This window comes from Flavobacterium sp. LB2P53 (assembly GCF_003970305.1).
GTDB lineage: Bacteria > Bacteroidota > Bacteroidia > Flavobacteriales > Flavobacteriaceae > Flavobacterium.
Genome location: NZ_RYDG01000014.1, coordinates 1 through 57,671, shown reverse-complemented (window position 1 = coordinate 57,671; position 57,671 = coordinate 1). Strand labels below are relative to the sequence as shown.

49 protein-coding genes are annotated in these 57,671 nt (G+C 33.4%); 22 read left to right on the top strand and 27 right to left on the bottom strand.

The window, feature by feature from the left end; translation table 11 throughout:
- Window positions 1-5: 5 nt before the first annotated feature.
- From EKL95_RS13950 to EKL95_RS13925, 6 genes are all read right to left on the bottom strand, one after another.
- Window positions 6-617: a hypothetical protein gene (locus tag EKL95_RS13950; RefSeq protein ID WP_126564457.1), complete on the bottom strand. Its 612-nt coding sequence runs from the start codon at window positions 615-617 to the stop codon at window positions 6-8.
- A gap of 11 nt (window positions 618-628) precedes the next feature.
- A complete protein-coding gene (locus EKL95_RS13945; RefSeq protein WP_126564456.1) occupies window positions 629-1,552 on the bottom strand; it encodes a DUF6371 domain-containing protein in 924 nt (307 codons plus the stop codon).
- A gap of 107 nt (window positions 1,553-1,659) precedes the next feature.
- A complete protein-coding gene (locus EKL95_RS13940) occupies window positions 1,660-2,820 on the bottom strand; it encodes an AAA family ATPase (RefSeq protein WP_126564455.1) in 1,161 nt (386 codons plus the stop codon).
- A gap of 10 nt (window positions 2,821-2,830) precedes the next feature.
- The gene (locus EKL95_RS13935; protein ID WP_126564454.1) at window positions 2,831-3,100 is read right to left on the bottom strand and encodes a helix-turn-helix domain-containing protein; all 270 of its coding nucleotides are present in this window, start codon (window positions 3,098-3,100) and stop codon (window positions 2,831-2,833) included.
- 116 nt (window positions 3,101-3,216) lie between these two features.
- A complete protein-coding gene (locus EKL95_RS13930; RefSeq protein WP_126564453.1) occupies window positions 3,217-4,116 on the bottom strand; it encodes a hypothetical protein in 900 nt (299 codons plus the stop codon).
- Between the two features lie 53 nt (window positions 4,117-4,169).
- Window positions 4,170-5,432, bottom strand: a complete 1,263-nt coding sequence (locus tag EKL95_RS13925) for a tyrosine-type recombinase/integrase (protein WP_126564452.1) — start codon at window positions 5,430-5,432, stop codon at window positions 4,170-4,172.
- Between the two features lie 750 nt (window positions 5,433-6,182).
- Here EKL95_RS13925 and EKL95_RS13920 point away from each other — a divergent pair.
- The 5 genes from EKL95_RS13920 to EKL95_RS13895 all read left to right on the top strand — a co-directional run bounded on the left by EKL95_RS13920 (window position 6,183) and on the right by EKL95_RS13895 (window position 13,193).
- Window positions 6,183-6,767: a DUF6088 family protein gene (locus tag EKL95_RS13920; RefSeq protein ID WP_126555485.1), complete on the top strand. Its 585-nt coding sequence runs from the start codon at window positions 6,183-6,185 to the stop codon at window positions 6,765-6,767.
- Window positions 6,760-7,710 (top strand): nucleotidyl transferase AbiEii/AbiGii toxin family protein, encoded by a 951-nt coding sequence (locus EKL95_RS13915; protein WP_126564451.1) that lies wholly within the window; start codon window positions 6,760-6,762, stop codon window positions 7,708-7,710. Before EKL95_RS13920 ends, EKL95_RS13915 begins: the two co-directional genes overlap by 8 nt.
- A 1,020-nt stretch (window positions 7,711-8,730) precedes the next feature.
- Window positions 8,731-9,558 carry a phosphatase PAP2 family protein gene (locus EKL95_RS13905; RefSeq protein WP_199736846.1) on the top strand — a complete coding sequence of 276 codons (828 nt, stop codon included), beginning with the start codon at window positions 8,731-8,733 and terminating at the stop codon, window positions 9,556-9,558.
- Entirely contained in the window at window positions 9,539-11,068 is a 1,530-nt protein-coding gene (gene eptA, locus EKL95_RS13900; protein WP_126564449.1) for a phosphoethanolamine--lipid A transferase EptA, read from the top strand. Before EKL95_RS13905 ends, eptA begins: the two co-directional genes overlap by 20 nt.
- A 772-nt stretch (window positions 11,069-11,840) precedes the next feature.
- The gene (locus EKL95_RS13895; RefSeq protein WP_126463381.1) at window positions 11,841-13,193 is read left to right on the top strand and encodes a DEAD/DEAH box helicase; all 1,353 of its coding nucleotides are present in this window, start codon (window positions 11,841-11,843) and stop codon (window positions 13,191-13,193) included.
- Between the two features lie 146 nt (window positions 13,194-13,339).
- On the opposite strand, the gene EKL95_RS13890 is transcribed toward EKL95_RS13895, so the two are convergent.
- Window positions 13,340-14,452 (bottom strand): lactonase family protein, encoded by a 1,113-nt coding sequence (locus tag EKL95_RS13890; protein WP_126463383.1) that lies wholly within the window; start codon window positions 14,450-14,452, stop codon window positions 13,340-13,342.
- Window positions 14,453-14,634: 182 nt separating this feature from the next.
- Between EKL95_RS13890 and EKL95_RS13885 the strand changes: the two genes are divergently transcribed.
- The 4 genes from EKL95_RS13885 to EKL95_RS13870 all read left to right on the top strand — a co-directional run bounded on the left by EKL95_RS13885 (window position 14,635) and on the right by EKL95_RS13870 (window position 18,926).
- A complete protein-coding gene (locus tag EKL95_RS13885) occupies window positions 14,635-16,563 on the top strand; it encodes a BatA domain-containing protein (protein ID WP_126564448.1) in 1,929 nt (642 codons plus the stop codon).
- 111 nt (window positions 16,564-16,674) lie between these two features.
- Window positions 16,675-17,928, top strand: a complete 1,254-nt coding sequence (locus tag EKL95_RS13880; protein ID WP_126564447.1) for a dihydroorotase — start codon at window positions 16,675-16,677, stop codon at window positions 17,926-17,928.
- Window positions 17,929-17,932: 4 nt separating this feature from the next.
- The gene (locus EKL95_RS13875) at window positions 17,933-18,271 is read left to right on the top strand and encodes a DUF4870 domain-containing protein (protein ID WP_126564446.1); all 339 of its coding nucleotides are present in this window, start codon (window positions 17,933-17,935) and stop codon (window positions 18,269-18,271) included.
- A 4-nt stretch (window positions 18,272-18,275) separates the two neighbouring features.
- Entirely contained in the window at window positions 18,276-18,926 is a 651-nt protein-coding gene (locus EKL95_RS13870) for an alpha/beta hydrolase (protein WP_126564445.1), read from the top strand.
- A gap of 51 nt (window positions 18,927-18,977) precedes the next feature.
- Here EKL95_RS13870 and EKL95_RS13865 read toward each other — a convergent pair whose 3' ends face one another.
- Both EKL95_RS13865 and EKL95_RS13860 read right to left on the bottom strand, forming a co-directional pair.
- On the bottom strand, window positions 18,978-19,478 hold the full coding sequence (locus EKL95_RS13865) for a hypothetical protein (protein ID WP_126555469.1): 501 nt from the start codon (window positions 19,476-19,478) through the stop codon (window positions 18,978-18,980).
- Window positions 19,479-19,489: 11 nt separating this feature from the next.
- Window positions 19,490-20,254, bottom strand: coding sequence for an MBL fold metallo-hydrolase (locus EKL95_RS13860; RefSeq protein WP_126564444.1), 765 nt, complete (start codon window positions 20,252-20,254; stop codon window positions 19,490-19,492).
- Window positions 20,255-20,348: 94 nt separating this feature from the next.
- Here EKL95_RS13860 and EKL95_RS13855 point away from each other — a divergent pair, with 94 nt between their 5' ends.
- Entirely contained in the window at window positions 20,349-21,812 is a 1,464-nt protein-coding gene (locus EKL95_RS13855) for a TonB-dependent receptor (RefSeq protein WP_126463394.1), read from the top strand.
- Window positions 21,813-21,956: 144 nt separating this feature from the next.
- Here the strand turns inward: EKL95_RS13855 and bcp are convergent, their stop codons facing one another.
- On the bottom strand, window positions 21,957-22,409 hold the full coding sequence (gene bcp / locus EKL95_RS13850) for a thioredoxin-dependent thiol peroxidase (protein ID WP_126564443.1): 453 nt from the start codon (window positions 22,407-22,409) through the stop codon (window positions 21,957-21,959).
- Window positions 22,410-22,486: 77 nt separating this feature from the next.
- On the opposite strand from bcp, the gene EKL95_RS13845 reads away from it, so the two are divergent.
- Window positions 22,487-23,137, top strand: coding sequence for an endonuclease III domain-containing protein (locus tag EKL95_RS13845; protein WP_126555464.1), 651 nt, complete (start codon window positions 22,487-22,489; stop codon window positions 23,135-23,137).
- A gap of 287 nt (window positions 23,138-23,424) precedes the next feature.
- On the opposite strand, the gene EKL95_RS13840 is transcribed toward EKL95_RS13845, so the two are convergent.
- Window positions 23,425-24,009: an RNA polymerase sigma factor gene (locus tag EKL95_RS13840; RefSeq protein ID WP_126562083.1), complete on the bottom strand. Its 585-nt coding sequence runs from the start codon at window positions 24,007-24,009 to the stop codon at window positions 23,425-23,427.
- A 226-nt stretch (window positions 24,010-24,235) separates the two neighbouring features.
- A complete protein-coding gene (locus tag EKL95_RS13835) occupies window positions 24,236-24,571 on the bottom strand; it encodes a hypothetical protein (protein WP_317125168.1) in 336 nt (111 codons plus the stop codon).
- A gap of 212 nt (window positions 24,572-24,783) precedes the next feature.
- On the opposite strand from EKL95_RS13835, the gene uvrA reads away from it, so the two are divergent.
- Window positions 24,784-27,579, top strand: coding sequence for an excinuclease ABC subunit UvrA (gene uvrA / locus EKL95_RS13830; RefSeq protein WP_126564442.1), 2,796 nt, complete (start codon window positions 24,784-24,786; stop codon window positions 27,577-27,579).
- 3 nt (window positions 27,580-27,582) lie between these two features.
- On the opposite strand, the gene EKL95_RS13825 is transcribed toward uvrA, so the two are convergent.
- The 8 genes from EKL95_RS13825 to EKL95_RS13795 form a co-directional block, all read right to left on the bottom strand.
- Window positions 27,583-27,882: a hypothetical protein gene (locus EKL95_RS13825; protein WP_126463404.1), complete on the bottom strand. Its 300-nt coding sequence runs from the start codon at window positions 27,880-27,882 to the stop codon at window positions 27,583-27,585.
- Window positions 27,883-28,084: 202 nt separating this feature from the next.
- Window positions 28,085-29,545 (bottom strand): lipopolysaccharide biosynthesis protein, encoded by a 1,461-nt coding sequence (locus EKL95_RS13820; protein WP_126564441.1) that lies wholly within the window; start codon window positions 29,543-29,545, stop codon window positions 28,085-28,087.
- Between the two features lie 41 nt (window positions 29,546-29,586).
- Window positions 29,587-30,876 (bottom strand): glycosyltransferase family 4 protein, encoded by a 1,290-nt coding sequence (locus EKL95_RS13815; protein ID WP_126564440.1) that lies wholly within the window; start codon window positions 30,874-30,876, stop codon window positions 29,587-29,589.
- Between the two features lie 2 nt (window positions 30,877-30,878).
- Window positions 30,879-31,106 carry a hypothetical protein gene (locus EKL95_RS13810; protein ID WP_126463410.1) on the bottom strand — a complete coding sequence of 76 codons (228 nt, stop codon included), beginning with the start codon at window positions 31,104-31,106 and terminating at the stop codon, window positions 30,879-30,881.
- Window positions 31,107-31,110: 4 nt separating this feature from the next.
- A complete protein-coding gene (locus tag EKL95_RS15250) occupies window positions 31,111-31,368 on the bottom strand; it encodes a hypothetical protein (protein ID WP_233588568.1) in 258 nt (85 codons plus the stop codon).
- A 12-nt stretch (window positions 31,369-31,380) separates the two neighbouring features.
- Complete coding sequence (locus EKL95_RS15245; RefSeq protein WP_233579320.1) at window positions 31,381-31,584, bottom strand: hypothetical protein; 204 nt, start codon at window positions 31,582-31,584, stop codon at window positions 31,381-31,383.
- A gap of 235 nt (window positions 31,585-31,819) precedes the next feature.
- On the bottom strand, window positions 31,820-34,240 hold the full coding sequence (locus EKL95_RS13800) for a YfhO family protein (RefSeq protein WP_126564439.1): 2,421 nt from the start codon (window positions 34,238-34,240) through the stop codon (window positions 31,820-31,822).
- 48 nt (window positions 34,241-34,288) lie between these two features.
- The gene (locus EKL95_RS13795; protein WP_126455421.1) at window positions 34,289-34,573 is read right to left on the bottom strand and encodes a DUF4834 family protein; all 285 of its coding nucleotides are present in this window, start codon (window positions 34,571-34,573) and stop codon (window positions 34,289-34,291) included.
- 123 nt (window positions 34,574-34,696) lie between these two features.
- On the opposite strand from EKL95_RS13795, the gene EKL95_RS13790 reads away from it, so the two are divergent.
- The gene (locus EKL95_RS13790; RefSeq protein WP_199736844.1) at window positions 34,697-35,581 is read left to right on the top strand and encodes a transporter; all 885 of its coding nucleotides are present in this window, start codon (window positions 34,697-34,699) and stop codon (window positions 35,579-35,581) included.
- A 144-nt stretch (window positions 35,582-35,725) separates the two neighbouring features.
- Here EKL95_RS13790 and EKL95_RS13785 read toward each other — a convergent pair whose 3' ends face one another.
- Entirely contained in the window at window positions 35,726-36,658 is a 933-nt protein-coding gene (locus EKL95_RS13785; protein WP_126455419.1) for a peptidylprolyl isomerase, read from the bottom strand.
- A 224-nt stretch (window positions 36,659-36,882) separates the two neighbouring features.
- Between EKL95_RS13785 and EKL95_RS13780 the strand changes: the two genes are divergently transcribed.
- Window positions 36,883-39,402 carry a M14 family metallopeptidase gene (locus EKL95_RS13780; protein ID WP_126564438.1) on the top strand — a complete coding sequence of 840 codons (2,520 nt, stop codon included), beginning with the start codon at window positions 36,883-36,885 and terminating at the stop codon, window positions 39,400-39,402.
- An 87-nt stretch (window positions 39,403-39,489) separates the two neighbouring features.
- On the opposite strand, the gene EKL95_RS13775 is transcribed toward EKL95_RS13780, so the two are convergent.
- Entirely contained in the window at window positions 39,490-40,668 is a 1,179-nt protein-coding gene (locus EKL95_RS13775; RefSeq protein ID WP_126564437.1) for an MFS transporter, read from the bottom strand.
- 143 nt (window positions 40,669-40,811) lie between these two features.
- Window positions 40,812-41,348, bottom strand: a complete 537-nt coding sequence (locus EKL95_RS13770) for a lipocalin family protein (protein ID WP_126564436.1) — start codon at window positions 41,346-41,348, stop codon at window positions 40,812-40,814.
- Window positions 41,349-41,767: 419 nt separating this feature from the next.
- On the opposite strand from EKL95_RS13770, the gene EKL95_RS13765 reads away from it, so the two are divergent.
- Complete coding sequence (locus EKL95_RS13765; protein ID WP_126555440.1) at window positions 41,768-42,298, top strand: GNAT family N-acetyltransferase; 531 nt, start codon at window positions 41,768-41,770, stop codon at window positions 42,296-42,298.
- 108 nt (window positions 42,299-42,406) lie between these two features.
- Here EKL95_RS13765 and EKL95_RS13760 read toward each other — a convergent pair whose 3' ends face one another.
- Entirely contained in the window at window positions 42,407-42,964 is a 558-nt protein-coding gene (locus tag EKL95_RS13760; RefSeq protein ID WP_126564435.1) for a DUF4494 domain-containing protein, read from the bottom strand.
- A gap of 242 nt (window positions 42,965-43,206) precedes the next feature.
- Here EKL95_RS13760 and EKL95_RS13755 point away from each other — a divergent pair, with 242 nt between their 5' ends.
- From EKL95_RS13755 to EKL95_RS13740, 4 genes are all read left to right on the top strand, one after another.
- Window positions 43,207-43,860, top strand: coding sequence for a TetR/AcrR family transcriptional regulator (locus EKL95_RS13755; protein ID WP_126564434.1), 654 nt, complete (start codon window positions 43,207-43,209; stop codon window positions 43,858-43,860).
- A gap of 52 nt (window positions 43,861-43,912) precedes the next feature.
- Window positions 43,913-45,244 (top strand): TolC family protein, encoded by a 1,332-nt coding sequence (locus tag EKL95_RS13750; RefSeq protein ID WP_126564433.1) that lies wholly within the window; start codon window positions 43,913-43,915, stop codon window positions 45,242-45,244.
- A 10-nt stretch (window positions 45,245-45,254) separates the two neighbouring features.
- The gene (locus EKL95_RS13745; protein ID WP_126455910.1) at window positions 45,255-46,334 is read left to right on the top strand and encodes an HlyD family secretion protein; all 1,080 of its coding nucleotides are present in this window, start codon (window positions 45,255-45,257) and stop codon (window positions 46,332-46,334) included.
- Window positions 46,335-46,399: 65 nt separating this feature from the next.
- Entirely contained in the window at window positions 46,400-47,983 is a 1,584-nt protein-coding gene (locus EKL95_RS13740; RefSeq protein WP_126564432.1) for an MDR family MFS transporter, read from the top strand.
- 23 nt (window positions 47,984-48,006) lie between these two features.
- Here EKL95_RS13740 and yaaA read toward each other — a convergent pair whose 3' ends face one another.
- Window positions 48,007-48,765, bottom strand: a complete 759-nt coding sequence (gene yaaA, locus EKL95_RS13735) for a peroxide stress protein YaaA (RefSeq protein WP_126564431.1) — start codon at window positions 48,763-48,765, stop codon at window positions 48,007-48,009.
- Between the two features lie 170 nt (window positions 48,766-48,935).
- Here yaaA and EKL95_RS13730 point away from each other — a divergent pair, with 170 nt between their 5' ends.
- Window positions 48,936-49,463 (top strand): GNAT family N-acetyltransferase, encoded by a 528-nt coding sequence (locus tag EKL95_RS13730; RefSeq protein ID WP_126564430.1) that lies wholly within the window; start codon window positions 48,936-48,938, stop codon window positions 49,461-49,463.
- A 527-nt stretch (window positions 49,464-49,990) separates the two neighbouring features.
- Here the strand turns inward: EKL95_RS13730 and EKL95_RS13725 are convergent.
- Complete coding sequence (locus tag EKL95_RS13725; protein WP_126564429.1) at window positions 49,991-51,523, bottom strand: SulP family inorganic anion transporter; 1,533 nt, start codon at window positions 51,521-51,523, stop codon at window positions 49,991-49,993.
- A gap of 373 nt (window positions 51,524-51,896) precedes the next feature.
- Here EKL95_RS13725 and EKL95_RS13720 point away from each other — a divergent pair, with 373 nt between their 5' ends.
- Window positions 51,897-53,315 (top strand): adenosine deaminase, encoded by a 1,419-nt coding sequence (locus EKL95_RS13720; protein WP_126555546.1) that lies wholly within the window; start codon window positions 51,897-51,899, stop codon window positions 53,313-53,315.
- Between the two features lie 90 nt (window positions 53,316-53,405).
- Here the strand turns inward: EKL95_RS13720 and EKL95_RS13715 are convergent, their stop codons facing one another.
- Window positions 53,406-55,874 (bottom strand): zinc-dependent metalloprotease, encoded by a 2,469-nt coding sequence (locus EKL95_RS13715; protein ID WP_126564428.1) that lies wholly within the window; start codon window positions 55,872-55,874, stop codon window positions 53,406-53,408.
- 346 nt (window positions 55,875-56,220) lie between these two features.
- On the opposite strand from EKL95_RS13715, the gene EKL95_RS13710 reads away from it, so the two are divergent.
- Entirely contained in the window at window positions 56,221-57,282 is a 1,062-nt protein-coding gene (locus tag EKL95_RS13710) for an alkaline phosphatase D family protein (protein ID WP_126564427.1), read from the top strand.
- The last annotated feature ends 389 nt before the right edge of the window (window positions 57,283-57,671 follow it).

Here is a 57,671-nt window from a genome sequence, read left to right as displayed (position 1 = left end):
TTAGTTTAAAATTTGCTTCTTAAAATTTGTTTATTTGTCATTATTCTATAAGTTCCAAGTACTGGATGAACACCGATTGTGAGCAAATCCCAAACATTTGAAATTTGTTTCCTTCCGTACTCGTTCAAAAACCCAAATTCTTCTGCTTCATTAAATAAAGAAACAAGTCCTTCTGCTATTAGTAAACTTTTATTTTGTTTTTCATTTTCAGTATAATAAGAAAACATTTCATTTGCCTTTTCAATTTCTTCTTCTGGCACTTCATAAAATCCTTTGTCATTTAATTTGAAATTATTATATAACCATTTGCCAGAATTTACATTGTAAGATTGATATGAATTTTCAATTTCTCCCATTCCCATTGCATCCAGATTAAACTTTTCATCCGCTTCTTTAAATGGATATTTCTTTTTTAAGGTTTCTTTGATAAATCCAATTCCGTTAACTTTTAATTGTTCTTTTTGTTCATTGTTAAATTTTGTTCTCATTATTCTTTCAGTTGAAAGTATAAATAAATTTAATGCTTCTTTGCCCTCTTCCATTTGTTTAATGGTAGCGTTTATTCCTTCTTCATTTTTGTATAAAAATACTTTTTGAAATTCTTTTACTTTTGTCATTGTTTTGTAAATTATATGTTTGTTATTTTAAATTTTTCTTGTAAATAGTAATCGGCTAAATCTCCTTTGTCTTGTATTTCTGGATTGTCTTCTGTAATTCGTGAAACAATTATTTTAAATTCCTTCCATTCATTTGCGTACTGATTCCAGATTGAAAAAGCTTTTCCTTTATCTGGATGAAGTATTATTTTTAAGTCCTTTAAAGGCTCTAATTTGCCCTTATTTAAGAAGGTTAAACCGCCAGAAGCTAACCATATAAATTCTGGTTTTACTATTGTCATTATGAATGCGGTCTTTTCCGATTCCACTATATGAATTGATTTTTCGCTTCTGTCTTTTATTTGATGCAATCCAAAAAGGCAAAAGTCATTTGTCCAGTTTTCAATCTTATGTATCGAGTGCATCCAGTTTACAATTCCGTTTCCTTCCTTGTTTCTCCTTCTGTTTCCGTTTTCATCATAAGCCATTACTTTGATTCCTGTAATGTTTTCCTTCTCGTTTATGTATGGATAACAAATTGATCTATTGTAAAAGTCATTTGTCGAAAATATCATTAATTTCAGTTCAGCATCGAATATTTGTTTTCTTGTAAAAAACCCCTCCAGATACTCACTAAAATTATTATTGTCATCATACTTAAAAGTAACATTATCCAGAAACTCCATTGAATGAAAACTTCCTTCTGGCTTTGCTTTTTTTGGTTCTGGTACATAGTGTAAAAAATCACTTTTAACGCCTTTAAATGAATGTAATTGAATTACGGTGTTACAGTGTTGACAAGTTGCCAAACCTCGTTCCCAGTTAGTCATTAAGCATCTTTGCTTTTGGTTTCTTGTGCTTCTGGTATGTGAACAAATAGGGCAAAGGTTGTATTTCTTGTTTTCATCCAGTTTGTACTGATTGTATGTTTCTATTATGTATTTATCGGTGTTCATATTATTAAATATTTCTTATATATTAATCCTTTGTACTCCCTTACCTTACCCCTATATATAGGGGGTTAAGGTAGTAAGGCACTATGTAGTACCTTATATATGATACCTTAAGGCACTAAGACGCTGTTAAACTCTCCTAACTTATAAGGCTTTAATTTTGCTTCTTGAGTAAGCCAATTATTATTTTTACAATCAGTTATCAGTTTTTCAGTAGCACTTTTCCCAATCTCTTTTTTGAATTGACTTTTGTAAGCAAGTTGTATTTGAGTTTGTAATAAACTGTAACTAAATTCTGCGCCCTTACTAAATACTTCGGTTAATAATTGGTATTTTTTATAGTCTTCTAAATCTGTAATATCAAACTTGTCTTTTTTAGTAGCTACACGTATCTCGAAATTTTCTGCAATTACTGGAATACCTTCTTCATTAATTTCAAAGCCAAACGGATCAAAATCCATATTTCTGCAAGCCTCAGCATTAACTATACTAATTTCTTTGTCTGTTTCGGCTTTGGTAACAGAAATTACAGTTTCGGACTTGTTCATTAATTCTGTACCAATGTGACCCCGTGCGTTTGTATCTGATTTATTTTGATGTAACACCGTAACAATTGAAATAGTAAGTTCCTCAGTCCATTTCAAGAATTTTGAAACAATCATTGTTGCCTGTTCCTCATCATTTATTGAAGTGATTAAATCTTTTGCACCATCAATAAAAACGATTCCGATATTTGGAGTATTGTAAATTGCGTATTCAATAATTTGCAATCTTTCAGATGGTGCATATTTTCGCAATCCGTAAACCTTCAAATTAGTAGGCTCTTTAATCCCTATCATTTTGCACACACGTAATAAAGCGAGTTGTACGTGGTATTTTGATTGTTCAGTATCGAATAGTAGTATTGTTCTTTTATCGTTTGGTAGATGGCTTGTAAATAGGTTAAAGACAAAGTCTTTTGATATTGCAACTGCTATTGCAACAGAAATAAGAAACGATTTTCTACTTTTTGCTTTTCCTATTACTGTCAAAACGTTTCCAAGAGTGCTAACAATACTATCAGCAATTTTCAAGGCAACAACAGGCGGTTCTAATTTGTCAGTTACTCTTATTTCAGAAAGTAAAAGTTCGCCTTTTGCTTCAAAAGGAAGTTTTAGCTCTTTGATTTCTTCGTTTAATGCTTCAAATCCTGCATCAATACTATAATTTTTTGTAAATTCGCCTTGTTCTAAACTAATAGAATTAAGGCTTTGGGTGGTTGGTACACTCATTAGCCTTTTTTTATCGTTTATATTTAAGGGATTTTACTTCTTCAAGTCCTTTGGCAAATTGGGTTTGCTCTATGAATAGTCTTCTTCCTATTCTTTTGGCTTGAATTTTTCCTTCTTTTATCCAGTTCCGAACCGTTAATTCAGATACTCCAGATATTGAAGCCAAAGACTTTACTGAATGAAGTTTATTTTCAGTTTCTTTGGGTTTGTGTTTGATGTCAAGTAACAAATTTTCAATGTTACTTAATCGGGTTTCGATCGATTCAAATGGATTGCTCATTTTATATCAGTTTTATATTATTAACTGATACAAATTTACGATGTACTTATGCTTAACTATTTGATTTACAGTTGTATGAACTTGTATACAAGTAATTACAAGTCATACAAGTTATTTTATTTTACTCTATATTTGGTTATCAATGGATTAAGTTTACTCTGAACTGTAGTAATATTTTTAGCATAATAATTTTGTTCATCTTTAGTATGTTTATATAAATCATTTAATGCGGTTTGGGATCCAATATCTCTATTGAAGTAATCCTTTATACTCCTAAAAAAGGGTGCGAATTGCGTAAAAGAAAATATTCCGTCATTTTTCAAAAGTTCAATCATAATTTTAAAATCAATACCAAATTCAATATTAAAAGAATTCTTTAAATCATTTGCAAATCCTTCTTTGTTTTCAATCGTAATGTAGTCTAAAAAAGTTTTTTCTACTTTTTGAAGTTTAATTTCTTTAGGTAAATTATGATTATATTTACTCTTTAAAAACTCTTCAATTTTTGAAAAGTCCAAGTACATATTAATACAGAAATATAAAATTTCTCTTTGTGAAAACTCATTAACTTTTTCCTGTATCAATATTGATTTTTTGATTTCAGATATTGAATTGTTATTTTTATAAGTGAATATGAAATTTGTAATTTCGCTTGAATTTTGATTTTTGTCTTTAATTTCAAATTGATTTTTATACATTTCCAAATTATGCAAATCCAGTTCGTAAAAATCAAAAATACTTTCAATCCATTCTATTAATCCGTTTACGCTTTTAAGTTCCCAGATAATGTGATTATTAATATCTCTTTGATTGTTAATTAATGAAGTGTTACTTTCATTGTACACTAATTCAATCTTTGATTTTATGAATTTCTTTAAATCCAAACTAAAAACTTTCTTTTCATAGTTTTCCGTATTTAATTCAAATAGCCAAGACTTTAAATACATTCTAAGTTCAGTTTTAATGCTTTCGTTTGTGAGTTCTCCAAAAGGTATCCCTATGATTCCAAATCCCATATTTTTTGTAATTAGTTAGAAAAGTTAAGTTTTTTCTGGGTGCTAAATGTAAATTAATTTTCTCCTACAATCTTTAAAGGAATATCAATATTAAAGACTTCATCCATTGCTTCCTTCTTTTCTGGTTCGCTTATTTGGTAATATTGATTTAATGTCTTCATATCAGTATGACCAGTAATAGAAGCTATTAGTTTATCACTTTTGCCCTGTCTTTTCATCATTGTTATAAATGTCCTTCTAGCGGTATGGGTGCTAATCCTGTCTTTAAAAAGCATTTCAACTTTGATATTCTCTTTTCCTTTAGTAGTAACTTTTTGTACCTTTTCAGTATATTCTAATTCAGCAAATACTTCTTTGATATAGGTGTTTTGCTTCTGGTTTGCAATCAATGGAAGGTTATAGTCATATTTTAGTAAAATGTATCTTGAAAGGCTTGTTAATGGTATTTCTCTGGCTTCTTTGGTTTCATCCTTTTCTTCCTTTAGGATAATATAACTATCAGTAACATTACTTCTGGTTATAAGTGAAAGTTCGCCAAATCTCATTCCAGTAACACAAGCAAAAACAAAAACATCCCTTACTTTTTCAAGTCTTTTACTTTCAAACTCGTGCTTCATTAATTTGTTAAGGTCTTCAATGGTTAATGCAATTTGATTAGTAATAACTCTATCTACTTTCTTAAAATCAATAAAGGCATCATTGTAAGTAAATTTCTTTTTTTTAGCCCAAAACATAAAAGTTTTAAAAAGTCCTAAATTTCTCGAATAAGTGTTATTTATGTGCTTCAATTCATCCATGCAATAACAAGTAAATTCCCGATGAAAGGATTCATCAATTTTACTAAAGGTCAAAGGATATTTCTTTTCTTTCTCAAACTTTTTAAGAATGTTTTTAATATTGTTATATCTTAAAATTGTAGCATTTGACCATTCCTTTGCTTTTGTTTTGTCTGCTGTAAATTCATCATAAGCATCAAAAAAAATGTTCTTGCCAGAAGGTGTGATTTTAAACTCTTCATCAAATACTTTTCTTAAAGTTTTTGAAGTGAAATCCTCATTTATTCTTTTATACAAACTTTCAGTTTCCAGCATCAAATCTGAATATCTATTTAATTGCATTTTAATACTTTCAGCAAACTTTGCCTTTTTATTTCCGTTTGTGTATAGAAACTTGCTTACTGCATCCCAATTATTAGGATTAATTTTTTCGCCAGTAGAAAATATGAATTTCTTGTTTTCATCTTTGAAGAAACAAGAAAATAAAATCAATGTTTCTTTTTGTGAATTTGGTTCTTTGAGTTTGAAGGTGTATTTCATATCGTTGCCATTTTAGTTGCCATTTTTGTTATAATGCATTATAAAAACATAATGATAACAAATATAAGGATTGTTTATTAACAAGGCTTTAGAGCCACTAAACAGTTATTAACATATAAATAAGTGATAAAATTAACAATAGTCGGCGACTCCACTGGATGGGATGATTGAAAAATCATCCCTTTTTTTATTATATAAAAACAAACCTTTTTCCTTCATTAATAGGTGATTACGAGACAATAAATCAATCATTGTAGGTGTTCGATAGATACCATCCTGATAGTATAAGTTGCTGTCGAACACCCGTTTTACAAATTCTCTCTTTTGGGTAATAGTATCTCGATTATATATTGATTTTAAATCAACAAGTAAATCCAAGTTTTTTTGTAAAATTGTAAGTGTATGTTTATCTACTTGGCTTAGACGAGCAATAGAATTTTTGCAAGATGTGATTGCAGTACTACACTTAACGCTGAATTGTTGTATGGTCAACCTGAACTCCCCTCATTTTCATTATTTCCTCAACATCACGATAGCTTAACTTAAATCAAAGTTTGAAATATACAGCTTGAAGAATAATAGATTGTGGATAGCAGTGACCTTTGATATTCATGGATCGAATGATTTAAAAGCGCTAAAGATAAAAAATTATTTTAGATTAGACAGAACTAAATAGAGTTATGTAAAACATATTGCATGAATTTTCAATAAAAATATATGCAATTAAATAATATTTATTAACTTTGTAACATGAATAAATTACAAGAATTAAAAAAACATTTAAAACGAGGAAAAGTATACCGTAGGGCTGATTTGTCCAAATGGTCAAAATCCGTTGACCGCCATTTAGATGAGTTGGTGCAGGAAGGCACTTTGCAAAAACTGTCACAAGGCTTATACTATTATCCCGAAGTAACAGTCTTTGGAGAAACACCTCCAGAAGAAGAAGTATTGGTGCGCTCTTTTCTCAAAGACAAACGTTTTTTGGTAACTTCCTTAAATGCTTATAATTCTCTGGGAGTAGGAACCACTCAGTTATACAACAGCAAAACGGTTTACAACCACAAACGTCATGGAGATTTCAACCTCGGCGGTATGACATTTTCATTTAGGGTAAAACCTCATTTCCCATTAAAAGCCACCCCAGAATTTTTATTGGTAGACCTGTTAAACAATCTCGACCAATTAGCTGAAGACCCAAAAGAAGTAGTGTCAAAAGTGAGATTGAAAGCAAAAACAATGGATGCTAAAAAACTAAAAAAATCACTTCAGGAGTACGGCAGTGTTAAAGCAAAAAAATTGTTGGAACCTGTTATAACAGCACAATATGTCTGATTACTTACACAACCATAAAAACTTCCGTGATCTGCTCCGTATTGTAGGAGCAGAATTAAATATCGAACCTGGACTTATCGAAAAAGACTATTGGATTATGCATGTGTTGTTCGGGCTAAAACAGCAAGGGTTTCAATTCGAACTCAAAGGAGGTACTTCTCTATCTAAAGGGTATGGAATCATACACCGTTTCTCCGAAGACATTGACCTCCATATCAAACCACCGGCTGAAATGGAAATAAATGAAAACCCAAACAACAATAAGCCCCGGAATATTCAAAAAAGAAAAGATTTTTATGATGGATTGGCAGATGAAATAAAAATAAACGGAATCATAGCAGTAAAAAGAGATGAAACATTTGACGACCTAAAGCAATACCGCAGTGGAGGCATACGATTACATTATGAGAGTATAATGGAAACAATTGAAGGAGTTAAAGAAGGAATTTTACTGGAAGTTGGATTTGACACGGTAACACCAAACAACCCTCTAACAATATCGTCTTGGGCATACGAAAAAGCAATACAGCAAAAAGTAGACATAATTGACAATCGGGCTGTAGATATTGCCTGCTATCACATTGGGTACACTTTTGTCGAAAAATTACAAACAATTGCAACCAAATTTAGGCAGGAGCAGGAAGATAAAATAGAAAGACAAAATTTGATGCGCCAGTACTACGATGTCTATAGTCTGTTACAAGATAATACAGTAAAATCATTCATAGGCACAAAAGAATATCAGAAACACAAAGAAGCTCGTTTTCCTCCCAAAGACTATGAAATACTCATTGCTGATAATGAAGCTTTTTTATTGAAGAATTTAGAACTTAGAGAGCGATTTATAAAACGCTATAAAAAAACGGCAAAATTGTATTACAAAGGCCAACCTGACTTTGACGAACTACTTGTTGAAATCGGTAAATGGGTTGAGAAATTGTAGTTTTCTAAATTAAGCCATGCTTTTGAATAATTTTAAATCTAAATATTTCATTATATTTGCTATGGGTGGATTCTAAAATTTTCGAGTCAAAATTGAGGAGCAAAAGCAAGACCCTAGGATAATAAAAGTTATTAAAACGTAACGATATCAACCGGTTAGAAATGGAATACAAATCCCTCTTTCTCCGCAAAAGAAAAACCTAATTTTTTTTCATATTTTTATATATACTTTTTTCTATCACTCTAATCTCTAAAGTGTTCGACTGTGAAAAAGAGTTCGACAGTCGAACTCTAACGGTTCTTTTAAACACAACTTTTTATCTTTAAAAAACTTAGAATTATTGAAAAATGTTAAAAACAGTTAGGTAAATATTTTAAACCTAAAAAATAATCATTGAATTAAAAAAAAAAATCAAATCACTTAAAATCAAATGATTACATTACAATTTTAAGCTGTCAAAAAAAGTTAATATAGGAATTAGGTGTTCGATTGTAGTCCCATCGACTCCACTTTAAAAAAATAGTAATAAGCTGTATTTTAAGCTTTTACGATTTTTTTATTTTACTATTTCCCAACAAAATAAATTAAAATTTATTTACAATAGAATACAATCCTATTTTTTGTTTTTAGCTTGTAAATTCCATTCCTGATTCATAGAAGCGTTTCACAGAAAACATTGTTATATGGCTTTGCATATCCCTCTTTTATCAAAATTTCGTTTAAAACTCTACCAATCATTTAGAATTAGATAGCCAAGTTTGCTTTATTGCAACCTAAATAGTTACAGATAGGATAATTCACTCCGCAATTAGGTTCGAACATAAGGGTGAATCAATGCGTAAAAAAATGAAAAATAATTAGAAAAAAACATCTAATTTTGATCCCAGAAAATATCATTAAAAAAGTGGTACAGTTTCACCGGAATACTTATTAAGTGGTTCGTTAACCGAATAAGGTGTCATAAATGTATGTGAGTTTTAAATAAATTTGTTCGTCTAAATCTGAAAATATAAAATTATAATGAATCTAAAAGTTATTAATAATTACGCCAAACTAAAAATAACTTTGTTTTTTTTACCGCTTATATTGTTATTGGTTATTCTTATATTTCTTTCCAGCCAAGATTCTTTAACTACTTTTAAGTATGTACAAATTCAAAAGGACTACTTTTTATATATTAACCATTATTTAGGTCAATATCCAAATTTAGAATACAATCTTACCCAATTAGGCGATGCCTCTGTTTTTTTGTCATTTATAATTATTTTCATCGTGTATGCTCCTAAAATATGGGAGGCAATATTAACAGCTTCATTGGCTTCCCTCCTGTTTTCTTACCTCTTAAAAAACTTGTTCTTAGTACCTCGACCTGCTCAAATTTTTGACAATCATAGTTTTATCATTGTAGGAAAAACAGCTATCGGATTTAGTAGTTTGCCTTCTGGGCATTCCATTACAGTTTTTACTATACTCACCGTTTTGTTGTTTGCATTTATACCTAAAAAGTTAAACTATAAAATCTTATGGGTCTTTTCTGTTGTATTTACAGGATTGATTATTGTGTTTTCCAGAGTGGGTGTTGGAGCACATCATCCGCTAGACGTGATTATAGGCAGTATTATAGGATATATTTCGGGTCTTATTGGTATTTTTGCCAGCCGAAAATATAAAATATGGAATTGGGTGAATAATAAAAAATACTATCCAATTTTTATTTTGTTGATTGTGATCTGCGGTATTTCATTCATCATCAAAATAAATCGAGAAAATTTCATCATATTTGATTTGGCGTTAATTAGTTTAATTGTTTCACTTTATAAAATCATTCATGTATACGTTAAAAAATAATTTAAAATTAACTCATTTTGTCTTATTGATGAGTTTTCTTAATTTTATATTCTTTCATTATCCGTTTTTTAAATTTGTGTTTAATAACGTTGAATATAAAAACTTGAACGGAATGTTTTTAATTCTTAGTTTGATGATTCTAATGTTAGTGCTAAATGCTTTCGTTTTTTTTCTGCTTTTTTTCCTGTCGCGTTATGTTGGGAAATTTCTTTTAGTGTTGTTCTTTATAATAAATTCAGTTGCCGTTTACTTCGTTAATACCTATAGTGTTATCATTGACGAAAGTATGATAGGCAATATACTTAATACCAATTATGACGAGTCTAGCAGTTTTTTTTCGTTCAAATTAGTTGTATACTTACTTTTTCTGGGCATAATCCCTAGTATTTATATCATCAAAGTTAAAGTCATAAATGTTACAGTAAAAAGATTTTTTGTCCTGATCTCATTGACTTTATTATTTATTTTAGGTTTAGTAATTGCCAATTCAAGTAATGTTTTGTGGATTGATAAAAATTCAAAAACTTTGGGCGGACTTGCAATGCCTTGGTCTTATACTGTAAATATTTCACTTTTTTATGCACATGAATCCAAAAAAAATGAAAAAGAAATTTTATTACCAAATGCAACAATAAAAGATAATCAAAAATCAGTTGTAGTTTTAGTTATTGGCGAATCTGCAAGAAGTCAAAATTTTTCTTTGTATGGATACAACAAAAACACAAATCCCCTACTCTCTAAAACTAATAATGTATTTCATTTTAATGCAAAATCGGATGCAACCTATACCACTGCAGGTGTGAAAAGTATTTTAGAACATAAAAACACCGATGATTTGTATGAAATTTTGCCCAATTATTTGTATCGAAATAATGTTGAGGTTATTTGGAGAACAACAAATTGGGGAGAGCCACCAATTCATATAAAAAATTATCAAAACAGAGCATTTCTAATGCCAAATTGCAAAGGCGATGGCTGTAATTATGATGAAGTACTTTTGAGCGGATTAAAGGAACAAATTTTAGCCAGTAAAAAGAATAAAATATTAATCGTTTTACATACAAGTACAAGTCATGGACCTACATACAGCAAGAAATATCCCTCTGAATTTGAGACTTTTAAACCCGTTTGCAATAGCGTTGAATTAGCTAATTGTTCTCAAACAGAACTAATCAATGCTTACGACAATACCATTGTGTATACCGATTATATATTAGCCAATATAATTAAAGATTTAAAGCAATTGACTACCTATAAAAGTACTATGATTTTTGTGTCTGACCATGGTGAATCTTTGGGAGAAAAAAACCTATACATGCATGGTTTACCTTTGAGTATTGCACCAAAAGAACAATATGAAATCCCTTTTATAGTTTGGTATTCTGATAACAGCTCAAAACATTTAAAACCTAATGAGATGTTGTCTCAAAACCATGTATTTCACAGTGTTTTAAATTTTTTAAATATTCAAAGTCCTATTTATAACGAAGAATTGAACATTTTTAAATAAGTAAAACTTCGTATCTCTTTTAGTAAAAACATTTTTAACCCTTGTAATTCAGTGCTTTTTATTCACAAACTATTTAAAATGATTACTTTCAAGAAATCGATCATTTGATTTATATTGTCAATATAGTAGTGACCAAAAGAGCATTACCGTTTTTCGGTTTCTGGCGTTGCGAGTTTTTAAGTCCTGCTTGACTATTTTCTGCTTGAAGTATAATCTTAATTAACCTGGATTTGTTGATTTGTAAAAGTATATTTGCTATTCTTTCCATATCTTGGTTGAGACACTATTTATCATCAACCGTCAATTCATTGCTAATTTAATTATAAAACTTCGAGGTCGGTATCTAACTAACCGCATATTATTTCTTTATGACAAATATTATTTGCCTTTACCATCCTTTTGATATAAATTATTAAATATTGTGCATCTAAGTAATGACTAAAATTTAATGTCGTATTTTAATAAAGCACTAAATTTCTTTGCCACAGATTAGCACAGATTAATTCGTTATGTAATTTTAAAAATCTTTTTAATCCTTACAATCTGTGGCAAAAACTCTTTTTAATAATTGCGACAATATATCTTTCTTGCTACTTATCAAATAAATACACTAACAACAAACATATTTATCACGTATAATCTGTTGAATTTAATATAATTTGCTTGAAAAATTAAATGGAAAACTGGTGATTTTAATGCGTTTGATTTGTGATATTTATCATTTTTAGAGCATTACTTTCAAAAAGACTATATTTGCAAAAAATTTAAGCAAATGACTACTTTTGAGCAATTCAATCTTCCTAAATCCGTACAAAAAGCGATAGATGATTTAGGGTTTACAACTCCTACTCCTATTCAAGAAAAAACATTTTCTGTGATAATGTCAGGAAGAGATATGATGGGAATCGCTCAAACCGGTACTGGTAAAACATTTGCTTACCTTTTGCCTTTGTTGAAACTATATAAATTTACTCCCGGGCATACCCCAAAAATAGTGCTCCTGGTTCCTACTCGTGAACTTGTTGTACAAGTTGCGGAAGAAATTGAGAAATTGACAAAATACATGTCGGTTCGTACTATTGGAATCTTTGGAGGTGTCAATATCAATACCCAAAAGAAAGCAGTGTATGCAGGTTGCGACATACTAGTGGGAACTCCAGGAAGAATCATGGATTTAACGCTGGATAATGTGATTCGTTTTGAAGAAATGCAAAAGCTGGTAATAGATGAGTTTGATGAAATGCTGAATTTAGGTTTCCGTACCCAATTGACCTCTATATTGGCCATGATGCCTAAAAAACGTCAAAACATTCTGTTTTCAGCAACTATGACAGATGAAGTAGATGCGATTTTGAATGATTATTTTGATTATCCTCAAGAAGTTACGCTTTCGGCATCAGGAACACCTCTGGAAAACATCAAACAAATATCCTATCAGGTTCCTAATTTCAATACCAAAATAAACCTTTTAAAACACTTATTGCAAAACAACGAAGACATGAGCCGTGTGCTGGTGTTTGTCAATAATAAGAAAATTTCTGATATGGTTCACGAACGAATCGAGGAGGATTTTGAAGGTCAGTTTGGAGTAATTCACTCGAATAAATCACAAAATTATCGTTTGAGTACGATGGCTTCGTTCCAAGAAGGAAATTTACGTGGTTTGATTACTACTGACATCATGGCCAGAGGTTTGGATATTTCTAATATTACCCACGTTATCAATTTTGAAATGCCTGAATTACCTGAACTATATATGCACAGAATTGGTCGAACCGGTCGTGCAGATGCTACAGGAACCGCTATAAGTCTTATCGCACCTCGCGAAGAAGAATTTAAAGTAGAGATTGAAGTGCTGATGAATATGGAATTAGCTATTGAACCTTTCCCAGAAACCGTAGAAATTTCATCAAAATTAATTGAACCTGAAAAAGAGAGACAACCGATCAAGTTTATGATGAAAAAACAAAAACTTGACGGAGATGGCGCTTTTCAAGAGAAAAGTAAAAAGAATAAAAAAGTCAATTTAGGCGGCCCTGGTGTAACTAAGAAAAAAACACATGGTTCTGTAAATAGGAATATGCTAAAAACCAGAGACAAAAAGAGAAAAGACAAGAACAAATAGTGATCAGTATTCCGTGTTTAGTGTTCATTTTCTAAATCCTGATTTTTTTCTGAACATCGGGGTCTAAAGATAAAAACAAAAATAAATAGTAAAAGTGTTGAAAAATAATTTCCGTTTTTCAACACTTTTTTTGTGAGTTTTTAATTTTAATTCTTAGTGAAAACCAAGCAAACCGGAGAACACAAAACAATTTTTTTACCAGTATCAGCAAGCAATCCAGTCTTTTTATTTCTTTTAAAAATCACTACATCATTGGTATATTGATGTGCTACTACAAGAAAATTTCCCGTTGGGTCAATGGTGAAATTTCGAGGTCCTTTTCCTAAACTACTGGTTTGCCCTTTCAATAGTAATTTTCCGTTTTTTAGAAGTTCAAAAATGGTGATATTATTTGCTTCGCCGCGATTAGAGGCATATAAAAACTTCCCGTCAGGTGAAATATGGATATCCGCAGCACTAAATGATCCTTTGAAATCTTTGGCTAAAATAATCGTTTCATCAATCTTTGTCAATGTTCCGTTAGAATAACTAAATACTGTTAGCGCGCCGTCCAGTTCCTGTAATAAATAAACAAATTTACCATCTTTGCTAAAGGTTAAATGTCTGGGTCCACTCCCGGATTTCACTGAAATGCTGTCTTTTAATTCTAAAACAGTGTGTTCAGCATTAGGATTATAAGCGTATGAATATACTTTGTCATTCCCTAAATCGTTAGACAAAACAAACTTTTTATCTGGAGAAAAATGAACCATGTGTACGTGCGGACCTTCTTGTCTTTGTGTATTAGTTCCTTTTCCATAATGTTGAATAACTTGCTTCGCTTCAGCTAGACTTCCGTCGTTATTTTTAGCAAAAACGGAAATATTTCCCCCGGAATAATTAGCAACAATTACATTTTTATCGTCATTGATTATGTAACAAGGATCCGCACCCTTGGAGCTTTGCTTGTTGATTAAGTCTAATTTTCCTCTTGCTGGATTATAGCTAAAAGAACTCACCGTACTTTTAGTCCCATTTTCGTTTACGGAATACACAAAATTATTATTTTTTGAAACCGTTAAATAACTGGGATTTATAACCTTTTCAGTCGCATTTTTAAAACTGAAATCGCCTGTGTTTGAATCAAAATCATATACATAAATTCCTTTACTGTCACAACTTTGGGTATAGGTTCCTATTAGTAAATTCAATTTGTTTTTTTGTGCATGAACACTTGTAAAAAGGAAGATTAATAGAAGAACCGCAAACGGCTTTTTCATGTTTTTAAAATTTATTAGAAAGCTAAAATACACATTATATTCCTAATGAATGTCACTAGTTTATTCCTTTGAAAAATTATAACAACTTCATCTAAAACTGTCAACAAATTTGTATTTTTGATTCCTGAAATTCAATGAACACCGTTGAAAACAAAATACAGTAAAGTAAACTCAACCTCAGAATGCATTTTAAACATCCCGAAATTTTATACTTTCTGTTCTTGTTGATTGTTCCAATTTTGGTTCATTTGTTTCAATTACGCCATTTCAAAAAAGAATATTTCACCAATGTTCGGTTCTTAAAAGCACTTTCAATTCAAACCAGAAAAAGCTCTAAAATCAAAAAATGGTTGCTTCTCGCCTGTCGTTTATTACTTCTAACTTGCCTTATTTTCGCATTTTCGCAACCTTTTTTCGAGTCCCAAGACAGCAAAAATGCCACCAATGAATTGTATATTATTTTGGACAATTCTTTTAGCATGCAAGCCAAAGGCAAAAAAGGGGAATTATTAAAAAGAGCGGTTCAGGAATTACTTGAAGAAACTCCGGAAAATGTAAATTTTTCTTTAATTACCAATTCCGAAAATTATTGGAACACGGATATAAAATCTGTTCGTAGTGCTTTACAAAATCTAAAATACAGCCCAACTCCGTTCCAATTAGACAATATAATGGCAAAAATAAAAGCGCATAAATCAGCTTTTAATAAAGATATCGTCATCATTACGGATGCGGTAGGTCTTGATGAAAAACAACTGAAAAATAGTGATGCAACTGATTCTCCTTCATTTATAATTCCAAAAGCAGAACAAAAAAACAATGTTTCTATTGACAGCGTTTTCATCCATAAAACAGTAGAAAATTTTTATGAAATTAGTGTCCAAATATCCAGTTATGGCAAGAATTTCAACCCGATTCCAATTTCTCTATACAATGAAAACAAGCTTATTGCTAAAACGATAACAACTTTAGACACAAAGAAAAAAAACCTCAGTTTCACGATTCCTAAACAATCCTTTCATGGTTATTTTTCTATAGTTGACAATGGTTTGTCTTATGACAACACGTTGTTTTTCAGTATTTCAAAAACGAAGAAAACCAACATTATCAGCATTGGAGAACTAGCGAAAAGCAACTTCCTTTCCAGAATTTATACCAGTGAAGAATTCAATTATAACAATTATACCTTAAGCACCTTAGACTATAATAAACTGGAAGAACAAGACGCAATTATTCTTAATGAATTGGATGAAATTCCGCAAGCTTTGATAACCACTTTGAACTCTTTTGTAGAAAAAGGCGGCAATTTAATTGTGATTCCTTCGGCGATAAGTTCCATTACCAATATAAATTCTTTTTTGTCGAATTTTGGAAACCTCAAATTTAGTTCTTTAGAAAACAGAGAAAAACTGATTACTAAAATCAACTTCAATCATCCTATATTCCATAGTGTTTTTGAAAACAAAGTGACTAATTTTCAATATCCAAAGACAAAAAAATCTTTTGTAATATCCAGTTCCTCTCCTGCTGCTTTGTCTTATGAAGACCAAAGCGTTTTCTTGACATCGATAGCAAATTCGGTTTCAGCAGTTAGTTTTTTTGCTGCTCCTATTAACATCCAAAATTCAAATTTTCAGCAATCTCCATTAATTGTACCTACATTTTACAAGATGGCGATGCACAATCAAAACAACGGAGTAAATGCCTTGATAATTGGTAATAACAACCCGCATTTTATAGAAGCATCGCTAAACAAAGGCGCTATTTTAACGGCAAAAGGCTTAGACGAACAATTTATTCCTATCCAACAAATTCTGAATAATAAAGTCAAAATGACTTTCAATGATTATCCAATACAAGCAGGGAATTTCAGCATTTACAATACAAAAGAGTGGATTGAAAACATTAGTTTCAATTACAACCGAACCGAAAGTGATTTGGCTTCAGCCAATGAGACTATTCTTTCTGACTATAAAACAATCGAATCAATACCATCGTTCTTTGACACTTTACAAACTGACAGAACTGATAATCAAATTTGGAAATGGTTTGTTATCTTTGCACTGTTATTTCTAATAACCGAAATGGCAATTATACGATTCGTAAAGTAAATAACGAAGTTCAATACTTAAAAATCAATATAAAATGAGCATGAATGTACTTTAGTCATAAAAGTCAATGCAAATTTCATATTCAATCAAAAAAACAAATAGTATCTACATATGAAATTAATCCTCAGAGACGCCAAAATTATCGATTCGAAAAGTACCTTTCATAATAAGACTGCAGATATTTTAATTGTTGACGGTTTTATACAAAAAATTGGAACCTGGCTCCCAAATCTGGATAAAGCAGACGAAATACAACTCGATAATTTACATGTCTCCCAAGGCTGGTTTGACAGTAGCGTTTCGCTTGGAGAGCCTGGTTTTGAGGACCGTGAAACCATATCAAACGGACTTACCGTAGCTGCCAAAAGTGGTTTCACGGCAATCGCATTACAACCCAACTCCTTTCCTATTATTGACAATCAATCCCAAGTCAATTTTGTTTTGAACAAAGCACAAGGATTTGCAACTCAACTGTATCCTATCGGCGCTTTGAGCAAAGAAAGTGCAGGAAAAGACATGGCTGAATTATATGATATGAAAAAAGCGGGAGCCGTTGCTTTTGGAGATTATAATAAAAGTTTAGATAATGCTAATTTGCTAAAAATAGCCTTACAATACGTTCAGGATTTTGATGGATTGATTCTTGCTTTTTCCCAAGACGAAAATATAAAAGGAAATGGAGTGGCCAATGAAGGCATAGTTTCGACCCGACTGGGTTTGAAAGGAATTCCAAATCTTGCCGAAGAAATACAAATTGCACGGAATTTATTTCTGTTAGAATATACCGGCGGAAAACTTCATATTCCAACCATTTCTACTAAAAAATCAGTACAATTAATCAAAGAGGCTAAAGCTAACGGACTAAATGTAACGTGCAGCGTGGCAGTACATCATTTAGTTCTAACTGATGAAAAACTGGAAGGTTTTGATACCCGTTATAAAATTTCTCCACCGCTTAGAACTGAAACCGATAGGAAAGCATTACTGGAAGGAATAAAAGACGGAACGATCGATATGATTACATCCGACCATAATCCGATGGATATTGAGCACAAAAAAATGGAATTTGATGGAGCCAAGAATGGAACTATTGGTCTGGAAAGTGCTTTTGGAGCTTTGATGACTGTTTTGCCATTAGAAACCGTAATAGAAAAACTCACTTCAGGAAAAACAACTTTTGGCATCGAAACAGTATCAATTAATCAAGGTTCAAAAGCAAATATTACCTTATTTAATCCGGAACCAAAAAGCATTTTTACAAAATCATCCATTTTATCCAAATCTAAAAACACTGCTTTTTTAGGAACTGAACTAAGAGGTAAAGTGTACGGAATTGTGAATCAAGGAAAATTAATTTTAGCATAAAAAAATGAATACTATTAATAATAATAATTCAGAGTCAGGAAAGACGGCCGCAATCACCAGTTATATTTTAGGAATTGGCGTATTTATTGCCATGTCTATAAACTCCGAGGACAAAAATGAATTTGCTTCATTTCACATCCGTCAAGGACTGGGACTTACTTTAACATTCATATCTCTGGGATTAATCATCAGCAATTTTGACAGCCTAATGATTTCGGCTCCCATGTGGATTTTCGTATTTGTTTTATGGTCTTACGGTATTACCAGTGCTATAAAAGGAGAAACAAAACCGGTTCCATTATTGGGAACGTATTATCAAAAATGGTTATCAAACATCTCATAATCCCATGAATTTATCTTTAGAATATAAAATACGAGAACCTAAAATAAAATTAGACGAAAATCCACTTTTACTTTTATTGCACGGATACGGCAGCAATGAAGACGATTTATTTTCATTTGCAACCGAGCTTCCTGATGAATATTATATTGTTTCAGCACGTGCGCCTTATAACATGCAATACGGTGCATATGCATGGTATGCAATCAATTTTGATGCGGATCAAAATAAATTTTCGGATCACGATCAAGCCAAAGTTTCAAGAGATTTAATTGCCGGATTTATTGATGAATTAATTCAAACCTACCCCATAAATACTGAGAAAGTCACATTGATTGGCTTCAGCCAAGGATCTATATTGAGTTATGCAGTTGCACTTTCGTACCCTGAAAAGGTTCAGAAAGTAGTTGCGATGAGCGGGTACTTAAATTTAGAAATTGTCACTGAGGATTACCTAAAAAACAACTTTCATACCCTGAAAATATTTGCTTCACATGGAACAGTGGATCAAGTAATTCCAGTTGAATGGGCTAGAAAAACACCAGCAATAGTAGAAAATTTAGGGATAAATATAACCTACAAAGAATATCCTATAGGTCATGGAGTTGCTCCACAGAATTTTTATGACTTCAAAAACTGGATTTTAGAGAATGAATAAATAATATTTGTGCCGTATTCAGGTCTTTATAAACGGAATACGGCACCTTAATTATTTTTGGTACAACAACGATTGATTGACCTCAAAAGAAATACTTTTATCTTCATTGACAAAATATTTCAACAAAACTTCACCCCAAATTTCACCATCACTATAATCAGCAATAATCCATCTGTGGTTTAGTATTTTGACTTTGTTAATAATAAATTTATTTGTGCTAATTTGATCTTGACCCGTATACGGATTTCCCTTTGGGTTGGCGTTCAAATCCAATAATTTTTCAGTGACGAAAGGAATCAATTTCTCGTATTGAATTGTTTTGTTAGCGCTTGTAGTATCAAAATAATTTTGAGCATTCTCATTTTTTTCCAAAGAAAAATAGTTGGCATCCACTAATTGATTCGAAACCAAACTCAGACTGTCTCTTAATTTTTTAGTGGTTTTTTCATATCTAGTTTGCTCAAATACTACTTGTTTACTCAAAAACATATACGTAAAAACAGTAGAAAGCACAGCCAGAATAGTAAGGTACAGGAATAATGAATTTTTCATTTTAAATATAATTAAATTTTAATTTCTAGATTATCATAGGCGAGATAAACATGCTCGGGGAGATTTTTTTGAACCTCCTCGTGATACCCCATGATATGACTAATATGTGTAAGATAGGCTTTTTCTGGTTGGACCAAAGCTATAAAATCCAACGCTTCTTTTAAATTGAAATGCGTTTCATGAGACTCTTCCCGTAAAGCATTCACAACCAATACCTTTAGATTTTTTAACTTGACTATTTCACTTTTTTCAATAGTTTTCACATCCGTTAAGTAGGCAAAATCATCAATTCGATACCCAAAAACCTGAAGATTTCCATGCATGACACTGATGGGGACAACCGTTTTGTTGCCAATGGCAAATGACTGGTTGTTGACAACTTCAATAGTTGTAACAGAAGGCGCACCGGGATATTTATTGACCGTTTCAAAAACATAATCGAAACGTTTTTTTAGATTAGTTATAACCCGTTGATGTGCATAAATTGGAATTTTTCCTTGTTTGAAATTAAAAGGCCGAATATCATCGATTCCTGCGGTATGATCCGCATGTTCATGAGTAAATAAAATACCATCTACTTTCTGGCAATTTGACGCAAGCATTTGCTGTCTGAAATCAGGTCCGCAATCAATTACAAAAGAATAATTCTCCCAAGAAATCCATACAGAGACGCGCAGTCTTTTATCTTTAGAATCAGAGCTTTTACAAACAGGATGATTACTACCAATAACAGGAATGCCTTGTGATGTACCAGTTCCTAAAAAATATACCGTCAACTTTCTTTATTTTATTTGCAAAAATAGGGTTAATTCCCTTTCATTAGAAACCTATTTAACTAACTTTACAAAATATTAGCCATATTAAAAGAAAATGGATACAGAAATAAAATTAAAAGGTGATAAAATCATCGAACAAATCCCTTCAGTCAAAGATAAAGCACTTCGTATCAATTTGAACGAAAATATCTATGGAACTTTTGCAGAAATTGGCGCTGGACAGGAAACTGTAAGACATTTTTTTAGATCTGGTGGATCGTCAGGTACAATTGCAAAAGCAATGTCAGCCTATGACAAAGACTTTAGCGATGCCGTTTATGGAATTGAAGAGGACGGTCGTTATGTGACTGAAAGTCGACTCAAAAAAATGCTTTCTCATGAAGTAAATCTAATAGAAAAAAGGCTAAGCAGAGAAAAACATCCTAATAAAATGTTTTTTAGCTATGCGAATACCGTGGCCACTATTGACTTTGCCAAACAATTCAAAGGACATGGCTGGGTTGGTATTAGTTATCAAATTGAGCCGGATGAGGATTATAATGAAATTATTCTTCACATTCGATTTAAAGAAACTGATGTGCGTTTGCAACAGGAAACATTGGGTATTCTGGGCGTAAATTTAATTTACGGGGCGTATTACAAATACAATGATCCCAAACGTCTCTTGCGTTATTTGTATGACCATTTAGACAAAGATCAATTAGAAATAGACACCATAAATTTCTCAGGTCCACGTTTTGCTGATGTTGATAATCGTTTGATGAGTTTACAATTAGTCAAAAATGGAATGACTGATGCCGTTATGTTTAATCCTGATGGAATAAACATACTTCCTGCTGCTATATTATACAAGAAAAACATCCTTGCTTTTAGGGGTAGTTTTCGTCCGGTTACAAAAGTCAACATGGACATGTATGAGAAATCATTAAAAATGTTTTTAAATGAGAACAAGGTCAGTCCGGAAAACACATTAGTGATTTTTGAAATTACATTATCCAACCTACGATCTGATGGAGAAATCGATGAAAGAGATTTTATGGATCGAGCTGAATTACTCTGTTCACTTGGACAAACCGTAATGATTTCAAATTTTCAGGAATATTACAAGGTAGTGGAGTATTTTGCTAATTATACCAAAGCCAGAATGGGATTAGCCATGGGTGTGAATAATTTAATAGATATTTTTGACGAGAAATATTACCGTCATTTAAGTGGCGGAATTCTGGAAGCTTTCGGGAAATTATTCTACCGCGACATGAAAGTATTCTTGTATCCAATGATTGGGGAAAATGGAGAAATAATCACCTCCGAAAATTTAAAAGTACACCCAAGAATGAAAGAACTCTATAAATTCTTTAAATTCAACGGAAAAGTAGTTGATATAGATGATTATGATCCCTCTATTTTAGAGGTGTTCTCTCGTGAAGTTTTAAATATGATTAATAATGGAAAGCCTGGTTGGGAAACAATGCTTCCCCCTGGTATTGCAGAAATAATTAAGGAACACAGACTTTTTGGATTTGATCCTAATAAAGTTTTGAAGGAAATCAATTCGTGAATCAGTAGTCAAATTTTGAGTTAAATTAAAAACAAAGTCTAGAGCTGGGGTCGATTAAAACCGCAGATCTGGACTTTGTTTATTATTAAAAGTTGGTTTGCATTTATATTTGCAAATGCAATAAAGGATGACACCACGGAATCCTTATTTTAGTATCTGAGTAGCATGCACTTTGGTTTTTACAGCCGAGATAACCTCATCAATAATCCCGTTTTCATCAATTACAAAAGTAGTCCTGTGGATCCCGTCATACTCTTTTCCCATAAATTTCTTGGGACCCCAAACCCCAAAAGCCTGTATCACTGATTTGTCTTCATCTGCAAGTAATGGAAAAGGAAAGTTATACTTTTCCTTAAACTTGGCCTGTGCTTTTTGAGCATCGGCACTAACGCCCAGAAGAGCATAATTGTTTGCTTCAAATCGCTCGAAATTATCTCTTAAGTCACAAGCCTCGGCTGTACATCCTGGCGTATTTGCTTTTGGATAAAAGAAAATTACTAATTTTTTACCTGCATAATCTGTTAATTGATGTAATTTTCCATCTTGATCCAGACCTGAAAAATCAGGTGCTTTATCTCCTTTTTTTAATGTTGTCATTATTTTTATTGATTTGAATTTGAATTTTGCTAATGCCGCCGAAATTGTTTTTCTTTACCAATCAAATTTAATAAATAATGAATAAACAGGAACGTGTAATTTTTGTTATAAATACGTTAAAAAAACTATATCCTACGATTCCAATTCCCTTGGATCATAAAGACCCGTATACGTTGCTGATTGCCGTTTTATTATCCGCACAATGTACGGATATTCAAGTAAATAAAATCACTCCTTTACTTTTTGCAAAAGCAGATAATCCGTTTGATATGATCAAAATGTCTGTCGAAGAAATTAAGGAAATCATTCGGCCTTGTGGCTTATCGCCAATGAAATCAAAAGGAATTCATGGTTTATCCCATATATTAATTGACAAACATGGCGGAAAAGTACCTCAGAGTTTTGAATTTCTGGAAGAATTACCCGCGGTAGGACATAAAACGGCCAGTGTTGTGATGTCCCAAGCTTTTGGAGTTCCAGCCTTTCCGGTTGACACACACATTCATCGCTTGATGTACCGCTGGAATTTAACCAATGGGAAAAACGTAGTTCAAACAGAGAAAGATGCTAAACGCCTTTTTCCTGAAGCAATTTGGAATGACCTGCATCTTCAAATTATTTGGTACGGAAGAGAATATTCTCCGGCTCGTGGCTGGGATTTAGATCAGGATATTATTACTAAAACTATTGGCCGAAAAACGGTTATTGATACATATTATAAAAAATAAAGTATGCTAAAAAACCGCTGCTTCCAAATGGAATAAGCGGTTTTCTAGTCTTTTACAATCCAAATAAAATAGGAAAGCTGCTATTTCTTGGTCAATTCGATATAATTTCGAAATTTTTATTGTCTATTTTCAGTATGCTTAACGCCTTAGAATAGCTTAATAAAAAAGAAATTGTTTCTTTACTGGGTTTCATTGTTTGAGAAACTAATGATTTTTTTGAGTAAGTTTTTGCCATAGAGTAATACAAATTTGTTTTCTATTACAACGCAGCAAGTTTCAGTATATTGTCAATTAGTCAAAACAATTTGGTGTTTATCAATCACTTTTCTCAAATTCATCAAAGCGTAACGCATTCTCCCTAAGGCGGTATTGATACTCACTCCTGTTGTCTCTGAAATTTCCTTAAAACTCATATCCTGGTACATTCGCATCACCAAAACTTCTTTTTGATCAGCAGGAAGTTCTTCTATTAGTTTTTTTAAATCCAGTTCGACTTGTTCCGATATTATTTTGTTTTCTATGGTCAACGAATCATCGGACATAATTGAGAAAATGGAAAACTCTTCCGTTTCTCTGAACATGGGCATTTTTTTAGTTTTTCGGTAATGATCAACAACCAGATTATGGGAAATACGCATTACCCAAGGTAAAAATTTACCTTCTTCATTATACGAATTTGATTTTAAAGTTTTTATTACTTTGATAAAAGTATCCTGAAAAATGTCTTTGGTAATATCTCTATCCGGAATTTTAGAATATATAAAACCAAAAATTTTTGATTCATGCCTTTTTATCAATTTAGCTAAGGCATCCTCATTACCTGAGATGTATTCCTTTACCAATAATGCGTCAGGGAGTTGTATATTAACCATAATTATACTTTTTAGTTTTTAATTAAAATTGGAGAGTTTTCTCTAAAAAGTAGTTTTGTATATAGGCTAAAGAGTTTTTAGGTTTATTAAAGTTTTCAAATTTAACCAATTATTATTTTAAGATCCAAGTAAAATTAATATAAATTAACAGATGTTCATTGAAATTTGTTAAAATTTTTCTTGTTTTTTCACATTTACAACACAAATAGCATGCCGATGAATACATTCAAGTTGTTTGTAATTTCAAAATATTTAGCAGAATAATCAAATTCGCCAATTTTATTTCTAAAACTCCACTAATTATTCGTTTTTTCCAAAACTGAAATTCCATATAACAACCAGTAAAAATCTTATTTCCAATCACTTTTACAGAACGAACAATAGTTTCATTTGGTGATGGATACAATTCCCAATTAGATCCATTAAATTCTAATAATCCCTCATAGTTTGCAAAGAAAACATAATGATTTTGATCTTGAGAAATCATCCAGTTTAGATTTCCTGCACCATAAGTAGTAGAGAAATATTTTACAATTGGCGGTAGCTCTTGCGAAAAATACAAAAAGATATTAAATATAATTTTGTTTTCAAAAGTTCTTGTTATTAATTTTTCAAAAATAAAATTAAAAATAGTATTTATTTATTGGATTGAAAACATTAAAACGATACAAGAAGAAAAGCACTTTTCAACCGTGCTTTTTATGATTATTTGTGAGTTGTTCATTCCCTTTTCTCTGTTCAAAATTGATTACTTTTGTAAAAATTATCATTTTTATGCAAGTTGACCTTTCGAAACTAGATCCAAAGAAAAATATTATTATAAAAGGAGCGCAAGTACACAACCTAAAAAATGTAGACGTCGCCATTCCCCGCAATAAATTAGTGGTTATCACGGGACTTTCGGGTTCTGGAAAATCAAGCTTGGCTTTTGATACTTTATATGCCGAAGGACAACGCCGTTATGTAGAAAGTTTATCTTCGTATGCGAGACAATTTCTTGGACGATTGGATAAACCTAAAGTGGAATACATCAAAGGAATTGCTCCGGCAATTGCTATTGAACAAAAGGTGAATACTACCAATGCCCGCTCTACTGTAGGAACCTCAACCGAAATATACGATTATGTAAAATTGCTTTTTGCCAGAATTGGACGCACGTATTCGCCTATTTCTGGTCGGGAAGTCAAAAAAAATAACGTTACCGATGTCGTTACCGATGTCAAAACATTTGCAATAAACAGCAAATGGTTGCTGCTTGCTCCGATTCATCTGGAAGAAGGGCGAAAACTGGAAGACAAACTAAAGGTCCTATTACAGCAAGGTTTTGCCCGAATATTAGTGAATAACGAAATGGTTCGTCTGGACGACTTACCGGATTCACTAGATAAAAAAGAAATATTCTTAATCATTGACCGAATTGTAGTCAATCACGATACTTCCGGAGAAGAAGAATTCTACAATCGTCTTGCTGATGCGGTGCAAACTGCTTTCTTTGAAGGAAAAGGGATCTGCCATTTACAAGAATTAAACGCTGATAAAAAGTATTCCTACTCCAATAATTTTGAGTTGGATGGTATTACATTTCTAGAACCCAACGTTCATTTGTTCAGCTTCAATAATCCGTATGGAGCATGTCCCGTTTGTGAAGGATATGGAAATATTATAGGAATTGATTCCGAATTAGTCGTGCCAAATACCACTTTGTCTGTTTATGAAAACGCAATCTTCCCTTGGCGAGGAGAAAGTATGAGCTGGTTTCGCGACGAATTAGTAAATAATGCCTACAAATTTGATTTTCCAATACACAAACCGTATTATGAGTTGTCTGAGGATCAAAAAGAACTAATTTGGAATGGAAATAGCTACTTTCAAGGGCTGAATGATTTTTTTAAAGAACTGGAAGAAAAAAATTATAAAATTCAAAACAGAGTAATGCTTTCGCGCTATCGAGGCAAAACCAAATGCCATTCCTGCAAAGGAAAACGCTTGAGAGTAGAAGCTTCCTACGTGAAAATAAACGCAAAAACGGTTTCTGATTTAGTTGATTTACCGATTAAACATCTGGTAACCTTTTTCGAAAACATTGATTTAGATGTGTATGAAAAGCAAATTGCGAAGCGATTAATGGTTGAAATCAACAACCGTCTATCGTTTTTAACCGAAGTAGGATTAGACTACCTTACATTAAACAGAAATTCTGCAACACTTTCTGGAGGTGAATCACAACGCATCAACTTAGCCACTTCATTAGGGAGCAGCTTAGTGGGTTCAATGTATATCTTGGATGAACCCAGTATTGGTTTACATCCAAAAGATACAGAACGTTTGATAAAAGTATTGTTATCGTTACGCGATTTAGGCAATACGGTCATTGTGGTAGAACACGATGAGGATATCATGAAAGCCGCTGATATGATTATTGATATAGGTCCGGAAGCAGGAACTTTAGGCGGGCATTTAGTCGCGCAGGGAACCTATGATGAAATACTAAAATCTACTTCACTTACAGCAAAATATCTAAACGGTGATTTAGAAATTACCGTCCCTAAAAAACGAAGACTTTTCAAGAATTTTATAGACATAAAAGGAGCACGAGAAAATAATTTACAAAATATTGATGTTACTTTTCCACTGGATGTATTAACGGTTATTACAGGAGTTTCTGGAAGTGGAAAAAGTACGCTTGTTAAGAAAATCCTTTTTCCGGCCATGCAAAAAAAGTTGGAAAACGCAGGTGAAAAAGCAGGACAATTTACTGAAATGACCGGTTCTTTTGCTCAAATTAAACACATAGAATACGTAGATCAAAACCCAATAGGAAGAAGTTCCCGTTCTAATCCGGTGACGTATATCAAGGCGTATGATGATATCCGAGAATTGTATGCTAAACAAAAACTATCAACGATTAGAGGCTATCAAGCCAAACATTTTTCTTTTAATGTTGATGGAGGGAGATGTGAAACATGTAAAGGGGAAGGTGCTATCAACGTAGAAATGGTTTTTATGGCTGATGTACAATTACCTTGTGAAACCTGCAACGGGAAACGATTCAAAAAAGAAGTACTGGAAGTCGCTTTTGAAGGTAAAAACATTCACGATATACTAACGATGACAATCGATGATGCTATTGCCTTTTTTATAGCAAATAAACAGACTAAAATTACTCAAAAATTACAGCCTTTGCAAGATGTGGGATTGGGATATGTTCAATTAGGCCAATCATCTTCTACTCTGTCCGGAGGCGAAGCCCAACGAATAAAACTGGCTTCATTCTTAGTGAAAGGAGCTACAAAAGACAAAGCCTTATTTGTTTTTGACGAACCTACAACGGGACTGCACTTTCATGACATCAAAAAATTATTAGCGTCTTTCGATGCATTGATTGATAAAGGACATTCAATTATTGTTATTGAACACAACCTTGATTTAATAAAATGTGCGGATTGGATTATTGATTTGGGGCCTGAGGGCGGGGAAAATGGCGGGAAATTATTGGCGGTAGGAACTCCGGAACAAGTTGTTAAAATAAAAGAATCTGTTACGGGAAAATATTTGAAAGATAAATTATAAATATTATCCCATATAACATTTCTCTTCAAAAGTATTTCCATCTTCATCAATAGCTACAAGTATTTTTTTAGCTTTTGAGGAAACCTGTGTAATATAAATCCAGGCGATGGACCACAGTCCTAATGTAATGCAACAGATACAAAAATTAAAAAGATGATCTACTTTTTTTCTTTTTTTCAATAAAATAGCGAAGGGCAACTTGTCGTTTCGTTCCAACACTATAAATCCATGGTTGGTTTTATTTTCCAGGATGGAGGAAAACTTTATAAAATTCTCCTCGGTTATACTTGTATTGCTTTTCATATTATTTCAGATAATTTATCTCTAATTTTTTTACTAGTAGTGACAAAATGACGTTTACAAAAATAATGGCAATTTTAGAACTTCACAATACCCACTTTTAGTGATATTTTGCATTTCTATTTTTTATTAAATATAAAAAAAATAATTATAAATACATGAAAATAAGTGACTTAATACGTAACAATCCGAAAATAAATAATATTTAGGTGAATTTTTTTACAACCAAATTCAGAGCTTCGTTTATCTCTATTGAAATAACAAACTTGTAATTAATATAAATATATAAAATGGCTACTAAAATAGATTTTAATCCTATGCTTATGATTGGATGAAAAGGAAATTCCCAAAAATAAAACATCAAGAACAATACAAAAGTTATCGCAAGTGAATATAATGTCTGTATTGTAAACGGATACAAGTGCATACGCTTGACTACAAAAAGCAGTTTAGCCAAACTATACAGCGTTATTGATAACAAAGTAGCTACAGCAGTTCCTGTTATAGCATATCTTGGTATAAAAAACATATTCAGTCCTATTGTTAGAAAAACAAGTAATAAACCTAAAAACAAGACCATACGGTAGTATTTTGAATTAAAAATAATAGCATTATTATTTCCTAAAATCAAATCAAAATATTTAGAAATCCCTATCAAAAATACCACTAGAATTCCTCCACTATACTCTTTTGGAACCATTATATACAACTGGTTGATATTGACAAAAATACACAGCATTACAAAACCGCCTACAACTTGCAAATTAATTGATGTTTTTTTGTACAAATCATTTAATTCATCCTGCTTATTCTCATGCATTAACTTAGCCGTTATGGGATATGTAATTTGATGCATCGCCCTACTGGGAACTGCTATGACAGATGCAATATAAGTAGCAACGGAATAATAGGCTATATTCTCAATTTTAATGTATTGATTCAGCATAATTTTATCAATATCCAACAACATAACCGCAACACTACCTGATAAAATAATGAAAAAAGTATATACTAAAACATCTTTAACATTTTGAGGAATGGAGAACTGAAATACGGGTTTTTTTATTCGGAAAGCATAAAACATCGTTATAGCAAAAGCCATAAAATAAATAATAGCAGTAACATAAATAAATTCTATTACTGTAATCCATTTATAATAGACTCCAATCAAAGCAAATAAAGAAAATAATCTTAGCCCTACCTCTTTCACAAAATTTCCAAAAACCGAATGCATGTGCACTCTGGCCCAAGCATAAAAGATCTCGAAATAAGCCATACTAAGTCCTATAAAAGGAATCAGCCATAAATAATCCTTAACTACAGGATTTTCTTTGCTCAAGTATAATGAAATAGGTTCAAAAAAGAAAAATCCAATCAATACTAAAGGAATACACAACAAGAAAGGAATTAATACAGTAAACGAGAGAAACTGAGAGCGTTCTTCCTCTGTTTTATACTGGGTATAAAACTTCACCAACGTATTTTGCATACCAAAAGCCAGCAAAGGCATAATGATATTTGCCCAAGAAAGAATGTAGTTTGTTAAAGCATAAAATACTGTTCCTAAAAAAAACGGATACAAATAAAGTGTATTTATTGCCCCAATACCAAAACCAAAATAGGTAATTATTGTATTCTTTAAAGATTGATTTAATACTATTCCCATTTCTTTATCATTGCGAGACACAAAGCAATCTCACTTTTAATTTATATTTTATTAAGCAGTTCAACCAATTCTTTTGTAAGATTTTTTCTGGAATAACGCTGTAATCCAACTCCATTTACTTGCAATTTACCTTCCAAAAACTGATTATAAAAGTCCAAAATTACACTTTTAAGTTTCATTTTCTCCGAATAATCAAAAAATATGCCTGTGTTGGTAGTGGTAATAATTTCGGCAAAATCAGAACCTTTGGGACCAATTGCAATAATTGGACGGCTGGAAACCATATATTCAAATAATTTTCCAGGGATAATGCTTTTAGTCTCTTGAGAATTAATTTCGACAAGCAACAAAACCTGGGATTTTCTTTGATGTGCAATCGCTTCTGCATGCGAAACATATCCCAAATTATTCAAATAGGAATTTAACCCGAATTGCGTCATAGTTTCCAAAACTTCTTGACTGACTGCTCCGATTAGCTTTATTTCTACATGCGATTTGAACTCCGGAATCTCATTAATTAATTCAACCAAACTCTCCCATAAAATCAGAGGATTTCTCTCGGAAAGAAAAGAACCAATGTGTGCCAAAGAAAATTTAGAATCTAACGCTTGTTTTTCGACTTGCTCCGTATCATACCCATTGGTAATTACCGCAATGGGCTTATTTGTAATCGCTACAAATTCAGTTTTAGTAGTTTTACTCGTGACTATAATGGTATCGGCTGTATTCAAAACCTGGTGTTCTAGTGCTTTGTGTTTTTTAGCAGCAAAACTCGACAATCGCAAGGATTTGTGATAACCAATAGTGGTCCATGGATCCCTGAAATCAGCAAACCATTTTAAATCTAATTTCTGTTTTAATTCCATTCCAATAAGATGCAGACTGTGCGGTGGTCCGGAAGTAACTATGGTATCAATATTGTTTTCTACAATATATTTCTCCAGATAAGCAACTGATGGTTTTACCCAAAAAACACGTGCATCTGGAATAAAAAGATTCCCGCGAATCCAAAGAAACGTTTTATCCAGAAAAGATTGTTTTTTTTGATTTGGAATAATCCCGGAACTGATTTTTTGGGTTTTGTTTTTCGAAAGAAACGAAGCCAGTTGATACGGTTCAAAAATTTTCTGTTTCAGAATAATGGTCTTATCCGAAACTTCTTTAACCAAGTTTTCATCAACAATAGGATAAGTTGGATTCTCCGGAATATACACAATCGGCTGAATGCCAAAATCTGGCAAATACTTAACAAACTTTAGCCAACGTTGTACCCCAGGTCCTCCAGCCGGTGGCCAATAATAGGTAATTATTAAAATTTTTTTTGGTTCCAAGTTTAGGATTTTGTTGTAATTGATTTTAAATCCGTAAAAAACAAAGTACTGTTTTGATACAATCCTTTTGAAATAATGTAAAAAGCCGGTAAAGCGGGGATTACTGAATAATATTTAAATTTGTCAGGTATAAATAAGTAAATACCAAACAATACTCCAAAAATAAAACCTAATAAAAAAAGTAACAACAATATTTGTTGAAACGATTTTAAACCGAATAATTCTATCATAATTTTAATAAATATTTTTGTTATTTAGTTTCTCCAACTCTTCAATATCTAGTTGATCTTTAAGTCTATTAGCTGCTTTTTTGGAAATAATCAAATTATCATAATCAATAAAAAACACTGGAATTCCATCTATATCTATGATATTTGCTTTTTCTAAAAGTACTACAAAAGGCTGATTTTCTAAACCTTTAACAGAAGTCATAATATCCAATCTAAAATTAATATTTAGAGTGAAATCTGTCCGTCCCGGAATAAATTGCATTGTATTAATACTTTAAAAATCACCTAAACCAATTTGTTTGATCGCATTTCTTAAATTTCCACGATTAGCAATCGTATCTTCAATGAAAATATCAATATCTCCTGTGTTTCTTCCGTAGCCGTAAATATTTACTGCAAATCCACCGATAGTTAAATAGTTTACCTTGTTTTCTGACAAGTACTTCCAAACATCTATTATTTGTTTATGCATATTCATTTCAAATTATTTTGATTTTGAATATTTCTTTGCTGCCTTTAATAAGCAAGATATTTCGATTATTGCCATCAGTTTTTCAAAACGTTGCTGATAAGTCAATCCTCTTGTTTCCTCAACATATCTAGCCTCCTTTACTGTTGATGTTCGTGATTTAATTTGACTTTACCCATTGCATTAAAAATTTAGAATGTATTCGAAATTTATTAGATCAAATTTACAAATAAATATCAGACAGCTAACGCCTTTTTTTTCTTTCAAAATAAATCCCACCAATCAAAAGCAACAACATTCCTATGGAACTTACCAACGTAATCGTGCTTCCGGTTTTTATAACTTGAGGTTCAAACTTGAATTCTATTTTGTGTTGCCCCCCTGGAAGAACTAGTGCTCTCAATACATAATCAACAGGGAAATGAACTGTTTTTACGCCATCAACATAGGCATTCCATCCCTTTTCATAATATATTTCAGAGAAAACTGCCAAAGCATATTTAGTATTATTAGCAGTATATTTAAGATAATTGGGTTTGTAAACATCTAATTGAATGGTTCCACTGGTATCCCATCTCCTTTTCAATCCAACATTTCTAAACTTAGATCCATGCTCATGCCGGTTAAATATTGCGACATCTTTAGTATCTAGTTGTCCTAAAGATTTCATCTCATCATCAGGGGTATTAACCACTTTCACACTGCTTACAAACCAGGCATTCCCATTGGCATTTGGGTTCGAAGTTGGAAATTCTTTTCCTTCCTTATCCGTCTGAATTACATACTTGACATTTAGCATGTTTAGGATTTCCATATTATTATTGGCAATTTGATAATCAAATAATTGTTGCATTCTTCGCGGCTTCACGGCACTGTAGCCACCAATTGATTTATGAAAATAAGAAGCACGTGCGCTGGACAAGTTTCCACTTACTTCAAAAACTCTGTAATGAGTTGTATCCTTGAGAATTTCAACATCGGAAGCTGTTTCCTGAAATGGGACTTCCACTTCCCTGCCGCTGACAAAATCTTTTCCTGACACATAATTTTTATCAACAAAAAACAAATCAAAAACCATCAATAAGCCTACAAGTATAATAGCGGTTTTCTGAGCAAACCTATCTTTAATAAACAACCATAAAATACCCGCTGTAATTACTATCAAGAAACCAGATCGCAATAAATCAGCACTATACAAACTCATTCGGTCCTGTTTTAAGGCATTAACAAAGTCAGGTCCGTAACTTTGTTGATAATACGCATCATTACCTCCAGAGAAACTAAACATACTTTTACTAAAAAACAAGATCAGTATTAATCCCAGCCCTAAAACACCGGTCTCCATTACGGCTTTCTTTTGTAGTTTTTTGTCCAATGTAAAGAAAGACTGCAATCCCATAATAGCCAGAACAGGAAAACACAATTCAAGAATAACTTGTATGGAGGAAACTGCTCTAAATTTATTGTACATAGCAATATAGTCAATAAAAAAATCAGTCACTAAAGGAAGATTCTTCCCCCATGAAAGTATCAAAGCAACTACAGCTCCAGAAAGGAATACATATTTTATTTTGCGTGTATCAATAAACAAGGCCATAATAGCCAAAAAGAAAACCACTATACCAATGTATGCGGGAGCAGCAACTATGGGTTGATCTCCCCAATAGGTTGGCATTCCTGAAACAAAATCAGTTGCCTGATCTTCTGGTACGCCCTTGCCCACCATTAGTTCAAACATATTACTGTCTTTTCCTACTGCCTCATTATTTGAGCCTCCAAAAAGTCGGGGCGCTATCAGATTAAAACTTTCCATAATTCCATAACTGTATTCCGTTATGTACTCATACGTCAAGGCGCTATTACTATCCTTTTTTGAACCATCAGGATTAAAGGTTAATTCACTTTTCCCTCGAGTACTAAAATCTGCATATTCGGCAGTAGCTAATAAATTAGTCGCATTGGTGCCAATAGCAAATATTCCCGCAACCGCAAGTATTCCAAATGAATACAGTAGCGATTTATAGTCTTTTTCTTTTACTTGCTGGCACACAAAATATATAGAAAGAATCAATAAGAAAATCAATAAATAATAGGTCATCTGGAAGTGATTCGCATTGATTTCTAATGCTGTCGCAAAAAGCGTAATCAAACCTCCAAGAATATATTTTTTTTGAAACACCAAAATAAATCCAGCAATAACCAGTGGCATATACGCAATAGCGTGTGCTTTAGCATTATGACCAACTCCAAGAATAATTATCAAATAGGTAGATAAACCAAAGGCTAATGCACCAAAAAAGGCTTTTAAAGGATCCACTTTTAATACCAGCATCAAGCCATAAAATCCAAGAAAATATAAAAATAAATAATCCGCAGGACGCGGTAAAAATCGCAATGCATCGTCTATCGCACCAATATAATCGTGTGGATATTTTGCTCCTAGTTGATAGGTTGGCATACCTCCAAATGCGGAATTAGTCCAATACGGCTCCACATCATCGGTGGCTCTAAAGTCATTTTGCTCTTTGGCCATTCCTGTATATTGCACAATATCAGACTGGAAAATTTGCTTTCCTTGCAACACAGGATAAAAATATAGCAGAGAAATCACAACAAAACCAAGTATGGCTAAGGCGTGTGGATAGAACTTATTTATTATTTTCAATGTAAAATGGTTTGGATTATAGTAAAAATGATGCTAATAATGACAAATTTAATCTATTTCTTCGTAATCTACATAATCGCCCACTTTTTTGGTTTCGCGTGGGTTTTTAGTATTTGCTGTTGTGTAAAGAACTTCTTCCTCCTTAGATTGCGTTTTTTGCCACGTATTCTCTTGTGCATACTGCTGTTGCTTCTGCATGTTTTCGCCTGCTTTCTGCACTACTTTTTTTACTAATAATGGCAGAAATAATTTAGCCAAAAATCTAAAAATATAATAGAAAGCAATCATATAAAAAAGTGCTTTTATAAAACCCGTAAATGAAGCTGTTTGCATATAAGTGTAATTTTTTCCAAAATTAATAAATCAACTGTTCAAAATTAAACTATCTCTCTTAAATAAATAATAAAATATAGTACATTTGAAAAGCGTTGTTACTTTTTAACTAAAAAAAATAAGATGTCCAAAATCAAAATCTTACTAATTGTAGCTCTCTCAATGATTCCAAGTATTCATTATGGGCAACATACGGATCAAATCAATTCGAACAGACCGGGTGAAACCATGTCGGCTTTTGCTGTTGGAAAGTCTGTTATCCAAATAGAAACTGGTGTTTACGGGATCAAACAAAACCATCGTTTATTGAACTATGATGCAAACGGTTTTGGGATTGATGCCACATTGCGATGGGGATTATTCATGGAAAAGCTGGAATTGATAGCCGATATACAATACCAAAACGAACTGTACACTTCTTTATTCAACAAAAGCAATCGTGCAGACTTTAAGCAAACGGTTCTGGGAGCTAAATATTTAGTGTATGATCCTTTCCGGAATTATGAAAAAAAAACAAACCTCTACAGCTGGAAAGCCAATCGCAGTTTTGACTGGCATCAATTAATTCCTGCTGTATCTATATTTGCAGGAGCTAATTTTACAATGGCAAACAATCCGTATTCTTTTTCCACTGAATCCGGTATATCTCCAAAAATTATGTTGATTACCCAAAATCATTTAGGTGATGGCAGGTGGGTTTTTGTGACGAATATCATTGCTGACTATATTACAACTGATTTCCCGAGTTATGGCTACGTGCTAACTTTGACTAGAGGGTTTAATGACAAATGGTCCGGATTTGTAGAAAATCAGGGGTTCAAAAGTGATTTTTACAGCGATGCAATTGTGCGTGGTGGCGCTGCTTATTTGTTAAATAAAGACATGCAAATTGATGCCTCAATAAGTACAAGTCTTAAAGATACTCCATCTGCACTGTATGGAGGTATTGGTTTTTCCTGGCGCTATGATGCCAATTACCAAGAAGTAAGAATAAATATTGACAATTAAGTATTCCGATAAAAAAGCCTTAAAAATAAGCGAAAAAATATAAAAATAAGTACAGTAAAATAAGCGGTATAAAAGAATCCCAAAACTTTCGTTTTGGGATTCTTTGTATTTGTCTTTTCTAGTCGCTGAAAAGAGTACTAAAAACTATTTTACTTCCATCAATTCTACATCAAAAATCAAAGTAGCATTTGGCGGAATTGCTCCTCCGGCACCACGAGATCCATACCCTAAATGAGATGGAATCACAAAACGTGCTTTGTCACCTACACGCAACAAGGCAATTCCTTCATCCCAACCCTCAATAACCTGACCTTGCCCCAATCTAAATTCGATTGGTTTTTTTCTTGGATAAGAGGAATCAAACACTTTTCCATTCTCTAATGAACCTTCATAGTGAACAGCAACGGTTTTTCCGCTTTCTGCTTTTTTACCTTCTCCTCTTTGGATGAATTGGTAACGCAGTCCACTTTCTGTTTTTTCAAAACCCGCAGCTAATTTTTCCATCGCAGCTTCAGCATCGGCTTTCAAAGTGGCATCACGTTTGTTCCGTGATCCCTTAAAGCTAATAAAAGCTTCAATTGCATTCCAATTTTTAGCTTCATCTCCTACTCTAACGATCTCTAAAGTCTCTAAAACATCGCCTTGAGCGATAGCATCAACGACATCCTGACCTTCAACTACATGACCAAAAACAGTATGCTTATTATCCAGCCATTCCGTAGGAATGTGTGTAATGTAAAATTGAGAACCATTCGTTCCTGGTCCTGAATTGGCCATCGCCAAAACACCCGGACGATCATGTTTTAGACTTGGATGAAACTCATCATCAAATTTGTACCCTGGATCTCCAGTTCCTGTTCCTTGTGGACAACCGCCTTGTACCATAAAATCAGGAATTACTCTGTGAAATTTTAATCCATTATAAAACTTAACTCCTTGTGGTTTAACTTTATTTTCTAAGTTACCTTCTGCTAATCCTACAAAGTTCCCAACTGTACCAGGAGTCAAATCGTGTGTTAGTTTTACTAAAACAGCCCCTTTTGTGGTGTTGAACTTAGCATATATTCCGTTTTCCATTGCTTTTTAATTTTTATTGAAATGCAAATTTACAAAATTAATTTATTTGAACCTATTCACTAAAACGTTACATTTGATAAATCATCTTGAAATTTCTTCCAATTTTCTGTCTTAAAAAGGATCCTATTTAAAGCCACTTGAAATTTAATCTTTGATGTAATTCTAACACAACCTGTATTCAAATGATTCTTTTTATACCGTCACCACTAAAAACCTATTTATCTATGAAATCTATTTATTACCTTTTATTCTTTTTTAGTTTCATTTGCAATGCACAAGAAAGACCAGTACCGCTAGCGTATTTTTTGCCGCAAAACGAAACGTACAATGACAAAATTCCGACACCTAAAAGTGTTTTTAATTTTGAATTAGGAGAAATGCATACTGATCACAATCAAGTAGTTCGCTTTATGGAAGCTATTGCAAAAGCTTCTGACAGAGTGCAAATAGAAACAACCGGTTACACTTATGAAAACCGTCCACTACAATTACTTACCATTTCAAGTCCTGAAAATTTAGCAAAAATTGATGAAATTCATAGAAAACACCTCGCTTTATCGGATTCAGATACTAATGCTTCGGATGTATCTAATTTGCCTATCGTACTCTATTTAGGCTATTCAATCCATGGAAATGAATCCAGCGGAACCGGTGCCGCAATTGCTCTGGCCTATTATCTTACAGCCTCAGAAAGTCCTGAACTAAAAAAAATGCTGGATAATACGATTATTCTATTAGATCCAAGTTTAAATCCAGATGGTTTGCATCGTTTTTCAACTTGGGTGAACAGCCATAAAAGTAAAAACTTAGTAACAGATCCTAATGACCGAGAATTTAATGAAGCATGGCCAGGCGGAAGATTTAATCACTACTGGTTTGACATGAACAGAGACTGGCTTCCCGTTCAACTTCCAGAAAGTCAGGCGCGCATTAGGACTTTCAGGAAATGGATGCCAAATGTATTGTGTGATTTTCACGAAATGGGAACTAATTCGACTTACTTTTTTCAGCCGGGAGTTCAAAGTCGCACCAACCCACTCACTCCTGAATTAAACCAAAAACTAACCAAAAAAATTGCAGGCTACCATGCCAAAGCATTGGATAAAATTGGAAGTTTTTATTATGTCGAAGATGGTTTTGATGACTTTTATTACGGCAAAGGATCTACCTATCCTGACATCAATGGAGGTATCGGTATTTTATTTGAACAAGCGAGTTCAAGAGGACATGCCCAACAAAGCGTAAACGGAATAATCACTTTTCCATTTACCATCAAAAATCAATTTACAACCAGCTTGTCATCAGTACAGGCTGCGTATGAAATGCGAAAAGAGTTGCTGGAATACCAACGCGATTTTTTTACTAATTCCAGTGCCGAAAGTAAAAGAAACAAAACAAAAGGCTATGTATTTGGAGACGAAAAAGATGCTACTAAAGTTCAAGAACTCGCCAAAATACTTAGCCAGCATAAAATTGAAATGCTGCAATTGAAAGAAGACATCACCATCAACAAAAAGAAATTCAGTAAAGATTTGAGTATTATTATTCCCATGGAACAAAAAAACTCAAAGCTCATACACGCTATTTTTGATAGACAAACCAAGTTCAAAGACAGTATCTTTTATGACATTTCAGCATGGAATTTTGATCTGGCTTTCAATTTAAATTTTGAGGAACTGAATTCCCTTTCACAAGCCGGGGCACGTTACGAAAATGTATTGAAACCCGGAACGGTCAATCAAAAAAGTGATGTAGGATACCTAATCGAATGGACAGACTACAATTCTCCTAAACTTTTATACCAATTACAGGCCAAAGGACTGCGTATAAAAACCACTAAGAAACCATTTGTCCACAACGGAAAAACTTTTTCCTATGGGAGTTTGTTAGTACCTGTTCAGAATCAGACAATGAGTTCAGATGAAATGTATGCGTACCTGAACCAAATTATCCCGGAATACGCTATTGCTATTACCGCCGTAGAAACCGGGTTTACTGATGGTGCCAATTTAGGAAATCCCAATCTAGTCAATCTTACCATGCCTAAAGTAGCTATGGTCGTGGGACGTGGTGTTGATCCATCAGATGCGGGAGAATTATGGCATTTATTTGATCAAAAAGCACAAATTCCATTGACTAAAATAGATATGGAACAACTACAAAGAGTAACTCTAAGCGGTTATACAACTTTGATCATGGTCAATGGAAATTATGGTGGACTTTCACCAGCTACAGCAGCTAAAATAGAGCAGTGGACTCAAAGTGGAGGAACTTTAATTGCGTATCAGGATGCTATTAAATGGCTGAATGATAGTAAATTAATTGAATTAACTTTGAAAACTACTAAAAATGAAGCTAAAGCAATTTCATTTGAACAAACTAGTGATTTCACGGGAGCACAAGAGATTGGCGGGGCAATATTTGAAACCAGATTAGATTTATCACATCCTATTAATTATGGAATGCCACGAAATACGATGCCTATTTTCAGAAACTCCTCTATTTTTATTGAACCCAATAAAAACAGTTTTGGTAATCCAATCCAATATACTAAAAATCCATTGTTGAGCGGTTACATTTCGAAACCAAAACTGGAGTTGTTAAAAGAAACCGTACCGTTTCAAGCCATTCGAAAAGGAGATGGAGCTATTTTAATTTTCACAGACAATACTAATTTCCGAGCCTTCTGGCTGGGAACAGAAAAATTATTTTGGAATGCTGTTTTCTTTGGCAAACTCATGTAAAAAACTATATTTTTTTTTAAAGTATTTCAGAGTATTATAAAAAAAGCGCAAAGTCAAAATACTTTGCGCTTTTTTTATACACTCAATTCATTGTACTTTTTGCACTTTGTCTTTGCGTTTATAAGTAACTGCATACACAGTTAATGCTAATAATGACAAAATAATGCAACCCAAAGTAACAGCCTTCCAGCCTCCATATTTCCATAACATCAAACCATAAGCTGAACCTGCCGCAGTTCCTAAAAAACTAAACGACATATACACGGTGTTCATACGGTTTCGTGCCTCTGGAAGTATTGAATATACACGGGTTTGATTTGAAATATGAACACTTTGTAAACCAATATCAATACAGACAATCCCTATAATTATTCCGATAATACTTTGTGCTGAAAAATAAAAAATAACAAAACTGACTAACATCAATAAACTGCCATATCCCACAACAACTCTAGAACTGCCTTTGTCTCCGATTTTACCTACCAAAGGTGCCGCTAATGCTCCGGAAGCTCCCACCACGCCAAAAAGACCTATTGTTGCGCTATTAAAATGAAAAGGATCATCAGAAAGCAATAACACCATTGTGGTCCAAAACGCTCCAAATTGAGCAAAACAAAATACATTCATCACGGTTGCTTCTCGCAATAACGGTTGGGTTTTTATCAAAGAAAAAAGCGATTGGATTAATTGCGCATAAGTTCCCCCGAATACTGGTTGATTGAATGGAAATTGCTTGTAGATTACAAAAAAAATAAAAAGACATATTCCGGCGGCTATCCAAAACATGGCTCGCCAGCCCCAAATATCTCCAATAAAGCCGCTAAGGGTTCTAGACAATAATATCCCCACAAGCAAACCACTCATAATGGTCCCTACCACTTTACCCCGTTCTTCCGGCTTACTCAAAGAGGCAGCCAAAGGTAAAATCAATTGTGGTACTATAGACGTAATACCTATAAGTAATGAAGCAATTTCTAGCACCACAAAACTTTGGGCAGTAGCCGCAATAATCAAGGCTATTACTGAGGCAAAAGTGGTGATTAAAATCTGTTTTTTACGTTCAATCTTATCGCCAAGCGGAACCATAAAAAAAAGTCCAATAGCATAACCTGCTTGCGTCAGGTAGGTTATTGTACCGGAATCCGTAACGGGAATTTTAAATTCGGCTGCTATTAAAATAATTAAGGGTTGGCAATAATAGAGGTTGGCAACAATAAGTCCAGTGCAGGCTGCCATAAACAAAACACTTGATTTGGATAAATTCATGTGACAAAAATACTATTCTAATTTTTCCTGAAAAAATTAATAAATATTTTTTTTCATACATTCCTGCACAATTTACGGCTTCAATTGGAACGTACTAAGTACCAATTATTGAAAATAAGCAAGTACGTTTTCAATTGTATCAATTAATTGTGTTGGACCCAAATGAGCTGGGAAGTATTGTAGCCAAGGTCTTGTGCTGTTTTTAGATACTCTTGTTTTATATTTTGAGGCATTGTTTTATCTCGTGAAAGAAACCATAAATTCTTAAGACTTCTCCCAGCCATCAAAGCATATTTATAATCCGAATCAAGTGCTATAATGGTGTACCCTGAATAAAATGGACCAAAAAAAGAAATTTTTAATTTTCCGGTGTTTGAATCGCCCGCAAACTTAACCTTGCCTGTAGCTGCAACGTATTTGTTCTTTATAAAATTAAAACCCCGATTTATCACTTTAAGACTTCCATCCTTATTGAGTGAATATTTAGCTGTGGTATTGTTTAAATTTTTTTCAAAAACAAAATCCAGCCGTGCAATTTCGTACCAGTTGCCTAGAAATTTGTCTTTATCAAAATTTTGTATTGCCTTTACCTTTTTAGGTGTAGAGTGGCACAGATTCATTACGAATAAAGTTACTGAGAGCAATGTTAGACTTCCTAAGGCCAGAATTTTCTTTTTCATGATCTATCTTTAGATATCAAAATTCAGAAATAAAAAACTGTAAATCAATACAATTTAGAATACTTTAGGATTTGTTTTGGGTATTGCGCTCGAATAATTTACACACTTATGAAACATAAAAAACGTATTTTATCTATTGACAAATAGTGTTAGATGCCCACCACCGCTATCATTGTTAAATTTGACTCTAGTTTAATTTCAGGAATTGCTGTAGTCTTTTTTTTATTCAACAGTTCTGTTCTGTCATTCCATAAACGTTCCAGAAGTTGATTCATTTGTACTCTACAGCTTCTTTTGAGTATAAAAAAACACTCTTTTATAGACCAAAGCTAAAAAAAAACGAAAAATAAAACCTAATTTAGTACCCTTTGTAAGCGGCAGAAATACTTTAGCGAATACCCTAAAAAACTTAAATTACAATGATCAAGTATCACTTTAGAAAAGCAGAATCCTCTGAGATATCTCCAATATGGGAGATATTACAACAAGCTATCATTCGAAGAAAAAAAGACGGCAGCAATCAATGGCAAGACGGTTACCCAAATCCAGAGGTTGTACAAAAAGATATAGAAAAAGGGGAAGGATTTGTTTTGGTTGAAGGAGAAACCATCATTGGCTATAGTGCGGTATTAATCAATGACGAGCCTGCTTATGAGAAAATTGAAGGAAACTGGTTAACCAATGATGATTTTGTTGTACTGCACCGCGTAGCTATTGCTGAAAAGTATTTAGGCAAAGGCTTGGCTAAAATGATTCTCAGACACATTGAGGATTTTGCGGTAAGCAACCTCATTTACAGCATAAAAGCAGACACCAATTTTGACAACATTGCCATGATAAAAATTTTTGAAAGTTCAGGTTATACCTATTGTGGCGAAGTTTATTTTAGAGGAAGCCCACGAAAAGCATACGAGAAAGTCTTGGCTAGACAGAACCAATTGGAATTATAAAAAACTTAGTATTAAAATTTAAAAACCGCAAATTCGCAGATAAAAACAGTTAGCAACGGTTTCTATAATTTGCGAATTTGCGGTGAGTTTTATTTAATACAACTTATCTTAAACTGCAGCTTCTTCTTCAAGAGCGGTTTCAAACTCCATGTGATCTTCTATCTCGACAGTTGCTTCCGGTTTAGAAGCTTTGATTGCATTGAACCTTTCTAATTGTTCCAATTCTCCTTCTTCTCCACTGAAATACGGAAAAACATCCATAATAGGAGATTCTGAAATAGCAGGAATCGTATAATCTCCCATCGTGCCTTTCATCACACTGATAGTATTATCATAAGCCTCTTTTACCTCATTGGCTTGCACTAATAAATACATATTGGTCTTGCGTTCTTTGCCACTTTCTTCGTCATAGGCGAGTAATGAAACTTTAGATCTAAACCAGCGATCTGCATTTTCAAAAGGATGAATCTCAGCATAATTAGCCACTTTTATATTCGTGATTTTGAATTCTTCACTGATATACGCTGACATTTCTTCATTAATTCGGCTTTCGGCTTCTGTGTAAGATAACGCATCTACCAAGTAGGGTTCGGTCGTAATTTTTTGCCCGCCAGTTTCATCTGTTTTTCTATATTTTACTTTGCATTCGTACCAAGTTGTGCTCATTTTATTTTATTTTTAGGATGTCAAAGATAGATTTTAAAGGAAACTAAATTTACTATTCCTAAAATAGATATTCACAATCTTAGATAGAAGTCACCGTTCCCGAAACCTTCCTTTTTGAGACTATCAAAAATAAAAAAACCGTTCGGCTTTATTTAAAATGTTAAAACAATGTTAAATAAAAACCAAACGGTTGTTTAATTTAAACGCTTGTTTAGTTTTGTTTTTGAAAAAATTAAATTCCATTGAAACATAATTTTAACGACAAACAAATTCAAATCCTGGAAGTTGCAGAAACTCTTTTTGCAGAAAAGGGATTTGACGGCACTTCGATTAGGAACATAGCAAAAGAGGCAAAAATCAATATTGCTATGGTTTCGTATTATTTTGGGTCCAAAGAGCGACTACTGGAATCGCTTATAGTGTACAGAACTTCAGATCTTAAAAATCAATTAGAACATTTATTGCTGGAAGATCTGGAACCCCTTGACAAAATCAATAAGCTGATTGAACTGTACATCAACAGAATCAATAGTAATCGAGGGATTTATAGAATATTACACTTTGAATTCCCCTCCAAAAAAAGCAAACAAAATCTTTCGGTTTTTTCAGAATTAAAAAAAGGAAATCTAAAATCCCTTGAAATTATAATTAAAGAAGGCCAGAATAAAGGCATTTTCAGAAAAGATATTATTATTCCGCTTATCACACCCACAATTCTGGGCACTTTTTTTCATTTTCACATGAACAAACCTTTCTTCGAAAATTTATTAAACTTGAAAACTGAAGATTTATACAATAATTACATCAAAACCAATTTGACAACGCACATTCAACAAACTGTAAAGGCACTTCTGATCTATGAAATGGGCACACCAGAAATGCTATGCAAACAATAATAAAGACCTATGCGAATTCCATATTCCTACAAAAAACAAAAATTATCTACGTATGAAAGTTAGTCCATTCATGCTCATTGTGATTTTCTTCATTGGAATTTCATCTGCAGCAGCGCAAAAAAAAACAAGTTTAACATTGAACGAAGCCATCAATTTGGCTTGGGCCAAAAGTAATGAAGTTACACTAGCCAATACAAAAGTAAAAACTAAAAAGTACGAACTGCAATCTACCAAAAACAATCAATATCCTGATTTGAAACTTTCAGGGCAATACCAAAGATTAGCAAATGCTTCCGTTAATTTCAAACTCAATCAAAATAATACAGGAACTCAGGAAGCACTCCCAATTGTCAATCAATTGATGATTGGACAGTTGAATGCTAGTGTTCCGGTTTTCTCAGGTTTTAAAATTCAAAATAGCATTACCGTTTATGAAAATTTGTATCAGGCAGAAATGGCTACGGCATTGCAAACAAAGGAGGAAATTGCGTTGCGGGTGATTGATTATTATGCCAGTTTATACAAAGCCCAGAAAACAATTGAACTACTAAAAGAAAATCAAAAAAGTGCGCAACAGCGGGTAAACGATTTTATAGCCCTTGAAAAAAACGGAATTATCCCCAGAAATGATTTGTTAAAATCCCAATTACAGGCTTCGAAAATCCAATTGTCATTAGACGAAACAAATAATAATTTAAAAATCATCAACTTTTATCTGGTTACGCTTTTAAAACTAAATCCGGACACAAAATTAGAGATTCGAGAGCGTGATTTTGCCGATTTCCAAATGACTAATATCCCTGAAAATGAATTACCGGCACTAGAAAATCGGAAGGATTTAGAAGCCCTTCGGTTTCAGGGAAAAGCCAGTGAAGCCAATATAAAAATAGCTAAAGGGTCGTACTATCCGGCCATTGCGTTAGTTGGCGGGTATACGGCATTAGACCTGAGCAATGTGATTACGGTGCAAAACGCGATGAATATAGGCATCGGGCTTTCGTATGATTTGAGTGCCATTCTAAAAAACGGAACTTTAGTGCGGCTGGCCGAAAATAAATTTTTAGAAGTCCAAAACTCTGAAGCCATACTAACGGATTATATTAAAATCCAAGTTCAAAAAGCGATTGAAGATTATGATTTAGCTTTAAAACAAGATGTTGTATATGGACAAGCGCTGGAACAATCTTCTGAAAATTACAGAATCATCAAAGATAAATATGACAACGGTCTTTCGGACACCAATGATTTACTGGAGGCTGATGTAGAGCAATTGAGTTCTAAAATCAACAAGACTTTGGCCAAAGCCAATACCATTCAAAAATACTATGAGTTACTCTCGGTAACCGGCCAATTATCTCAAACCTTCACACTTTCAAAATTATAATATACCTACCATGGAAAACAAAAAAACAAATACAAAATTTATCATAATCCTAGTGGCATTGGTAGTTTTAGGTGGGACGTACGGAACTTTTAAATACCTGCATTCACAATCTCACGAAGAAACTGATGATGCGCAAATTGAAAAAAACATGAACCCAATTATCCCAAGAGTTTCAGGATATGTGGATAAAGTGTACATCAAGGACAATGATTTTGTAAAGAAAGGCGATACGCTTTTTACCATTGACAAAAGGGATTACCAGTTAAAAATTGAAGAAGCACATGCTGCAATGATTGGCGCTGAAGGTAATTTTGAAGTTACTAAAGCTGATATAGGCAGTGCTTTAGCCAGTATTTCTGTTTCGGATGCCAATGTACGATCTGCAAGTGGTAATATCGAATCCGCAAAAATAAGATTGGGACGCATAACCAGTGATTACAATCGATATGATAATTTATACAAAAGCCATTCGATCACAAAACAACAATACGAACAGGCTTTAGCCGCCAAACTGGAAGCTGAAAGTCAAGTACGCGTGTTACAACAACAAGAAAGAGCCACTGCCTTTCAAAAATCAGTTATTATAGCTAAATCTAAAGTTTCAGGTAAACAGACAGAAGTGGCTGCAGCCAATATACAAAGAGCAAAAGCAATGCTTGATGCCGCAAAATTAAATTTAACCTACACTGCGATCACTGCTGCTATTGATGGTCAGGTATCAAAAATTGATATTCAGCCGGGACAACTAGTGCAACCAGGGCAATCCCTATTTTATATTATCAACAACAATGAAGCATGGGTAGTTGCTAATTTCAAAGAAACGCAACTCAACAAAATGGTTATTGGCCAAAAAGTAATCGTAAAAGTAGATGCGTATCCCGAATATGATTTCAAGGGAACCATTACTTCCTTTTCCCCAGCAACAGGATCCCGTTTCTCCTTGTTACCGCCAGATAATGCCACAGGAAATTTTGTAAAAACCATTCAAAGATTACCTGTTAAAATAAGTTTGATTTCAACAAATGACCCTGAAAAAATAAAATTACTGCGTCCGGGAATGAATGTAGATGTTGATGTACATTTAGATTAAAGCTGTTTTTTTGAATTAAAAACGGCACCTCTTTTAATAAAATGATAGTTTACACTTTAGTATAAATGGTACAAGCAGGAGAAGACGATTTGGTAGAATATGGCTACAGACGAGTTCTTATTACGATCACAGCAGTACTTTGTGCTTTACTTGAAATCGTAGATACCACTATCGTCAATGTGGCACTTACAAACATGAGAGGAAGTCTGGGTGCCACATTAAATGATGTTGCTTGGGTCATTACTGCTTATGCTATTGCAAACGTGATTGTAATCCCTATGACCAGCTGGCTTTCACAACAATTTGGAAGACGAAATTATTTTGTGACTTCCATTATAATTTTTACAGTAGCCTCTTTTTTGTGCGGCAATGCCAATAATATATGGGAACTTATTACGTTTAGATTTATTCAGGGTTTGGGAGGTGGTGCTTTATTAGTGACCGCACAAACCATTATAACGGAGAGTTATCCCATTGCAAAACGAGGTATGGCACAGGCTATTTATGGAATGGGAGTTATAGTGGGACCTACTTTGGGTCCGCCATTAGGGGGTTATATTGTTGACAATTTCTCTTGGCCTTATATTTTTTATATCAATATTCCCATTGGTATCATAGCTACTATTCTAGCGTTAACTTTTGTAAAAAGTCCTAAATATGGAGAAAAACTAAAAGCCAAACAGGTGGATTGGTTAGGAATTTTTCTGTTGACCGTATTTATTGGTTCTTTGCAATATGTTCTAGAACACGGACAACAAGATGACTGGTTCAACAATATAACAGTTATATTCTTGAGTACGGTATCCGTTTTTGGCTTAATATTATTCATTTGGAGAGAAATGACCTATAAACATCCTATTGTCAATTTGAGGGTTTTAAAAGATGGAAATCTAAGAATTGGTGTCATAATGTGTTTCATATTGGGCTTTGGTCTTTATGGTTCTACCTTAATAATTCCAATTTATACCCAAACAATTCTAGGCTGGACCGCTACAGACGCAGGATTATTGCTTATTCCGGGTTCAATCACCACCGCTATTATGATGCCTATTATTGGGAAATTAATTCAAAGAGGTGTTCCGCAAAGTTATATGGTGGGTCTTGGATTTTTGATTTTCTTTTTCTTTACGATGATGATGCACAACAGCTTGACTCCTAATACGGGTGTTGAGCATCTGTATTGGGGATTGATTTTAAGAGGAATAGGATTGGGACTGCTATTTGTACCCATAACTACACTGTCACTCTCCACCTTAAAAGGAAAGGATATTGGCGAAGGGGCAGCCTTTACAGGAATGATGCGCCAATTGGGAGGTTCATTTGGAATAGCAATTATCACCACCTTTATCACGAGATTTGGTCAGGAACACAGAGTAAATTTGATTTCAAATTTAGATGCCAGCAAGTTCGAAGTCCAACAACGCGTTATAATGTTGCAAAAAGGGTTTATGTCAAAAGGATTTAGTGCTAATGAATCGCTGAAAAAAGCCTATCAGGTTATTGATTATTCAGTGATGAAACAAAGTACCGTTTTATCGTATATGGATATTTTTCTGTATCTGGGAATTATGTTTCTGTGTTGTATTCCAATCATCTTTTTTATCAAAAAAGGGAAAAACAAAATCAATCCTGCTGATGCCATGCATTAATAAAGAGCCGATTAATAGCGTCTCTAACGGGTAAAAACCAAATGATTGCCCTCCGATAAATTTGCATCAAATTGATAGCTATCATAATTGAACCCTTTCAAATCTTCAATCGTTTGAGCATCCGTATCAATAATATAACGCACCATCATTCCCCTTGCTTTTTTGGCAAAAAAGCTGATGATCTTTAATTTTCCGTTTTTGTACTCTTTAAATTCCGGAGTGATCACAGGAACTTTCAACGCCTTGACATCAATTGCCAAAAAGTATTCCTTACTTGCAAGATTGACAAACAATTCGTCTTCTTTGAGCTCTTTATTTAAAGCTTTTGTAACGATTGGTTTCCAAAATTCATACAGATTTTTGCTTTCGCCAATGGGTAATTTGGTGCCCATTTCCAATCTGTACGCCTGAATTAAATCCAATGGTTTCAGCAAGCCATACAAACCGGATAGGATTCTTAAACGATCTTGTAAAGCTTCTGTTTTTTTTCCTGGAATCGAATAGGCATCTAATCCAATGTACACATCACCATCAAAAGTAAACACAGCCGGACGTGCATTTGAAGTGGTAAAAGGTGTTTTCCAATCTTGATTTCGTTTCCAGTTCAAATCTGCTAACTTATCTGAAATACTCATCAAAATTGATAAATCAGCAGGCTTCATCTCTTTTAAAACTTTGTGGACTTCTCGCGATTCTTTTAAAAACAAAGGTTGGGTGTGCAACTCCGTAGGTAGCTGTTTCTCTAAATTTAACGACTTGGCTGGCGATATTACAATTTTCATACACATTACTCTTTCGAGCGCTTTTTATTAATTCTCCCAAAAGTACTAATTGAAATCAAGAAATCAAGAGCCTTTAAACTAATTTGTTTAATAGTGTACTAGAGGATTTAGTTTAGCAACCTTTTTTTTGGTATTTTTGAGTTTAAAAATAACACAAAGAGTAGGTCAACATGAATCTAATTGAAATTAGAAAAGCTACAATCGCTGATCTTAAAGAACTGCAAAAGATAAGTATCCAAACATTTACAGCAACTTATGCCGCTGTAAACACCCCTGAAAACATCACTAATTACATCGAAAAAAACTTCAATGCAGTACAATTAACAACTGAATTGAACAATCCAAATTCCTTTTTTTATATAGCCATTTCAAAATCAGAAATCGTTGGATATTTAAAAATAAACATAGGTGATGCTCAAACGGAAAACATAAACAAAAATGCTTTAGAAATACATCGGATTTATGTTTTACAAACTTTTCATGGTAAAAACATTGGGCAACTGTTGCTGAACGAAGTAAAAAAGATTGCACAACGTACTGGCGTTGATTATATTTGGCTTGGTGTCTGGGAAGAAAATCACCGAGCCATTCGATTTTATACTAAAAATGGATTTGTAGTATTTGACAAACACATTTTTACCTTAGGAAATGACGAACAAATTGACTTAATGATGCAATTTCAAATACAGCAACAATAATCAAAATTTAAATTGTCGTTTATTTAAGTGACTATAAAACTCTATTTGGTCTGTTTTTATACGAAAATTTATCAAAAAGCTATAAAACAGGATGTAATTATTGTGGGAGCTGGACTGGCAGATCCATTCTGAAGACCCTCGGCCGCAATTGCCACTCTTTTTGCTCCCGTTGGGAATTTAAAAGATAAAATAAATACCCTTTGGTTCAAAAATAAGTTCGTGGAAAATTCTAAAGGCGTATCACATTGACTATGCTTTGCCTAATCAGGCAAGTGTGCGAAATACGATTGATGTTTCGGAAATAAAAATATCAGATACGCTGTTCATTTGTGGCGACAACTTACTGAATAGTTCTATCAATGCCGCTCTCAAAACAGGATGATTAGCAGCAGAGGCGATGAAAGTATAGCTTATTATAAAAATAAACAATAAGATTATCGCTACATTTTTAATGATTTTAATTCGAATAAAAAATAAAATCAGTGAATCTGTGGCTATTCTTTTTTGAATAGCTTCAAGTTGTAATGCTAATCAACAACAACTTTATAAGTAGGATCTTCTAAAATATTTACGTCAATTACGCTATCCGCGTTTTTTAGTAACACTCTGCAATCTTCGCTTAAATGTCGCAAATGAACCGTTTTATCGACTTTTGCATACCGCTCTGTAATTTTATTTACGGCATCAATAGCACTCATATCGGTAATTTTACTTTCTTTAAAATCAATAATGACTTCGTTTGGATCATTCAAAATATCAAATTTTTCCAAAAAAGCGGTTGTTGAAGCAAAAAATAAAGGCCCATAAATTTCGTAATGCTTCACTCCTTTATCATCTAGGTATTTTTTAGCCCTAATTCTTTTGGCGCTTTCCCAAGAGAAAACTAATGCAGAAATGATGACTCCAACTAAGACGGCTAAAGCCAAATTGTGTAGTACTATAGTAATTAGTGCCACTAAAATCCCAACAAAAATATCGTGTTTTGGCATTTTATTGATGATTCTGAAACTCGCCCATTCAAATGTTCCAATTGCTACCATAATCATGACACCAACCAGAGCCGCCATAGGTAACTGTTCAATTATTGGAGCACCAAACAAAATAATTACAAGTATGGTTAGTGCAGCAATGATTCCTGATAATCGCGCTCTGGAACCCGCCGAAAGATTAACTAATGTTTGTGCAATCATAGGACAACCGCCCATTCCAAAGAAAAAACCATTCAAAATATTAGCACTTCCTTGGGCGATACACTCTTTATTTCCTTTGCCTTTTGTTTCAGTTATTTCATCGACTAAGTTCAAGGTCAATAACCCTTCTGTCAATCCCACAGAAGCCATGATTAATGCGTAAGGAAATATTATTTGTAACGTTTGCAGGTTAAGAGGAATATTAGGAATATGAAAAGGTGGAAAACCGCCACTTACGGAAGCGATATCCCGCACCGTTTTAGTCTCAATTCCAAAGAAAAAAACCAGTCCAAATACCACAATAATTGCCACTAATGAAGATGGAACTGCTTTTGTTAGTCTGGGTAGCAACACCACAATTGCTATTGTCAATGCAACTAATCCTGCCATAATAAAGAAAGAAGTTCCAGAAAGCCATTCGCTTTTACCATTAACAAAGGTTTTGAATTGATCCAATTGCGACATGAAAATAATGACGGCTAATCCATTTACAAAACCAAACATAACGGGCTGTGGCACCAGTCGGATAAATTTTCCAAGTTTAAAAAGCCCTACTAAAATTTGTAAAATTCCGGCCAAAGCAACTGCTGCAAGAACATATTCTAATCCATTTGAATTCATTAAAGCAATTAAAACAATTACCGTTGCTCCTGCTCCTCCAGAAATCATTCCCGGTCTACCACCAAAGACAGCCGTAATCAATCCCGCAATAAAAGACGCATATAAACCCATCAATGGCGGAAAACCTGCTACTATTGCAAAAGATAATGATTCCGGAATCATAGTCATAGCCACGGTTAATCCTGCTAAAATTTCAGTTTTGTAATTGACTTGCCGTGAAAAATCAAATAAGTTAAATACTTTTTTCATGTGATAATTATAATAAGAATATTTTGGTACAATTTCATATAAAGAAGTTGTATCGACAAAAAATGCGATAAAATGTTTTTAAAAACTCTTTTAATTTAAAAACTATAAATCAAGGCGGAGTACCTTGAGAGATTAGAATGGTACCGTTTTTCATAAGAGTTGCAAAAATAAAACTTTTTAATTGTTTCACCAAACAGAAAGTGAAATTGCTTAAATTTGGCAAAAGGTATATCTTTTTTTCAAAAACAAGGGTTTAAATGCCACATCAATAGATTCAAGCATAAAAAAATATCCTTTGCATTAAAAGCTTAAAAGCAAAAAAACCGTTTTGAAAAAAGAACCAGCAAAATACTATCAATACAATTAAAAAATCATGAAATTACTCTATACTTTATTCTTCGCACTTTTTTTAAATAATAGTTACTCACAATCCACGAATGACTATTTTGAAAAGATCAGAAACAATGAAGCGGAACTAACTGCTTTCTTTTCGCAAATGCCAAAAGGCGGTGATTTGCATCATCATTTCTCAGGTTCCATTTACGCTGAATCCATATTGCAACGCGCTATTGCAGACGATTTTTATCTCAATATTGAGACGATGGATGTGTTAAAAGAAAAACCAGCAACGGGAAACTGGCTACTATTTTCGACATTGAAAAATAACGGAACATTAGAAGCATATAAGCAAAAAATCATGCAAAAGTGGTCTATAAAAGACTATAATGATGTAGATTATCCATCCGACAAGTTGTTTTTCGAATCATTTATGAAGTTCGAACCGGCCATCAAAGGGAATTTTGGACAAGGATTATTGGAACTTAAAAACAGAGCTATTTCAGAAAATGTCAGTTATATTGAAACCCAATTGTCTACAATCCCAACAGATATGAATACCGATGATTTAACAAAATTCAATTCCAGATTGCGAAAATCAGCTTTAGCAAAAGATGAAAAAGCAGTTTTAAAATCATTGGATTCGGTGTACAATTCACTACTAAAAAAAGATGCCGAATCCTATGCTAAAGCCTTCAATACCAATTTTGTTACTAAGCTGCACAAAGACCTTAAAATCGATGACAAGCAATTTACAATGCGGTATCAAAATTTTGTATTGCGATTTATGGAACCCGTAGATTTATTCAAAAATCTGGTAATCGCATTCATATCTGCAGATGAAAGTTCACTGATGGCAGGAGTTAACATTGTTTCTCCGGAAGATGGCGAAACCTCGATGAAGGATTATTGGTTACACATGCTAATGTTTAAATACTGTCATTCCCGTTATCCAAATGTAAAATATACAATGCACGCCGGCGAGTTGACGCTTGGTTTGGTACAACCAGAAGAGTTAACGTGGCATATTGGATCCGCCGTTTATACTGCAGGAGCCAACCGTATTGGGCACGGAGTAGATATGGCCTACGAGAAAGATTCGTATAATTTGCTGCGTTATATGGCAAAGAAAACCATTCCTATCGAAATCAATTTAGTAAGTAATGAGTTTATTTTGAAGGTAAAAGAAAGCCGTCATCCATTGACTTTATATAAAGAATTTGGCGTGCCAATCGTAATTAGTACGGATGATGCCGGGATTTTACGCACGAATATGACCGAACAATATGTCTTGTTAGCCAAAAGATACAAAGACGTTTCCTATAAAGATATAAAGCAATATGTGTACAACAGCATTCAGTACAGTTTCATCAAAGAGGCTTCTGTAAAAAAACAATTGCTAAATGATTTAGAGTCCAGATTTAAGGCTTTCGAAGCTACATTTCCTTTGAAGTAAATCATTTTCATAGTATAAAATCTTTTTTTATAACACCAAAAAATCCGCTCGAAAGCGGATTTTTTTTGTAAAACAGAATCTAAGTTTTGATTATTTTGGATTTAAAATCAATTCAATTCTTTTAATCGCGTCTTCATAATGGTATCTTGTTTCTGCATTTACAACTCTGGTTTTAGCAACTGCTAAGGTGGTTTTTAATGCATTCAACTCGCCTCTCACCAATCCTCTCACATCGGACTGAGCCACATTATAATAGTCAGAAGAACGTCCGGATTTAATTTCTTCTTTCATCAGATAACTCATTCTTTCAATGTATGCGCGTTGCAAATTTCTTCTGTAAATAGTCACATTCGAAGCTAAATTGGCTTCTTTCCAAATTCCTTTACGCATATCACTCAATAAATCCAATGCTTTATAATTAGTAGTTCCCATGATTTCCGCATCCATCAATCGACCAATTCGTTCAAAACTCAACATAGCATTCAAATGTCTGGCTTGTAAATTTCGAAAACGTTCTGTGTAACCGGAGTAATCAATGTTTTTCAATGTACTTACATTCACCAACCACGTTGGAGAAGTAAAAGCATTGGCTTGTAACCATTGCATGGCTTCTTGTTGTTTTGCTTTTGGTACAATTTCATAAATATTTCCGATTTGGTTTGGCTTTTTGGTTGTTTCATAAACACCGCCCACATTCGTAACCACATGTCCCACATATCTACTCCAGACATCCAGCATTTCTTTGTATAATTCGTCTAAATCCTCATAGTTATTAGTCACATCACTCGTCCATTCTGATAAATGAGAAGCTACATATTGCAAGTTTTTAAGTCCGTATGAACTTGCTTTCATGGAATTATTTCCGATATCTTCCGTTTGTGAAGTTGGATCAAAACTACTACTTTGTTTCCCATATTTATAAACAGGGTTTCCTGCTTTTCCCATAATCCATTGGTCTAAAATAGGCACTTCTACTTCCGGAGAAGAGGCATTAGGAATAACTCTATAGCCCCAATTGGTTGCATAATGATCGTAAGGCCCCATCTGGCGTATGAAACGAATGTCTTTATCTCCAGGTTGAGCGATATAATTAAAACGGGCATAATCCATCAAACTCGCTGCAATTCCATTTTTTTGAGTAAAGGCACCGTCTCTGTAATTTTCAGTATCATACGCACAACTCGCTCCCATATTATGAGGAAAACCAAGCGCATGCCCTACTTCATGTGCAATAACCATGCGCATCATTTCACCCATCTCTTCGTCAGTGGTATTCAAGGTTCTTGCTGAAGGATTTGCTGCTCCGGTTTCTAACAAATAACGGTTTCTATAGGAACGCAAATGATTGTGGTACCAAATAACATCACTCTCGATAATTTCTCCCGTTCTGGGATCAGAAACACTTGGTCCAACCGCATTACGCGTCGTACTCGCTACATAACGAATCACAGAATACCGAATGTCTTCCGGGCTAAAATCAGGATCCTCGTCTTTAGTAGGCGCGTCTTTGGCAATAATTGCATTTTTAAAACCAGCAGTTTCAAAAGGCTTTTGCCAATCTTCAATTCCTTGTTTAATGTATTTGCGTAGTTTTTCAGGCGTGGCAGGATCTAAATAGTACACAATAGGTTTGATGGGTTCTACCAGTTCACCTTTTGCGTAAGCGACAGGATCTTTTGGTTCCAATTTCCAACGGCGGATATAGGTTTTACTGTCGGATTTCAATTCATTACTTCCATAATCAATCTGGCTCATGGTAAACCAACCCACTCGCGGATCTGCTAATCTGGGTTGCATCAGTTTTTCTGGCAACAAAATCATCGATTGATTCATTTGGATGCTAATTGTTTCTGCATCTTCCTGAACAGCCGGTTTAGATGCATTGTAAGTGAAATCCTGAACCACTTCAATATTCATAGGATAACTTTTCATCGTATTGATAAAACTGCGGGATTCATCGAGGCCTTTTACTTTATAGGTTTCTCTCATTTCACTAGATAAACCGCTGATTGATTTGACATCAGTGCTATAAAATTTAGTCACATCAATAACGGTATTTAAAGAATCTTTACTAAATGCTACAATATCAAAAGCAAATAAAGTAGGTTCATAATTATTTGATTTTACTGAAATACTAATGGGTAAACTGTCATTGGCAACGGCACTAAATGATTTTAATTTGATCAGAATTTTGTCCTGAAAACGATGCCAGATAATTAATTGTTCATTGGTTTCGGAACCCGCATTTACATATCCGCCTCCTAAATTAGCCGGTAATTTAGCCAACCTACTTACCAAAAGCATGTCTTTATCCAAGTATTTATTCGGGATTTCGAAAAAATATTTTTTGTCCACTTTGTGTACCATAAACAAACCTTCGTCAGAAACGGCGTCTTTGGTAATCACCTTGCTGTATTCCTTGATGGTAGCTTCTGGTTTCTTTTCTGGTGGAGGGGCTACAGTGGTGTTTTTATCTTTTTTTCTTTTCGATTGTGCAAATTGGGTTGTAGGCACAAGCATTAATGCTGCGATTGCAGTTAAAATGAAAAATTTCTTCATTAATAGGTTTTTTATTGGTTAATCAATATCAAAAATAAATTTTAGCACCTGTAAATTGCATATAATCTATTGGTTTAACTTTTAATTAACAGCAAACCAATCTGTTTTAAGGTAATATAGTAGCAATACGTTTCTAATGTGATTTTAGTTAGATCCCTTTTTTTATTACATTTGGGAAGATTATTTTTTTACAATTAAGTTCAAAATTATTACTCAAACCTATATTTTTAATTGTCACCGTTTAAAAATACTTTCTAAAAGTCGCCATGTGATTTGTAGAGAAGCATTAATTTTTTTGGACAACCAATCTCCTTTTAAATACAATTATAAAACAAAACAATAAAAAATGATTCAAAATAATCTCTTTAAAATACACTTGTTTTTAGCAGTTTTAACATTGCTTACCTGCAATGGTTACTCGCAAAAGAACCTTTCAAAAATTGCTTTTGGATCGTGTTCAAACCAAAGTAATTCCCTGTCTATTTTAGATGTCGTGGTAAAACACCAACCAGATTTATTTATATTTCTGGGCGATAATATTTACGGTGACACTAAAAATATGCACACACTGCAAGCCAAATACGAGCGATTGGCAGCTAAACCTACTTTTCAAAATTTGAAAAAAAATATGCCTATCATAGCTACTTGGGATGATCACGATTACGGCCAAAATGATGCAGGAAGGCATTATCCCAAAAAGAAAGAATCAAAAGAACTTTTTCTTAATTTTTTTGGGGAACCTATAGCTTCCGAAAGACGAAAACACGAGGGAATATATACCTCTTATTTGTATGAAACTAAAGGCAAAAAAGTACAGATTATCCTGTTAGACAACCGTACTTTCCGGGATGATTACAAGCTATATAATAACGAACTTGAGGATGACAAACGTTATTTTTACTCCTTGGACTATGCACCAGTACAAAACCCGGATTCCACATACTTAGGAGCAGAACAGTGGAAATGGTTAGAAACAGAACTACAAAAACCAGCTGATCTTCGCCTAATTGGTTCAGGATCCCAGTTTGGGATTGAGTACAACGGGTATGAAGGCTGGGCTAATTTTCCGCTGGAGCAACAAAGATTTTTAGATCTAATCAAGAAAACCAAAGCAAACGGTATTTTGTTTTTGACCGGAGACGTTCATTATGGTGAAATTTCTAAACTTACAGAACCCGGATTATATCCTATTTACGACTTTACCTCCAGCGGACTTTCCTCCACCTGGCACTTTGCGACACCCAACAAAAATAGAATTGAAGGCCCTATTATGGATAACCATTTTGGCTTATTAACAATTAATTGGGGGGAAAAAATTCCTCAAATAAAAATGGAAATTTGGGATATCAATAATAATCAACGTGCAGAATACACAATTGGGTTGGATGAAATTAGTTTTAGAAAATAGCAGATTTTAAGAATGATTTTTTATGCTAGCCTATAATTTTCTTAAAAATCAAAAGTTCGCTTCCTAAACCATATAAACAAGCTCAAGATATTTTTATATTGAAAATAAGTCTGGATAAAGAATGAATTCAGTGACTATTCTTATTTTTTTAGCAATCTCATTCACTCGGTTGCAAACATAACTAAGACTTAGGTAGAACTGTAGTACTTAAAAATCATAAAGATACAATATGAAAATCCTTAACTTAATGACATTGGGCACGAGCCAGAGGCATCGCGCTAGCCGTTGGGATTATTTCCGCTCGGACACCAGCTTTCTGAATCATTGAATCATCTATTAAAGAAATCAACTGTCCGAAAACAGATTTAGTCGAAAAATACTTATTTTTA

Bases quoted from the DNA above. Each gene is read 5' to 3' on its own strand.
- EKL95_RS13950 (WP_126564457.1), bottom strand. From the start codon at position 617: ATGACAAAAGTAAAAGAATTTCAAAAAGTATTTTTATACAAAAATGAA.
- EKL95_RS13945 (WP_126564456.1), bottom strand. From the start codon at position 1,552: ATGAACACCGATAAATACATAATAGAAACATACAATCAGTACAAACTG.
- EKL95_RS13940 (WP_126564455.1), bottom strand. From the start codon at position 2,820: ATGAGTGTACCAACCACCCAAAGCCTTAATTCTATTAGTTTAGAACAA.
- EKL95_RS13935 (WP_126564454.1), bottom strand. From the start codon at position 3,100: ATGAGCAATCCATTTGAATCGATCGAAACCCGATTAAGTAACATTGAA.
- EKL95_RS13930 (WP_126564453.1), bottom strand. From the start codon at position 4,116: ATGGGATTTGGAATCATAGGGATACCTTTTGGAGAACTCACAAACGAA.
- EKL95_RS13925 (WP_126564452.1), bottom strand. From the start codon at position 5,432: ATGAAATACACCTTCAAACTCAAAGAACCAAATTCACAAAAAGAAACA.
- EKL95_RS13920 (WP_126555485.1), top strand. From the start codon at position 6,183: ATGAATAAATTACAAGAATTAAAAAAACATTTAAAACGAGGAAAAGTA.
- EKL95_RS13915 (WP_126564451.1), top strand. From the start codon at position 6,760: ATGTCTGATTACTTACACAACCATAAAAACTTCCGTGATCTGCTCCGT.
- EKL95_RS13905 (WP_199736846.1), top strand. From the start codon at position 8,731: ATGAATCTAAAAGTTATTAATAATTACGCCAAACTAAAAATAACTTTG.
- eptA (WP_126564449.1), top strand. From the start codon at position 9,539: ATGTATACGTTAAAAAATAATTTAAAATTAACTCATTTTGTCTTATTG.
- EKL95_RS13895 (WP_126463381.1), top strand. From the start codon at position 11,841: ATGACTACTTTTGAGCAATTCAATCTTCCTAAATCCGTACAAAAAGCG.
- EKL95_RS13890 (WP_126463383.1), bottom strand. From the start codon at position 14,452: ATGAAAAAGCCGTTTGCGGTTCTTCTATTAATCTTCCTTTTTACAAGT.
- EKL95_RS13885 (WP_126564448.1), top strand. From the start codon at position 14,635: ATGCATTTTAAACATCCCGAAATTTTATACTTTCTGTTCTTGTTGATT.
- EKL95_RS13880 (WP_126564447.1), top strand. From the start codon at position 16,675: ATGAAATTAATCCTCAGAGACGCCAAAATTATCGATTCGAAAAGTACC.
- EKL95_RS13875 (WP_126564446.1), top strand. From the start codon at position 17,933: ATGAATACTATTAATAATAATAATTCAGAGTCAGGAAAGACGGCCGCA.
- EKL95_RS13870 (WP_126564445.1), top strand. From the start codon at position 18,276: ATGAATTTATCTTTAGAATATAAAATACGAGAACCTAAAATAAAATTA.
- EKL95_RS13865 (WP_126555469.1), bottom strand. From the start codon at position 19,478: ATGAAAAATTCATTATTCCTGTACCTTACTATTCTGGCTGTGCTTTCT.
- EKL95_RS13855 (WP_126463394.1), top strand. From the start codon at position 20,349: ATGGATACAGAAATAAAATTAAAAGGTGATAAAATCATCGAACAAATC.
- bcp (WP_126564443.1), bottom strand. From the start codon at position 22,409: ATGACAACATTAAAAAAAGGAGATAAAGCACCTGATTTTTCAGGTCTG.
- EKL95_RS13845 (WP_126555464.1), top strand. From the start codon at position 22,487: ATGAATAAACAGGAACGTGTAATTTTTGTTATAAATACGTTAAAAAAA.
- EKL95_RS13840 (WP_126562083.1), bottom strand. From the start codon at position 24,009: ATGGTTAATATACAACTCCCTGACGCATTATTGGTAAAGGAATACATC.
- uvrA (WP_126564442.1), top strand. From the start codon at position 24,784: ATGCAAGTTGACCTTTCGAAACTAGATCCAAAGAAAAATATTATTATA.
- EKL95_RS13825 (WP_126463404.1), bottom strand. From the start codon at position 27,882: ATGAAAAGCAATACAAGTATAACCGAGGAGAATTTTATAAAGTTTTCC.
- EKL95_RS13820 (WP_126564441.1), bottom strand. From the start codon at position 29,545: ATGGGAATAGTATTAAATCAATCTTTAAAGAATACAATAATTACCTAT.
- EKL95_RS13810 (WP_126463410.1), bottom strand. From the start codon at position 31,106: ATGATAGAATTATTCGGTTTAAAATCGTTTCAACAAATATTGTTGTTA.
- EKL95_RS15250 (WP_233588568.1), bottom strand. From the start codon at position 31,368: ATGCAATTTATTCCGGGACGGACAGATTTCACTCTAAATATTAATTTT.
- EKL95_RS15245 (WP_233579320.1), bottom strand. From the start codon at position 31,584: ATGAATATGCATAAACAAATAATAGATGTTTGGAAGTACTTGTCAGAA.
- EKL95_RS13795 (WP_126455421.1), bottom strand. From the start codon at position 34,573: ATGCAAACAGCTTCATTTACGGGTTTTATAAAAGCACTTTTTTATATG.
- EKL95_RS13790 (WP_199736844.1), top strand. From the start codon at position 34,697: ATGTCCAAAATCAAAATCTTACTAATTGTAGCTCTCTCAATGATTCCA.
- EKL95_RS13785 (WP_126455419.1), bottom strand. From the start codon at position 36,658: ATGGAAAACGGAATATATGCTAAGTTCAACACCACAAAAGGGGCTGTT.
- EKL95_RS13780 (WP_126564438.1), top strand. From the start codon at position 36,883: ATGAAATCTATTTATTACCTTTTATTCTTTTTTAGTTTCATTTGCAAT.
- EKL95_RS13775 (WP_126564437.1), bottom strand. From the start codon at position 40,668: ATGAATTTATCCAAATCAAGTGTTTTGTTTATGGCAGCCTGCACTGGA.
- EKL95_RS13770 (WP_126564436.1), bottom strand. From the start codon at position 41,348: ATGAAAAAGAAAATTCTGGCCTTAGGAAGTCTAACATTGCTCTCAGTA.
- EKL95_RS13765 (WP_126555440.1), top strand. From the start codon at position 41,768: ATGATCAAGTATCACTTTAGAAAAGCAGAATCCTCTGAGATATCTCCA.
- EKL95_RS13760 (WP_126564435.1), bottom strand. From the start codon at position 42,964: ATGAGCACAACTTGGTACGAATGCAAAGTAAAATATAGAAAAACAGAT.
- EKL95_RS13750 (WP_126564433.1), top strand. From the start codon at position 43,913: ATGAAAGTTAGTCCATTCATGCTCATTGTGATTTTCTTCATTGGAATT.
- EKL95_RS13745 (WP_126455910.1), top strand. From the start codon at position 45,255: ATGGAAAACAAAAAAACAAATACAAAATTTATCATAATCCTAGTGGCA.
- EKL95_RS13740 (WP_126564432.1), top strand. From the start codon at position 46,400: ATGGTACAAGCAGGAGAAGACGATTTGGTAGAATATGGCTACAGACGA.
- yaaA (WP_126564431.1), bottom strand. From the start codon at position 48,765: ATGAAAATTGTAATATCGCCAGCCAAGTCGTTAAATTTAGAGAAACAG.
- EKL95_RS13730 (WP_126564430.1), top strand. From the start codon at position 48,936: ATGAATCTAATTGAAATTAGAAAAGCTACAATCGCTGATCTTAAAGAA.
- EKL95_RS13725 (WP_126564429.1), bottom strand. From the start codon at position 51,523: ATGAAAAAAGTATTTAACTTATTTGATTTTTCACGGCAAGTCAATTAC.
- EKL95_RS13720 (WP_126555546.1), top strand. From the start codon at position 51,897: ATGAAATTACTCTATACTTTATTCTTCGCACTTTTTTTAAATAATAGT.
- EKL95_RS13715 (WP_126564428.1), bottom strand. From the start codon at position 55,874: ATGAAGAAATTTTTCATTTTAACTGCAATCGCAGCATTAATGCTTGTG.
- EKL95_RS13710 (WP_126564427.1), top strand. From the start codon at position 56,221: ATGATTCAAAATAATCTCTTTAAAATACACTTGTTTTTAGCAGTTTTA.